This is a genomic window from Streptoalloteichus tenebrarius (genome assembly GCF_024171885.1).
Classification (GTDB): Bacteria; Actinomycetota; Actinomycetes; order Mycobacteriales; family Pseudonocardiaceae; genus Streptoalloteichus; species Streptoalloteichus tenebrarius.
Genome location: NZ_JAMTCP010000012.1, coordinates 1 through 57,051 on the forward strand (window position 1 = coordinate 1; position 57,051 = coordinate 57,051).

The following is a 57,051-nucleotide window of genomic DNA, read 5'->3' on the forward strand; positions in this document are numbered from 1 at the left end:
ATGCCGACCGAGGGCCTGCTCACCGGCCTGCTCCGCGCGGGCTGCTATGTCCTGATCGGGCTCTCGGTCGCGGTCGCCAGGACGGCCACCCGCGAGGGTTGAGACGTGTCCGGTGGCCGGCGGGGGTCGGCGGCCCTCCTCCCCGCGGGGGCTCCCACCACCCGGGCACCGCCTCGCCCGGTACAGCCCCCACCCGCCCGGGGGGCGAGCCCCGCGTCCAGCCTATTCGCCGGCACACCAGCCCCGCCACACACCAAGATCAGCATGTGGACAACCTCAGAGCCTGTGGATAACTCGCCTCACCATCAGGCGAAAACACAACAGGAAAGAGTGAGACCGGTTGACAACCGGCACCCCGCCACAGCCAGCACACGCACCCACGGCCCACTCCCCGACACCACCCCCAGGCGGGAGGTCGATCAGCGGCGCCGCACTCCCGTCAGCCCGGAGCACCCGAGCACCCACTGTCCTTAGTGGACACAAACCGTCCTCAATGGACACCGTAGATGATCACACCGGCAGGAGCGCGAGGCCGTCGGGGTCGAGGGCGAGCCGGACCGAGGCGCCCGGCTCGGGGGCGGTGGCGACCGGCGCGGTGGCCTCGACCGTGCCGACCTCCGGCACCCGCACCAGCAGGCGTGCGTGCTCCCGGCGGTGGACGCGCTGGACCACCTCGGCGGTGATCGCGCCGGCCTCCTGTTCCGCCGCCACCCGCAACGCGGTCGCGCGCAGGCCGACGCGGACGGGACCGGCCGGCACGTCCCCGTCCACGGGAGCCCCGCCGAGGGCGCAGGAGACGACGCCGTCCTCGACCCGTCCCGGCACGACGCTGGTGCAGCCGAGGAAGCGGGCGACCTCCTCGGACGCGGGCCGACGCCACACCTCGGCGGGCCGGCCGACCTGGAGCAGCCTGCCCGCGCTCATGACCGCCACCCGGTCGGCCAGGGTGAACGCCTCGTCGTGGTCGTGCGTGACGAGCAGCGCGGTCGTCGCGGTGCGCCGCAGCAGGTCGGCCAGGTCAACCGCGAGCTGGTCGCGCAACGCGCGGTCCAGCGCGGACAGCGGCTCGTCGAGCAGCAGCAGGCGGGGGTGCGGCGCGAGCGCGCGGGCCAGCGCCACCCGTTGCTGCTCGCCGCCGGACAGCTCGGTGACCCGCCGCCGCTGGTAGCCGCCGAGGCCGACGAGGTCGAGCAGCTCGGCCACCCGCGCCGCCTGCTCGCCCTTCGCGGTCCCCCGCATCCGCAGGCCGAAGGCCACGTTCCCGGCCACGTCGCGGTGCGGGAAGAGCTGCCCGTCCTGGAAGACCAGGCCGAACTCCCTGCGGTGCACCGGGACGTCGGCCAGGTCGCGCCCGTCCCAGCGGACCGCGCCGGCCGTCGGCCGCTCCAGCCCGGCCACCGCGCGCAGCAGCGTCGACTTGCCGCAGCCCGAGGGGCCGAGCAGGGCGAGCACCTCGCCGTCGGCGACCGAGAGGTCCACACCGGACACCGCCGTGAGGTCGCCGTAGCGGACCGTCACACCGTCGACCTGCAACGCCATCGGCTCAGAACTCCCCCACCTCGGCCACACGGGCGCGTTCCACCAGCAGGACGACCGTCGCGGTGACCACCAGGAGCAGGGCGCACGCCGCATAGGCCATCTGGTTGTTCAGCTCCCCCGGCCGCGAGATCAGCCGGGCGATCGCCACGGGAAGGGTCGGCGCGTCGGGGCGGGCCAGGAAGCTGGTCGCGCCGAACTCGCCGAGCGCCACGACGTAGGCGAACCCGGCCGCGGCCAGCAACGCCCTGCCGACCAGCGGCAGGTCCACCTCGCGCCACACCCGCAGCGGGCCGGCCCCCAGGGTCGCGGCCGCCTGCCGGAGCCGGTCGTCGACGGCGCGCAGCACGGGCAGGACGGTGCGCACGACCAGCGGTGTCGCGACCAGCGCCTGCGCGAAGGGCACCAACAGCGGCGAGGTCCGGAAGTCGCCGGGCAGGGCGTCCATGGTGACCAGGTAGCCGAAGCCCACGGTCACCGCCGAGACGCCGAGCGGCAGCATCAACGCCGCGTCCATCGCGCCGGCGACCCGGGGGTTGCGCCGGGGCAGGCGGGACAACACCACCGAGGCCAGCACACCGAGCGCCATGGCGAGCAGGGTCGCGTCGAACGCCGTGCGCAGGGAGTTGACGGCGGCGTCCACACCGGACACCCCGCCGAGGGTGTCGTGCTGGCCGGAGCCGAGCAACGCCCGGTAGCCCGCCAGCCCCCATCCGTCCACTGTGGACAGCGAGCGGACGACGAGCCCGACGATCGGCACCATCAACAACGCGATCACGCACACCGCGACCGCGACGACCGCCCACTCGCCGCCGCGCGGACGCCGCGCCGTCTCGGTGGCCCGCCGCAGCCGCAGCGCGGTCTCGTGCCGCCGCCGCGCCCGCGCGCCCAGCACCAGGGCCGCCACCACCGCGACGAGCTGCACCAGGGACAGCGCCGCCGCGCCCCTGAGGTCCAACAACTGCACCGTGCGCAGGTAGATCTCGGTCTCCAGCGTGCGGTACCGGGCGGCCCCGAGCACCAGGACCACGCCGAAGCTCGTGGCGCAGAACAGGAACACCACGGCGGCGGCCGAGGCGATCGCCGGGGCGAGCGACGGCAGGACCACGGAGGTGAACGCGCGCCAGCGCGACGCGCCCAACGCCCTGGCCGCGTCCTCGGCCCTGCGGTCGGTGTGCGCCCACAGCCCGCCCACCGTGCGCGCCACCACCGCGACGTTGAAGAACCCGTTGGCCAGGACGATGGCGAGCACGCTGCCGTCGCCCGAGCCCACGAACAGGGTCCGGAACGCCATCCCGACCACCACCGTGGGCAGCACGAACGGCATCGTCACCAGCACCCTGGCCAGACCCCGCAGCGGCACGGCGCACCGCGCGAGCAGGAACGCCACCGGCATGCCGGCCAGCAACGCCAACACGGTCGCCGCCGCGGCCTGCCCGAGGGTGAACCCGACCAGGGACCAGGTCTCGGCGCTGGTCAACAGGTCGAGCACGCCCGGTCCCCTGCCGGTGGAGCGCAGGCCGATGCCGACGATCGCGGCCACCGGCCAGGCGAAGAACACCGCGAGGAAACCCAGCGGCACGGCCGCGGCGCCCGCCAACGCCAGGGTGGCGGGGCGGACGCGCGGCCGCCTCAGCCGCGCACCGTCTTGCGCCACTGCTCCACCCACCGCTCCCGGCCCGCCCTGACCTCGTCGGCCGGCAGCTCGGCCGACCGCTCGGGCAGCGGGGCGGCCTGCTGCCAGGACGCCGGCAGCGCCACGCCCTCCCTGGCCGGGTAGACGTACATGCTCTCCGCCACCTTGGCCTGGAACTCCGGCGAGACCAGGAAGTCGACCACCTTGCGGGCGTCGTCGACGTTCTTCGCGCCCGCCAGCACGCCCGCGTACTCGACCTGCCGGTAGCAGGTGTCCAGCAGCGCCTTCGTGCGCGGCTTGCCGTCGTCGCCGATGGTGAAGGCGGGCGAGGAGGCGTAGGAGACCACGACCGGGCGCTGCCCCTTGCCGCTGCCGGCGGTGAAGTCCTGGTTGTAGGCCTCCTCCCAGCCGGAGGTGACCTTGAGGCCGTTGTCGCGCAGCCGCTTCCAGTAGTCGGCGTAGCCGTTCTCGCCGTACTTGGCGACCGTGGCGAGCAGGAACGCCAGCCCCGGCGACGAGGTGGCCGGGTCCTCGGCCACCAGCAGGTCCTTGTACTGGGGCTGTGTGAGGTCGTCGAGCGTCCTGGGCTCGGCCACGCCCCGCTGCTGGAACCACCCGGTGTCGACGTTCAGGCACACGTCGCCGACGTCCACGGCGGTGAGCCGGTCCTGGTTGCCCTGCGGGGCGTACCGCTGCGGCCCCTTGTCCGCCTCGGGCCCTCGGTAGGGCTGGAACACGCCCTCCTCCAGCGCCCGGGAGGCGAAGGTGGAGTCCACCCCGAACGCCACGTCCCCGAGGGGGTTGGCCTTCGTCAGCACGAGCTGGTTGGTGAGGGCGCCGCCGTCGCCGCTGGCCCGCACCTCCAGCTTCACGCCGGTGCGCTTCTGGAAGTCCTCCAGCAGCTCCTTCGGGGGGTTGAACGAGTTGTGCGTGACCAGGACGACCTTGCGCTCGCCCCCCTGTCCCGAATCGCCGCCGCCCACCAGCGAACAGCCGGCGGCGAGCGCGACCGTCGCGACCAACCCGCCGACCCGCGCCCACCGACCGAGCACGGTGCGACCAAGAACGCTGCGGCGCACGCCGACCTCCCGTCCGTTCCGGGGCGCGCGTGTCGCCGACAGCCTCCCTGCGCCGGCATGACCCGGATCAGGTTCGGACGGTCGAGGGCGCGCGCCCTCCTCTCAGCCCGACGCTCCGGGCTCCCGTGGCGAACGCAGAGCTTACGCCGGGGTCGCGTGGCCGGCCGACGCCCACCACCATGGGGGCATGACCGAGCTGCTGAGCGACGAGCGGATCACCGAGGCGTTGGGCGCGCTGCCCGACTGGCGGCGTGAGGGCGACGCGCTGGTCCGCAGCGTCACGTTGCCCAGCTTCCCCGACGCGATCCGGGTCGTGAACCGGGTCGCCGAGATCGCGGAGAACGACAACCACCACCCGGACATCGACATCCGGTGGCGGACGCTGACGTTCCGCTGCTCGACGCACTCCGCCGGCGGCGTCACCGAGCACGACGTCTCCCTCGCCGAGGAGATCGACGGCGTGCTTGAGGCGCTGGCCTGACGGCCGCCTACCCGAGGGCCGGTCCCCTGGTCGGCAGGCCGCGGCGGCGCGGCACCGGCGCGCCGGCCGGCTCCGTCGCCAACGGCCGGACCGCGAGGGCCACGGCGACGAGGGTCAACACCGCGCACGCCGGGTAGACCCAGCCCAGCGCGGACAGGTACCAGGGCCGGGGGATCACCCAGATCGACGGCTGCGCCTGGAGCAGCTTCGAGATCACGTAGCTGAACAACGCCACCAGCCACGCCCCGAGCGCGGCCCACGCCCACGCCTGTCGACGGCGGGGGCCGAACATCAGCCACACGACGGCCGGCAGCAGCCACACCCAGTGGTGCATCCAGGAGATCGGCGACACCAGCAGCCCGAACACCTGCACCGTGACGAGGGTGGCGAGGGTGTCGCCCGCGCGCGCCGCCGACCACAGCGCGAACGCCGTGAGCCCCGACACGACGACCACGGCGACGATCCACGGCGCGCCCATGCCCACGTCGTGGCCGAGGGTGCGGGACAACGCGCCCCGCAGCGACTGGTTGATGGCCGAGCCGACCGGCCCGACCCGGCCGGCGTCGCCCAGCAGCTCGAACCAGAACCGCCGGGACTGGTCGGCCGAGACCAGCCAGCCCAGCCCCACGGTGCCGGCGAAGACCGCCGCCGACCACGCCGCGGCGGCCCACCGCCGGGTCACCAGGAAGTACAGGCCGGAGACGGCCGGGGTGAGCTTGACCCCGGCGGCCAGGCCGACGCTGGCCCCGGCGAGCGCCGACCGGGCGCTGAGCATCCCGGCCATGAGCAGCGCCGCGAGCGGCAGGTTGATCTGCCCGAAGTAGAAGTTGCTGCGGATCGGCTCCGCCCACAGCAGCACAGCCGTGGTGAGCATCGCCCAGCGCTGCCAGCGGGCGCGCTCCCCCTCCCACCTCGGTCCGGCGACCAGCCGGAACGAGGTGCGCACCAGGTACCAGACGCACAGCAGCAGCCCCGTGTACCAGACCACCCTGGCCAGCAGCCACGGCAACGCCGACAGCGGCAGCAGCACCAGGGCCGCGAAGGGCGGGTAGGTGAACGGCAACGGGAAGTCGGGGGTGAACTCCGAGTAGGTGAACTCGTAGAGCCGGTCGGTCAGCAGCGTCGGCGGCGCGTCGTGGTAGACGCGCAGGTCGAACATCGCCTGGTGGTCGCCCTGGAGCAGCAGGAGCAGACCGCCCACGACCGAGGCGGCCAGCAGCCAGGGCGCGATCGGCAGCGCCCGTCGTTCGAGCAAGCGAAGCGCGATCCCCAACCTCGTTCCCCGGCGCCGCTGGTCCTGTCGTCCCGCGGGACACCCCGCCCCCGTGGGGGGATCACTGTCGGCGACACCGTCGGCCAACCGGAAGGTCCCGCCTCCTACCTTACGTAGCACGATCGCGGCATTCCGCGTCCCCCCATCGCGCACCCCACGCTCCCGCACCCACTGTGACCTGCGCTACCTCACGCGCGCACCCCTTCTCGTCGACCCGGGGCGGGCGAGGCCCAGGCGGGGCCGCGCCCGGCGCGAGCCCGTGCCGGGGTCGCAGGTGCGGCGCACCCGCCCGGGGAAGCAACAGCCCCGGCGTGGGGACGACCGCCACTCCACCGGCCGCCGAACTGGACCTCCCACCACGCTCCGCGATCGTCGTTCCCCTCCGTAACATCGACTCATCCCCCCGAGTGCACCTCTCGTCGCACCTGGCGGACTTGACCGGGGCTTCGGACTCACCCACGAGGCGGGGGTTGCCCTGACCAAGCTCCACCAGCACAAGGAGATCAACAAGGTCCTGGTGGAGCTGGTGCGCGACGGGTGGCGCCTGGAGAAGCAGGGGCACGGCTGGTACCTCTACTGCCCCTGCCCCGAGCGGGGCGTGATCATGGTGGCCAGCACCCCGAAGAACCCCGAGGGCCACGCGAGGGCCATCGAACGACAGGCGGCGCGGCGCCCGGACCGCCACGCGTTGGACGCGCGACCGCGGCCCCGGAAGGGGTGAACGCTGTTTCGTGGACGAAACAGCGGCGGTAGCGTCGACGCACCGCACCAGGTGGGGAGGGCGGCATGGCTCCGTTCGAGTTGATCTTCGCTGTCGACGAGATGGCGGAGGACGCCGTGTGGACGCTCTACGAGCACTTCGACGCCCTCGTCGCGACCCACGGCGCGACCACGATCCTCACCGTCACCACCCCCGGCCCCACCGCCCCCGTGGCCGCCAAGAACGTCGTGCCACAACTGGAGAGACTGGCCAACGTGGTCGTGCGCCGGTGTTACGAGGACCTGGTCAACCGCGTGGACATCGCCGAGCGCTGCCGCACGACGCCGCAGGCGGTCGGCCAGTGGATCCACGGCAAGCGACTGCGCGAAACGCCGTTCCCCGAGCCGTTCAACCTGGTCAACGGTGGGGTCTGGCTGTGGGGCGAGGTGAACGAGTGGCTGCGCCGGGTGGGCAAGCAGTGCGACGACGTGCACTTCCCGTGCAGGGACGACTACTACGAGATCAACCACTGGCTCAGTGAGCGACGAGCCCAACGCCGCATCGCCACCCTCAACACCCAGCCGGTCCAGGCCTCGGAGCTCCCATCGGTCCACCTCGGCCCCGCCCGGCGCGGCGACGGACCCCCCGCGTTCTGGGGGCCCTCGGTGGGTGACCCGAGGGCCGCGCGCCGATGACCCGCCGGGTGGGGTCGGCCGAGGAGCTCCGCGCCATGGCCGAGGTCGACGACATCCAGTTCTACGAGCTGCGCGCACGGCTGCTCGAAGAACCGGACCCCGCGCACGACGGGGAGCACGACGCCGCCGGGGTGGAGCAGCGCCCGAAGGCCGCGTTCCGGGTGATGCTCGACGGGAGCCTGCTCGGGTTCCGGCTCCGGCTGAGCGTGCGGAGTGTGGCGGCGGAGTACGTGGCGGACGCCGCGGCCTTCTTCAGACTGGCGGAGCCGGTCGCTGTCGTCGAGGCGAGCGCCATGAACGCCTTCATCGAGAAGGAGGCGTTCCCGGTCCTGTACCCGTTCGTCCGGCAGTCCGTCTTCGACCTGGCATCCAAGATGGGTGTCGAGACGGTGCTCCTGGGCTTGACCCGCCCCGAGGACATGGACTTCACCGTCGATCTGGCTCCCCCGGACGCGGCTTACGTCGAAAACGCCGACGTGGTCAGCGACGAATAGACCCGTCCGTCAGGCCCCCGGTCTCATGGGTCGGGGTCGTCGGGCGGCGACGCCACGGCGGTTGTCCGGGCGTCGTACGTGCCATGACGCGACGACTCAGGGTGCTGTCGTCTGCCCGCTCGCGTCGTCTGCCCGCTCGCGCGGTGCTCCCGAGACAACCGAGCCGCCCCCCCTACAGCCGACAGTCGTGTTCGGGAGAACGTTTCGCTCTCTGGAACACGACTGTCGGAACTGTCGGAACAGATGCCGACCAGAGGCTGCGGGCCTGGCCCTGGTCCCGGTCAGACGTCGAACTCGGTCAGACGTTGAAGCGGAACTCGACCACGTCGCCGTCGGCCATGACGTAGTCCTTGCCCTCCATGCGGACCTTGCCGGCCGCGCGGGCCGCCGCCATGGAGCCGGCCGCCACGAGGTCGTCGTAGGAGACGACCTCGGCCTTGATGAAGCCGCGCTCGAAGTCCGTGTGGATCACGCCGGCGGCCTGCGGGGCGGTCCAGCCCTTGCGAATGGTCCACGCCCTGGCCTCCTTCGGCCCGGCCGTGAGGTAGGTCTGGAGCCCCAGCGTGTGGAAGCCGGCGCGGGCCAGCGCGTGCAGGCCCGGCTCGTGCTGGCCGATCGACTCCAGCAGCTCGCGGGCGGACTCCTCGTCCAGCTCCAGCAGCTCGGCCTCGACCTTGGCGTCCAGGAACACCGCGTCCGCCGGCGCCACCAGCTCGCGCAGCTCCTTGAGCCGCGCCTCGTCGGTGAGCACGCCCTCGTCGGCGTTGAAGACGTAGAGGAACGGCTTGGTCGTGAGCAGGTTCAGCTCGCGCAGCTCGGTGACGTCGACCTCGGCCTGGGCGGCGAACAGCGTGCGCCCGGCGTCGAGCACGCCCTTGGCCGCCTGCGCGGCCTCCAGCGCGGGCCGCCGGTCCTTCTGGACCCGCGCCTCCTTCTCCAGCCTCGGCAGCGCCTTCTCCAGGGTCTGGAGGTCGGCCAGGATCAGCTCGGTGTTGATGGTCTCGATGTCGCTGCCCGGGTCGACGCGGCCGTCGACGTGCACCACGTCCGGGTCGTCGAACACCCGGATGACCTGGCAGATCGCGCTGGCCTCGCGGATGTTGGCCAGGAACTTGTTCCCCAGGCCCGCGCCCTCGGACGCGCCCTTGACCAGGCCGGCGATGTCGACGAAGGAGACGGTGGCCGGCACGGTCCGCTCCGAGCCGAAGATCTCGGCGAGCCTGTCCAGCCGCGGGTCGGGCAGCGGCACCACGCCGACGTTCGGCTCGATTGTGGCGAACGGGTAGTTCGCCGCGAGCACGTCGTTGCGGGTCAGGGCGTTGAACAAGGTCGACTTGCCGACGTTGGGCAGGCCGACGATGCCGAGGGTGAGGCTCACGACCGTCCAGTCTACGGGCCGCCCGGCCGCACCCGCCCCGGCCTGGGCCAACCCACCTCAACCACCGCGCCTCGCCCACGCGTGAAGCCCCGACACACCAGCTCCACGGCGACTGTTCGCCAACGGAGACCCCAGGCTTCCCGTGTAGCCAAGCGGGCTCTTGAGGACATGCTGGCCTGGCAGAGCCCAACGCTCACAATCGCCCCAAACCCTCACATGCCAGATCCCGGCCCGAGATGACCTCTCCGCGCCGCAGCTCTTCCTCGGCGGCGCGAAGACACCACGTTCACGAGAGACCTGAGCACGGCCAGCCACCAGAAGCTCTCTCGGGCGGGCTCCCCAGGAGACGACCTGGAGGACAGCCCCCACCCGTCCCGGGGGGCGAGCCCCGCTCCAGCCTATCGCCGATCACCCCTCGGGCGAAGACTGTGCCGGCCGGCTGTGGAGGAAATCGGGTGACTGTGGACAACTCCGGAAAGTACGCAGGGAGCGCGGAGAACGAGAAGAACCCAGCCTCGGCCGCTCCGGGGGAGTGAACATCGGCCTCGTCCGAGGGAGGCATGGCATCGCGCCCGCACGAGGCCCTGCCCTGGTGCGCCTCAGCCCAGGAAGGGGATGTGTCCGGCCAGGCGACCCACGGGGGCCGTTGAGGGGTCGACCGAGGGGACATCGCGGAGACGACCTGCGAAAACAGGGGCTGGCAGCGAGCGCGACGGTCGTGTCCGATTTCCGCCAGCCGGGTGGGCGCGCCGCTGGCAGGATCGTGCTCGTGCCCCTCGATCCGGAACGCGCCTACCGGGCGGTCGCCTCCCGCGACGCCCGCTTCGACGGCCACTTCGTGACCGCCGTGCGCACCACGGGGATCTACTGTCGCCCCTCCTGCCCCGCCGTCACGCCCAAGCGCGGGAACGTGGACTTCTTCGTCACCGCCGCCGCGGCGCAGGCCGCCGGCTTCCGGGCCTGCCGCCGCTGCCTGCCGGACGCGGTGCCCGGCTCCCCCGAGTGGAACCTGCGGGCCGACCTCGCCGGCCGCGCGATGCGGCTGATCGCCGACGGCGTGGTGGAGCGCGAGGGCGTCCCCGGCCTCGCCCAGCGGCTCGGCTACTCGGAGCGCCACCTGACCAGGGTGCTGACCACCGAGCTGGGCGCGGGCCCGCTCGCGCTGGCCAGGGCCCACCGCGCCCACTCCGCCCGCCTGCTGATCGAGACCTCGACGATGCCGTTCACGGAGATCGCGTTCGCCGCGGGCTTCGCGAGCGTGCGGCAGTTCAACGACACGATCCGCGGCGTGTTCGCGACCACGCCCTCGGCGATGCGCGCCGCCGCCGCGCGGCGGGAGCGGCCGGGGACCGCGCCGGGCGCTCTCACGCTCCGCCTGCCCTACCGCCCGCCGTTCCACGCCGAGAGCGTGCTGTCCTTCCTCGCGGCGAGGGCGGTGCCCGGCGTCGAGCAGGTCGAGGACGGCACCTACTCACGCGTCGTCCGGCTGTCGCACGGCGTCGCCACCGTGCACGTCACGCCACGGGACGGGCACGTCGAGTGCACGCTGCGCCTGGCGGACGTGCGCGACCTCGGCAGCGCGGTGAACCGGGTGCGCCGGCTGTTCGACCTCGACGCCGACCCGTGCGCGGTGGACGACCTGCTCGCCACGGACCCGGCGTTGGCCCCGCTGGTGGCCGACGCCCCGGGGCTGCGCGTGCCCGGCAGCGTCGACGGCGCGGAGACGGTGATCCGCGCGGTCCTCGGACAGCAGGTCTCGGTGGCGGCGGCCCGGACCGCGGCGTCGGCGCTGGTCACCGCGCTCGGTGAGCCGCTGTGCACGCCGCACGGCGCGCTCACCCGGCTGTTCCCTCGGGTCGAGGTGATCGCGGAACGGGCGCACGAGGTGCTGACCGGCCCGCGGCGGCGGATCGAGACGGTGCGCCGCGTGGCCGCCGCGATGGCGGAGGGCTCGGTGGCGGTGCACGTGGGCCGGGCCCCGGAGGAGTTGGAGGCGGAGTTGACCGCGCTGCCGGGGATCGGCCCGTGGACGGCCCGCTACGTGATGATGCGGGTGCTCGGTGCGCCGGACATCCTGCTGACCTCCGACAGCGCGTTGCGCCGTGGCGCGGCCAACCTCGGACTTCCGTCCGATGTGGACGGTCTGGCCGCGCGGGGCGGGAACTGGCGGCCGTGGCGCTCCTACGCCGGGATGCACCTGTGGCGCGCGGCGGCCCTTCCGATGACCAGGACTGACAGGAGAAGCGCATGACGACCACCTATGTGTCCACTGAGGACACTCCAGCCGGGCCGTTCACCGCGGTCGTCGACCAGGACGGCGTGGTGCTCGCCTCGGGCTGGACGGCCGACGTCGCGGAGCTGCTGGTGCCGATGCACGCCACGCTGCGGCCCACGACGGAACCGGTGGCGCGGGCCGACCTCGGTCCGGTCAGCGCGGCGGTCCGCGCCTACCACGCCGGCGATCTGGACGTGATCGACGGGATCGAGGTGCGCCAGCGCTCCGGCGAGTTCCTGGAGCACGCGTGGCGGGTGCTGCGGAAGGTGCCGGCCGGTGAGCCGATCTCCTACACCGCCTACGCCGCCATGGCCGGCCGTCCCGACGCGCCCCGGGCCGCCGCCTCGGCGTGCGCGCGCAACGCCGCGGCGCTGTTCGTGCCGTGCCACCGGATCATCCGCACGGACGGCACGCTCGGCGGCTTCCGCTGGGGCCTGGACGTGAAGCGCTGGCTGCTCGCGCACGAGGACCGGGGCGACGCGCGCCGCTAGGGCCTGGCGGCCCGCGCCCCACGCGCCGGCGGCACGGCCTCCACTCGACCCCGGGGACGCCGTCCGTCAGAACCCGGTCGGGGCGACTCGCCCCCGCCCCGACCGCGTTCGTGTCAACGTCAGCGTCAGCGCCAGCGAGCCGTGAACCATCAAGGACGTCGCCAGCCCAGCCCGGGCGTGGCCTGGCCTGCGCACGCGCAGGTCGACCGCGATCGTGTCCAGCAGCGGGAAAACCGAGGGGGTGGTGCTCGCCTGGCTCGGCGCGGCAAGGATCGGCAACCGGCGGCCTTGATCACCAAGTGAGGCTTGGTCGGCACTCGCGAAGATCAGCGGAACGCCTCGCCGGCGGCCAGAGGCGCCCTGGTCTGCGAGGCCTGCCGCGCCCTTCCCACGCCCACCGTGAGCTGACACGTCCGCGCCGCCGGCAAGTCCGTGCCGATGCCCCTCCGGTAGGGCTGCCACGCCTGCCGCGCGCAATGCCACGAGGTCACTGAGGTCGCCACGACCGCTCCGGTGGTCCGCAGCCCACTCGCCAGCGCCCGGATTTCCCCTACCTGAGAACAGCCCCCACCCGCCCTGGGGGGGCGAGCCCCGCTCCAGCCTATCGAGCCATCACCCAGCGCCGGAACCCACAAAGCGCCACCTGTGGACAACTCAGGCGCCTGTGGACAACTCGCCGGTTTCCCGACAATTCCACTTGACACGAACGCTTCAACCGCACCCTGCTCGACGGGTGGGCCTACGCCCGCCCCTACCGCAGAAAGACCGTACGCCCGTCCCTACCGCGGAAAGACCGAAAGAAAGACCGAACGACGAGCCGAACCACCGCGGTGGCCGCACACCGACAATCACCACCGCGGCCACACCGCGCTCGCAGGCGAACCACCCGCCAGCCGCGTTCCTGACCTCTCAGGTCAGTACACCTGGTCAGTACACCTAGGCGGTGCTCAGCTCCAGCGTCGAGCCGGTGCGCGCCTTGCGGACCCTGAGCCGGACCGGGATGCGTTGCCGCAGCTCCTCGACGTGCGAGACCAGCCCCACGACCCGGCCGCCCGCACGCAGCTCGTCCAAGGTGTCCATCACCAGGTCGAGCGCCCCGGCGTCGAGGGTGCCGAAGCCCTCGTCCACGAACAGCGTGTCGAGCACCGCGCCGCCGGTCTCGGCCGCCACGACGTCGGCAAGGCCGAGCGCGAGCGCGAGCGAGGCCAGGAACGACTCGCCGCCGGAGAGGGTCCTGGCCGGCCGGACCTGGCCGGAGTAGTCGTCGAGCACGTCGAGGCCCAGCCCGCCCCTGGTGCCGCGCGGCCCGGCGCCGTCGGCGTGCACGAAGGAGTAGCGGCCCTGGCTCATCCGCTGGAGCCGGGTGGTCGCGGCGACCGCGACCTCCTCCAGCCGGGCTGCCAGGACGTAGGAGCGCAGCGAGATCTTGCGGTGGTTCTGGCCGCGCCCGTTGACGACGTCGGTGAGGGCGGCCAGCTCGGCGTACTCGGCCTGCGCCGGCGCGAGGTCGGCCCAGGCGGCGCGCAGCCGGCCCGCCAGCTCGGCCACGTCGCGCGCCCGGCCGGCCGCCGAGGCGGCCGCGGTCACCGCCGCCTCGCAGCGCTCCCGCGCCAGGTCCGCGCGCTCCCGCGCGCCGGCCACGTCGACCACCTGGTCGGGGTCGACGCCGGCGAGTTCGGGCTGGGCGAGGACGTCGCGGGCCGCGGCCTCGCGGTCCTGGGCCGCGCGCACGCGCTCCGCGAGGTCGGCGACCTCCTCCTCGGACCGGGCCGCGGCCAGGGCGGCGTCGACGTCCGGGAAGCCGGCGGCGGTGACGGCCTCCTCCACCGCCCGCTCGTGCTCGGCGACCCGCCGACGCGCGGAGTCCAATGTGGAGCGTGCCTCGACGAGGACGTCGAGCGCCTCGGCGAGCGCGACGAGGTGGTCCCGGCGCTCGGCGACGTCGGCGTGGCCCTCCCTGGCCCGGTCGAGCCGTTCGGCGCGCTGGCGGACGGTCTCGGTCAGCTCGCGGTGCTGGGCCTCGGCCGCGCCCAGCGCGCGCTCGGCCTCGACCCGCTGGTCGCGCACCTGCCGGCTGTCGTCGTCGAGCGCCCGCAGGTCGGCCTCGCCCCGCTCGACCGTCTCGGCGAGGGCGGTGGCCGCCGCGCACTCTTCGTCCACTATGGACAGTTCACTGGCGATGTCGTCGGCCGTGCGCCCGGCCAGCCGCTCGACCAGCGCGTCCGCCTCCGCGCTCGCCTCGTGCTCCTCCCGCCGTGCCCGTTCCCGCACGGCCTGCGCGCGCTGCTCCTCGTCCCGCGCCCGGCGCTCGTCGGCCTCGGTGACCATCGCCTCCGGCGGGCTCGCCGGCCGGGGGTGGTCGACGGCGCCGCAGACCGGGCAGGGCGCGCCGTCGGCCAGGTGGGCGGCCAGCTCGGCCGCCATGCCGTCGAGCCGGCGTTCCCGCAGGTCCTGCAACCGGTCCCGCGCCTCCTGGTGGGCGTCCACGGCCTCCTGCGCCCGCCGCGCCGCCCGCTCGGCCCGTTCCCTGGCGGCGGGCAGCGCCCGCGCGTCCCGCAGGGCGGCGGTCAGCTCGGCCCGGCGCGTCAGGAGGCCGTCCAGTGACGCGGCCGCCGCGCGGGCCCGGTCCAGCTCCGCCCTGGCCCGCTCGACCCGCGCCGGCAGGTCCGCGGCCAGCTCCGCCAACCGCGCGACCCGGGTCCGCTCCCGGTCGACCAGCTCCGCCAGCTCGGCCAGCCGGCGCTCGTCGACGCGTTGCCGCTCCGCCTCCGCGACCAGGCCGGACAGCTCTCCGGCCCGCTCCCTGGCGCGCGCCGCCGCGCCGCGTGGGTCCTCCGCGCCGTCCCACCCCAGCGCACGAGCCCGTTCCGTGGCGCGCTCGACGTCGGCCCGCGCGCTGTCGAGCGCGTCGTTCGCCCGCAGGAGGCCGCGTCGGGCCGTGAGCACCGGGAGCGCGCGGTGCGCCGCGTCGCGCTCGGCCTCCCACGCCACCAGCTCGCCGCGCCGCGCCGCCAGCGCGGCCAGCTCGTCGCTGGCCTGCCGCACCCGGCGGACCCGTTCGGCCAGCTCCGCGCGCGCGGTCAGCTCGGCCTCGACGGCGGCCAGGTCGGCGCGGGCCGCCCGCTCGTCCGTCGCCGCCCGCTCCGCCGCCTCGCCGGTGCGCGCCACGAGGTCGTCGAGCCAGGGCACGTCCGGCTCCTCCGGCCGCTCCTCCCCTGCGGCCTGCGCCACCCGGGCCGCCAGCTCCAACGCGCTCCGCTGCCGCGCCTGCAACTCGCGGTTCCGCTCCCTGCGGCGCTCCTCGAACCACTTCTCCACGTCGAGGAACCGCTCGGTGCCGAAGAGCCGCTCCAGCACCTGTTCCCGCTGCGTCGTGTCCGCGCGCAGGAACCGCGCGAACTCCCCCTGCGGCAGCAGCACGACCTGGAAGAACTGCTCGGCGCTCATGCCGAGCAGGCGCTGCACCGTCCTGGCGACCTCGTCGACCCGGGTGGCTCCGTCGGGCGGGGTACCGCCGCCGGGGACCGACAACCACGTCAGCGACGCCTTGGCCTGCTGTTTTGTGGTTCCCTCGCCCCGCTTCTTGGGCCGCTCGTACTCCGGGCTGCGGGAGATCCGCAGGCGATGGCCCTGCACGGTCAGTTCGAGCGCGACCTCGGTGGGCGTGTCCGGGTCGGCGAGCCGACAGCGCAACTCCCCCGCCTTCAGCGTCTCGCGCGCCCCGGGCACCCTGCCGAACAGGGCGAACGCCACCGCGTCGAGCAGGGTGGTCTTGCCGGCCCCGGTGTCGCCGTGCAGCAGGAACAGGCCGTCCGCGCCCAACGCGTCGAAGTCGACGACCTCGCGCCGCGGGTAGGGGCCGAACGCCGAGAGTTCGAGCCGGTGCAGCCTCACCGCTGCACCTCCGCGCGCCGGACCGCCGCCAGCGCCTCCTTCAACAACGCGCGCTCGCTCTCGGTCGGCCGGGAGTCGCGGCAGTCCTCCACGAAGTGGCACGCGATCTCGTGGTCGTCGCGGTCGCGCACGACCTGCGCGTACCGCAGTCGCAGGGCCTCACGGCCGCCCTCCGGGTGCCACTCCAGGTGCACGGCGTGCGGGAACCGCTCCTGCAACCGGCGCATCGCGTCCAGCGGCCGCACCGGGTCGGTCAGGACCACCGAGAGGAAGTGGTCGGCCAGCTCGGCGTGCCGGGGGTCGGTGAGCAGCTCCTCCAGCCGGCCGGACACGGTCGCCAGGCGACGCGGCACCGGGAGCTCGTGCCGTCGCACCTCCGCCAGGCCGCGCGCGTCCAGGTCGACCAGCCACACCGACTTGCGGTGGCTCGCCTCCGAGAACGAGTAGGCGAGCGGGCTGCCCGAGTAGCGCAGGTGGTCGGCCAGGACCTGCGGCCCGTGCAGGTGGCCCAGCGCCACGTAGTCGATGCCGTCGAACACCGAGCCGGGCACGTGCTCCACCCCGCCGACGGAGATCGTGCGCTCGGAGTCGCTGGCCGCGCCGCCCGTGACGAACGCGTGCGCCAGCACCACCGACCGCGCGCCCCGCCGGGTGGCGAGGTCGGCGCGGACGCGGCGCATCGCCTCCCCAAGCACGGCGGCGTGGCCGCGTTCCTCGACGCCGAGCTGCTGCCGCGCCGGGTCGGGCTCCAGGTAGGGGATGCCGTAGATCGCGACCGGGCCGTGCTCGTCGGTCAGCACGACCGGCTCGGCCAGCCCGGAGATCCGGGTCCGCAGGTGCAGCCCGCCGGCGGCGGCGAACTCCGCGTAGGCGCCCAGGCGCGGCGCCGAGTCGTGGTTGCCGGGGGTGACCACGATCCGCGCGCCCGCCTCGCTGATCGCCCGCAACACCCGGTGGCAGGTCTGCACCGCCTCGCCGGAGGGCACCGCGCGGTCGTAGAGGTCGCCGGCCACCACGACCACGTCCACCCGTTCGGCCGCCACCAGCTCCGCGAGGTGTGTCAGCACCTCCTCCTGCTCCCTGAGCAGGTCACGGCCGTGGAACGTGCGCCCCACGTGCCAGTCCGAGGTGTGCAGCAACCGCATGGGTCGACACCGTATGGCCCCGCCGGCCGGGCCCGGCGCGCCCCCCTCCCCTCCGTGTCGCCCATGTCGCGTCGACGCCCTCCTGGGCCATGATCGGTGGAGGGAGGCGATCCGTGACCTCGGTAGTGATCACGACGGCGGCCGTGGTGGTGGCCCTGCTGCTGGCCGGCGCGCTGGTGTTCTTCTGGCGGCTCTACACCGACAGCGTGCGACGCGCCGACGCCGCGCTCGCCGCCGTCGAGGCCGAACGCGCCCGCGCCCGCGAGCACCAGGCGGCGCTGCGCCGCTACGAGGTGGCGTTCGCGTCGGTCAGCGGGCGCGGCGAGCTGGGCGAGCGGGTGCTGGTGGAGACGGCCAGAGCGCTGGGGCTGCGGGAGGGGCTGCACTTCACCGTGCAGACCGACCTCGCCGGCGGCGGCGCGGCCCGGCCGGACCTGGTGCTGATGGTCGGCGGTGGGCGGCGCGTGCCGGTCGACGCCAAGACCAGCATGGCGGTGTGGGCCGAGGCGGTGGAGACCGACGACCCCGCCGAACGGGCCGAGGCGCTGCGCGTCCACGTGCGCAACATCCGCGCGCGGGCGGGCGAGCTGGCGGGCAGGGGCTACGAGCGCTGGGCGGACGCGATCTACGGCACCGTGATGTTCGTGCCCTCGGACGCGGCGGTGGTCGCCGCCATGGACACCGACCCGACGTTGCTGTCCTGGCTGCTCGACCGGCGGGTCTTCCTGTGCGGGCCGACCGGCTTCGCCGTCGTGGCCTCGGCGGCGTTGTTCGCCGCCACCGAACGCGCCCTGGCCGACGACGTGGACCGGGTGCGGGGCCAGGCGGCGCGGGCGCACCGGTCGGCCGCCGCCGCGGTCGACGCCGTGAACCTCACCAGCACGCACCTGCGCAACTTCCTCTCGGCGCGCCGCAGGGAACTCGACGCGCTGGAGAGCTTCCGCGCGGCCGTGCAGCCGCTCGCCGAGGCGGCGTCCACGCCGTCCGCGCTCCCGCCGGTGCGCCGCGAGGACGACCTGACGGCCCTGGACCTGCCCTCCGGCCCCAACGGGCAGGCGGAACCGACCGCTGGTTGAGCGGGGCGGGGCGGCGTCGGCTCCCCCGGCGCGCGTGTCCGCCGGGTGCCCGCGGAAGGTCGGCGACGGGCGGAAGGTCGGCGACGGGCGGGGCGTCGGCGACGGGCGGAAGGTCGGCGTCGGGCGGGGCGTCGGCGTCCTCCAGTGCGGGAGGACGCCGACGCCCCTCGACGCCGTGCCGCGGTGGCCCCGACGACGTCGGGACGGCCGGGCGGATCAGGAGCCCTGGGGCCCCCTGGGCGCGGCCGCCACGACCGCCCCGCGCCGTCGCGCGAGCACGTGCGTCGCGCCGGCGCCGAGCGTCACCACCGCCGCGAACGCGACCGAGGCCACGTCCGCGCCGGTGGCGGCCAGGCCGCCGGTCGTCTCTCCCCCGAGCCCGGACGACACCGCACCGGTCGTCCCTCCCCGCCCGAAGCCGCCGGAGTCCCGGCGAGGTCGCGCGAGGCTGGGCGAGGTCCGGCGGCCCACGCCGCCGCCGGACCGGCGATCACGGTGCCGACGACGAGCAGCCACGCGCGGCAGCCGGTGTCCACGCATTCGGCGACACACTCCAGGGGATCAGCTTCGGGGGACCGGTCCGAGGGGCGAATCCATCACCCGATCCGGCGCGCCGGGAAGCTACACCGGGAGCCGACCACGGCTCGACCCGCGAACCGCGCCGTCAACCAGCTCACGTTCGAGGCTCCACAGGGCCACTCACCAGGGGGAAGACAGCACGGCGAGCGGCGTCCGGCCGCCCGGAACGCCCCCGCGACCGGAAAACAATCACCCGAAAGAGATCCCGAACCGTCACGCCTCCACTGCGCACGGCGATCACACGGGGATGACCGAGCCCGCCCCCTCACCCCGCCCGCCCTCGTGACGACCACCACTCAGTTCACTCGGAAGGCTGACCATTGGATGGGCGAGGTCGGACCGTGTTGGTGACCATCCGTGGCCCGCGTTCCCCGCCCGCGCATCCCGGGTCGGTCGAGGGCGGCGACCCGTCCCGCGGATCACGGGCGCCAACCCGTCACCCGTCCTCGCGCTGCACCCCGGCCAGGAAGTGGGCGATGTCGGCCGTGCTGTCGTAGAGCTGCCGATAACGCCGGTAGAACTCCCGGTAGCGCGGCGCGTTTTCGCTGTTCGGCCGCACCACCGAACGCACCGGGTTCCACTCCTCGGGCACGACGTCGACGCCGAGCGCGGTGGCCGCCAGCATCGCGTCGCCGAGACACGCGCCGACGGTGCGCTCGGGCACCTGCTGGTCACGCTCCACCACGTCCGAGACGATCCGCGTCCACAACCCGCCCCGCGTGCCCCCGCCGACGGCGACGAGCCGGCCAGGGCCGCCCCCGGACTCCCGCATGACCTCCAGGTTGTGCCGCACGCCGTAGGCGGTCGCCTCCAGGGCCGCCCGATACAGCTCCGCCGGGCCGTGCGCGGTGGTCAGCCCGGCCAGCACGCCCCGCGCGTCCGGGTCGAACAAGGGGGTGCGCTCCCCGGCGAGGTAGGGCAGGAGCAACAAGCCCCTGCTGCCCGGCGGCACCTCGGCGGCCAGCGCCACCAGGTCCGCGTAGTCCGCCCCGACGATCCGGCGCAACCAGTCGGTGACCGCGCCCGAGGTGGCCATCCCCGCCGCGAGCGTCCGCGTCCCGGGGAACACGCCTGCCGTGCCCCACAGCCCGGGGTGCGGGCGCAGCTCGTCGACGACCTGGACCAGGAACATCGTCGTGCCGTACATGACCATCACGTCGCCCGGCGCGCGCACGCCGACGCTGGTCGCCTCGGCCCAGGCGTCCACCGTGCCGGCGGTCACCGGCAGCCCGGCCGGCAGGCCCGTCTCGGCGGCGGCCGCGCGGCCGACCGTCCCGACGACCTCGGTCGGCCACGCCAGCTCGGGCAGCGGCAGCCCGGGGGCGACCGCCTCGGCCCAGTCGGCGGCCCAGGTCCCCGCCGCCAGGTCGTACAGGGGCACGCACTGGCTCGCCGAGTGGTGGTCGAGCACGTACCGGCCGGTGAGCCGGTGCACGAGGTAGGAGCTGGCCATCAGCAGCCTGCGGGAGCGCCGGGCCACCTCCGGCTCGTGCTCGGCCAGCCAGCGCAGCTTCGGGCCGACCGCCTGCGTGGTCAGCGGGGAGCCGCACCGGCGCAGCACCGCCTCCGCGCCCAGCTCGGCGGTCAGCTCCGCGATCTGGGCGGTCGCCCGGGTGTCCACTCCGTAGAGGATGGCTGCGCGCAGTGGGCGACCCTCCTCATCCGCTGGGAGCACGCACGGGCCGATGCCGCTCACAGCGAGTGCGGCCAGCGGCCGGCCGTCCGCCGCGACGGCCAGCTCGCGGGCCAGCGCGACGAAGTCGCCCCACCACACGGCCTCCGCGTCGTGCTCGACCCAGCCTGGGCGGGGCGACGACACCGCGTGCCGTCGCTCGACCTGGTGGAGGACCCGGCCGTCCTCGCTGGTCAGGACGCCCTTCGAGCTGGACGTGCCGATGTCGACCCCGAGGAGCAGGGCTGACGACCCCACGTTTCCCCCTCTCCGGTCCCATGAGGTTGACTGCACGCGCTCGCGCCGGAACGACCCCAGGACCGTCTAACGTGAACCTCGTGACCGCGATCCGCGACCGCCGAAGCGATCCTGCCGGAGGATCCCCCGAAGGGGTGCCCATGACGGAGCGCTCCGTGTTCGGCAACTCCCGTGGGCTTCCCTGGTGGGGTGCCGTGCTCCTCGCGCTCTGCCTGACCACCGTCGGTGTGTTCGTGGACATGGAGCGGAGCAACAGCCTCGGCATGGTGTTCAAGGGCGCCTACTTCGTGGGCTGCCTGCTGGCGGTGTGCTGGGTGCGCCGCCGCGCCCTGTTCGGGCCGATGGTGCAGCCCCCGCTCGTGCTGGCCGTCACCGTGCCCGTCGTCGTGCTGGTCGGCAGCGGGGCGCCCAGCGTTGGCGGGCGCTCCGCCAAGTTTCTCGCCATCGGCGCGCCGCTGATCAACGGTTTCCCCACGATGGCGGTCACCACGGGGCTGACGCTGGGCATCGGCCTGCTGCGGGTCCTGCGGCAGCGGACCCGCCCCGCCGGCGAGCCGGCGCGGCCGAGGCGGGACGACGCCGCGCGGGAGCTGGAGAAGGCCGCCGCGGCGAGGACCGGCGCGGGTGCGACCGGCTCCGGGGCCGAGCGGGCGGCCGGCGCCGACGGCCCCGCGCCCGCGAAGGCGGCCAGGCCCGCCAGGGGCGTCGCGGGAGCGGCCCGTCAGGGTGCCGCCGGCGGAGCGCCCCGCCAGGGCGGACCGGGCCGGCCGGCGGGTGCGCGCGGCCCCTCGGGCACGCGGCGGCGGCCCCGCCCCGAGGAGATCTGACCCGAGGGGATCTGAACCGACGACCAGGCGAACACGACGAACCCCGGGCGCCGACCTGGCACCCGGGGTTCGTGGCGTTCGCGGCCCCGCCGGACGGGCGGGCCCCGACTAGCGGACCAGGTCCTTGCGCAGCTCCCTCGGCAGCGCGAAGGCGATCTTCTCGTTCGCGGTGGTGATCTCCTCGACGTCGGCCCAGCCGCGCTCGGCCAGCCACTCCAGGAGCTGCATCACCAGCACGTCGGGCACGGACGCCCCGCTGGTCACGCCGACCGTGGTGACGCCGTCCAGCCAGGCCTCGTCGACCTCGTGCGCGTAGTCGACCAGGTGCGCGTCCCTGGCGCCCGCCTGGAGCGCGACCTCGACCAGCCGCTTGGAGTTCGACGAGTTGCGCGAGCCGACCACCAGCACCAGGTCGCACTCCGGGGCCATGGCCTTCACCGCGACCTGGCGGTTCTGGGTGGCGTAGCAGATGTCGTCGCTCGGCGGGTCCTGGAGCTCGGGGAAGCGCTCCCTGAGCTGGGAGACCCGCTCCATGGTCTCGTCGACGCTGAGCGTGGTCTGGGACAGCCAGATCACCTTGGACGGGTCGCGGACCACGACCTTGTCCACGTCCTCGGCCTTGTCCACGAGCTGGATGTGCTCCGGCGCCTCGCCGGCGGTGCCCTCGACCTCCTCGTGGCCCTCGTGGCCGATCAGCAGGATGTCGTAGTCGTCGCGGGCGAACCGCTTCGCCTCCTGGTGCACCTTGGTCACCAGGGGGCAGGTGGCGTCGATCGTGCGCAGGCCGCGGCTCCTGGCCTCCTCGTGCACCGCGGGCGACACGCCGTGCGCCGAGAACACGACCAGCGCGCCCTCCGGCACCTCGTCGGTCTCGTCCACGAAGATCGCGCCGCGGGCCCGCAGCGTCTCCACGACGTGCCGGTTGTGGACGATCTCCTTGCGCACGTACACCGGCGGGCCGTACTTCTCCAGCGCCAGCTCGACGGTTTCCACCGCGCGGTCCACGCCGGCGCAGTAGCCACGCGGCTTGGCCAGCAGCACGCGCCTGCGCGGCTGGTCAGGGGTGGTCTCGGGGGTGGCCGGGGTGCCCTCGCTCATGACGTCCAGCGTACGGGCCGGCCCCGGGGGCCGGTCACGGGGCGACGCAAGTCACGGCCGGTGTTCGGAACCGATTCCGGCCCCGGGGCTGGGCAGGACCAGGGAAACTGCGGCACGCTTAGGAGGTGACCATCAAGCCGCTCCCGCTGCCCCTCCGGGTCGCCGCTGGCCTGGCCGTCACCGCGCTCGAACAGGCCCGCCGGCTGCCGCAGCAGCTCGCCGGCCTGCCGGTGACCGTCGCCAGTCAGGCGTTGCAGCTCTCCATGCGGGTGCAGCAGCAGGTCACCGAGCTGGCGATCAAGGGCGACGAGGCGCTGGCCGCGCTGCGCCCGGTCGAGGACGAGCCCGAGTGGGCCACCTTCGACGAGGACCTGGAGCGCGGCGGCGGCCCCGACGCCGGCGGCGCGGGCGGGGTCCGCGCGGCCGACCGCGCCGCGCCCGACGAGGAGTCCGAGGCCAGTCCCTGGTCGGAGGAGCCGACGGCGGCGCTGGACGAGGAGCTGCTGGACACCGAGCTGGCCGACGAGATCGACGAGACTCGCGGCACCCCCGCGCCCGACGAGACCGCCGACGAGACCGCCGAGGCGGGCGCCGACAGCGAGGCCGTGGCCGGGGCCGAGATCCGGCGGGCCGCGTCCGCCCCCGCGCCGGAGGAGCCGCCACTGGCCGACTACGACGGCATGACCGTCGCGCAGGTCAGGGCCCGGCTGCGCCACCTGTCCGCCGACGACGTGGCCGCGTTGCTGGCCTACGAGCGCGCGCACGCCGACCGGCCCCAGTTCGCCGAGATGCTCGCCAACCGGCTGGCCAAGGTCCGGGGAGAGTGAGCGCGGAGGCGGGTCCCACCTCCGCCGAGCAGCCCTGGCCGGTCCGCACCGTCGCCCGCAAGGTGGCGGAGTGGATCAGCCGGCTGGGCGCGGTGTGGGTGGAGGGCCAGGTCACCCAGGTCTCGGCCCGCCCCGGCACGGGCACGGCGTTCCTGACCCTGCGCGACCCGTCGGCGGACGTGTCGCTCACCCTGACCTGCCCGATCGGCCTGGTGCGGGACATGCGGCCGCCGCTGGCCGAGGGCAGCCGGGTGGTGGTGCACGGCCGTCCGACGTTCTTCCTGGGCCGCGGCACGTTCAGCCTGCGCGTGGACGAGATCCGCGCGGTCGGCATCGGGGAGCTGCTGGCCAGGATCGAGCGGCTGCGCGGCCTGCTGGCCGCCGAGGGCCTGTTCGACCCGGCCCGCAAGCGCCGCCTGCCGTTCCTGCCGCGCCGGGTCGGCCTCGTCACCGGCCGGGCGTCGGCGGCGGAACGCGACGTGCTGACCAACGCGCGCGCCCGCTGGCCCGCCGTCCAGTTCCGGGTGGTCAACGTGGCCGTGCAGGGGCCGACGGCGGTGCCGCAGGTCGTGGAGGCGCTCCGGGCGCTCGACGCCGACCCCGAGGTGGAGGTCATCGTGCTGGCCAGGGGCGGCGGCAGCGTCGAGGACCTGCTGCCGTTCTCCGACGAGGCGCTGTGCCGGGCGGTCGCCGCCTGCCGCACGCCGGTGGTCAGCGCGGTCGGCCACGAGCCGGACACGCCGCTGGTCGACCACGTCGCCGACCTGCGCTGCTCGACGCCGACCGACGCGGGCAAGCGCGTGGTGCCCGACGTGGCCGAGGAGACGCACCGCGTCCACCAGCTCAGGGATCGGGCCCGGCGCGCGCTGCACGGGTGGGTGGACCGCGAGTGCCGCCTGCTGGCCGCGCTGCGCAGCCGGCCGGCGCTCGCCGATCCCGTGGGGCCGCTGCTCCGCAGGGGCGAGGAGGTGCGCGCGCTGCGCGACCGGGGCCTGCGCGCCGTGCGCGCCGAGCTGACCGCGGCCGAAACGTTCCTTTCAGCGACACGATCACGCTTGACGACCCTCGGACCGGCGGCCACGCTGGCCCGGGGATACGCGATCGTGCAACGCGTCCTCCCGGACGGCCGCACCGAGGTCGTCCGGTCGGTGTCCGAGATCCCACCGGAGACGGAACTCCGCGTCCGGGTCGTTGACGGGGCGGTGCGCGCCCTGGTCACGGACGCCGACACCGGCGCGGAGAGGCACGGAGAAGGTCGACAGCGGTGAGCGGAGGTGAGCGATGCCGAACCGGGAGCCCGAGCCCGCGTTCCTGCCGCTGACCGTCGCCGCGGCCCGCACCGCCGCGGCGCGCGCGGCGGACGACAGGACCGGCGAGGACGCCAGGACCGTGCAGCGCAGGGCGGTGGAGGCCGACTCGGCCGCGGCGGACTGCTGGCTGGCCCTGCTCGCCGGCTGCGACACGCCGGGGCGGCGGGGCCTGTCGTCCCGGCTGCGGGCGTTGTCCGAGGCGACCTCGGCGTTCGCCGGACCACGCTGCCTGCGGCGGGTCGGCGAGGCCGAGGTGCGGGTCGACGAGGCGGTGCGCGACGGCGACGGCGCGGAGTTCGCCGAGGCCCTGGTCGGCTACGACCAGGCGGTGGCGACGGCGGTGGTGAGCGTGCGGGGACCGTTGGGGAGCACGAGGGCGTGAGCGAGCGGACGGGGACCGGGCTGGACGGGCTCGGCTACGAACAGGCGCGGGACGAGCTGGCTGACGTCGTGCGCCGGCTGGAGGCCGGCGGGCTGTCGTTGGAGGACTCGCTCGCGTTGTGGGAGCGCGGGGAGGCGCTGGCCCGGCTGTGCGAGCGGCACCTCGCCGGCGCGCGGGAGCGCGTGGAGAACGCCCTCGCCGCGGCCCGCCGGGCCGACGACGAGTCGGAGCAGCCGATCGCCGAGTAGGGCCGGGTAGGGCCGGGTCGGCGCTGGGCGGGCGCGCGGCCCGCCGGTCGCCGCCCGCGTGGTGGGGAGGCGCGGCGGCGGGCCGGGCGGTCACCGGGACGGCGGCGCCGGACGGCTGGAGGACGGGGCCAGCGGCGCGGCCTGGGTGGCCGAGGCGAGCGCGCGGAACTCCGCCTCCGAACCGCTGCCGGTGATCAGGACCTGATGCCCGTCGAGCGTGGTCGTCCACGCCCGCTCGTCGCGCTGTCCCGGGTAGACGGTCCAGCGGACGCCGTCGACCTCGACCGAGCCGGTGGCCTTGGCGTCGGCGTGCCCGGTCTCGAACCGCAGCAGGTCCGGCTCGGCCGCGTCGGACTGGCTCAGCCGGACGTAGTGCCCCTGGTCGGTGAGCCAGCCCACCCGCACCGCATACGGCTTGGGTGTGGTGTCACCCACCCGGTCGACCCCGGACGAGTTACCGTGCCAGCCCTCGGGCACCGCGGGCACCCGCACCGCGAACGGCACGCGTCCGGCGGCCCGCCGCAGCTCGGCGGGGGCGTCGACGGTGGGCCGCACCGCGTTCGGGTCGACCGACGGCCCGCCGGGGCTGAACGAGCAACCCCGCGTCACGCCGACGATGGCGAGCACGATCAGCAGCAGGAACACCAGCGACAGCACGATGTCGCGGACGCCGTGTTGGGCGCGGCTGCGGGGCGGGGGGCTGCTCGGGGTGGCGGACACGCCCCCATCGTCTCAAGACCGCGTTCGGCGGTTGGTCCGGCGGGTACCTGGTCTGCGAGGATCGTCCCACTGATGGGTGCCGCCGCCGCCGCGGATCGCCGCCGGTCGTGCCGGCGCCCACGGCTGATCAACGTTGATCCGCTGTGCTGATCCGGGAGGCGGAATGAGCACGTCGAACCCGACCACGGGGCGCCGGAGCGAGGCGCCGGACCGCAACCTCGCGCTGGAGCTGGTGCGGGTGACCGAGGCCGCCGCGATGGCCGCCGGCCGATGGGTGGGCCGTGGCGACAAGAACGGCGGCGACGGCGCCGCCGTCGACGCCATGCGCAAGCTGATCGGCACCGTCTCCATGAGCGGTGTCGTCGTCATCGGCGAGGGCGAGAAGGACGAGGCGCCGATGCTGTTCAACGGGGAGCGGGTCGGCAACGGCGACGGCCCCGAGTGTGACGTGGCGGTCGACCCGATCGACGGCACGACGCTGATGAGCAAGGGCATGCCGAACGCCCTGGCCGTGCTCGCCGTGGCCGAGCGGGGCGCGATGTTCGACCCGTCGGCCGTGTTCTACATGGAGAAGCTGGCCGTCGGGCCGGAGGCGGCCGACGTGGTCGACCTGTCGGCCCCGGTGGCGGAGAACATCCGCCGGGTGGCCAAGGCCAAGAACACCGACGTGTCCGACGTGACCGTCTGCATCCTGGACCGGCCCCGGCACGAGGGGCTGGTGCGCGAGGTGCGGCAGACCGGGGCGCGCATCCGGTTCATCAGCGACGGCGACGTGGCCGGCGCGATCTCGGCGGCCCGGCCGGGCACGGGCGTGGACATGCTGCTGGGCATCGGCGGCACGCCGGAGGGCATCATCGCGGCCTGCGCGCTGAAGTGCATGGGCGGCGCGCTCCAGGGCCGGCTGTGGCCGAAGGACGAGGCCGAGCGGCGGCGGGCGCTGGACGCCGGCCACGACCTGGACCGGGTGCTCACCACCGACGACCTGGTGCGGGGCGACAACGTCTTCTTCTGCGCGACCGGCATCACCGACGGTGACCTGCTGCGCGGCGTGCACTACCGCTCCGGCGGCTGCACCACCCAGTCGATCGTGATGCGCTCGAAGTCGGGCACGGTGCGCCTGATCGACGGCTACCACCGGCTGAGCAAGCTGCGGGAGTACGCGTCGGTCGACTTCGGGCCGGTGGGCGCCGAGGAGGACGCGCAGCCGCCGCTGCCGTGAGACCGCCGCCGACACCGACGGCACCGACGGCACCGACGGCACCGACGGAACGGCCCTCCACGCCTCGTGGTGGGCCGTTCTTCTGTCCGACGTTCGTAGGTACCACTTTGATGTGACCCTCGTTACTTTCCGCTTATCCCCGGGTGAGGGCTCCCGGGAGGAACGGAGAGATCATCATGAGGGCACGCTCCCTGCTCGTGGGCCTCGTGGCGGCGGCCAGCACGCTCGGCCTGGCGTTACCCGCGGCGGCCGAGGCGGCTCCGCCCGCCGACGCCGACGTCACGCCGTTCATCGTCGGCGGTCACGACGCGACCCAGACGTACAGCTTCATGGTCTCGCTCCAGCGCACCGGCGGCAGCCACTTCTGCGGCGGCTCGCTGGTCAAGGCCGACTGGGTGGTCACCGCCGCGCACTGTGTCCAGGGCACGTCCGCCGGCCAGGTGCAGGCCAGGATCGGCACCACCAACCGCACCAGTGGCGGCACCGTGGCCCGCGCGTCGCAGATCGTGGTGAACCGTAGCGGCGACATCGCCCTGGTCAAGCTGGCCCAGCCGGTGCAGCAGACGCCGATCAAGGTCGCGGCCGAGTCCGGCCCCGTCGGCACCCAGACCCGCATCATCGGCTGGGGCCAGACCTGCCCGACCAGGGGCGGCTGCGGCGCGCCCGTGATGTTGCAGGAGCTGGACACCTCGATCGTGGCCGACTCCCGCTGTCGCGGCATCACCGGCTCCACCGAGATCTGCACCAACAACCCGAACAACAACTCGGGCGCCTGCTACGGCGACTCCGGCGGCCCGCAGGTGAAGCAGGTCAACGGCCGGTGGGAGCTGATCGGCGCGACCAGCCGCAGCGGCAACGGCGACCCGAGGTGCGCGACCGGTCCCTCGATCTACACCGACGTCCCGGCCTTCCGGTCCTGGCTGGAGAGTTACACCGGCCCGCTGCGCTGACGGCGAGCGAACGCTCACCGGGATCGCGCGCGCACCGCTCCGCCGTCGACCCGCCAGTCCACAGTGGCCTGTCCCTCCGGGGGCGGGCCACTGTCCTATGTGGACTTCTCTCGGCTTTCCCCCGTGTGACGGGAGATCCGGGTCACACCGGGTGTCGCGGGTGGACGAGCCGGGCCGCACGGCGCCGCCGGGGTTATGGCAAGGACTTATGCCGACCCCCTCCGTTCGCAGGTATCTGGCCGACCCGCCCGCTGCCTACCGTCCCCGACTGACCCCGGATGAGGGCTCCGGGGAGAACGGAGACCAAGGACTGATGAGGGCACGCTCCCTGCTCGTGGGCCTCCTCGCCGCGGCCGGCGCGGCGCTCGGCCTCGCCGGGCCGACCGCGGCCGCCGCGCCGCCGGCCGGCGGCGACGTCGAGCCGTACATCGTGGGCGGCCACAACGCCACCCAGACCTACAGCTTCATGGCGTCGCTCCAGTCGCTGTCGGGCGGCCACTTCTGCGGCGGCTCGCTGATCAAGTCGAACTGGGTGGTCACCGCCGCGCACTGCGTCCAGGGCACTTCCGCCGGCTCCATCCAGGTGCGGGTCGGCAGCACCCAGCGCTCCAGCGGCGGCTCGGTCGCGCGGGTCAGCCGGGTGATCGTGCACCCCAACTACCCGGTGAGCAACGGCCCCGGCGACATCGCGCTGCTCCAGCTCAGCTCGTCGGTGTCCCAGACGCCGGTGCGGATCTCCTCGGAGGCCGGCCCCGCCGGCACCCGCACCCGGATCATCGGCTGGGGCCAGACCTGCCCGACCAGGGGCGGCTGCGGCGCCCCGCAGACGCTCCAGGAGCTGGACACCTCCATCGTCGAGGACCGGGCCTGCCGCAGCGGCTTCGACGGCCGCACCGAGATCTGCACCAACAACCCGAACCGGAACTCCGGGGCCTGCTACGGCGACTCCGGCGGCCCGCAGATCAAGTCGGTCAACGGCCGGTGGGAGCTGGTCGGCGCCACCAGCAGGGCCGGCGGCGCGACCAGCACCTGCGCCGTGGACCCGTCGATCTACACCGACGTCACCGCCTACCGGAGCTGGATCCAGCAGTACACCGGAGCTCTCTGACCGCCCCTTCCCCCCCCAGGGGGCGCCGATGGCCCGTCCCACCCCTGCGGGACGGGCCATCGTCCGTCTCCCCGCGCCCGCCTGATCATCCGAAGTGGACGCTGCCCCGGCCTCCCCCGCCGGATCATCCGATCGAACAGGCGAACCGCCCGAACGGATCTGCTGGATCCCGCGTTCGGCCCAATACCGTCGACCTTCCCACGACCGGACCTGGGGCGGAAGGAACGGAGAAAGGCCATGCGAACCCGCTCCCTGTTCGTCAGCCTGCTCACCGCGGCGCTCGGCGTGACGGTGGCCGCGACGGCCACCGCCACGACCCCACCGGACCAGGTGCAGGCGCTCCTCGCCCACAACGACACCACGACGACATCCAGCTTCACCGCGTCGCTCCAGCAGCGCGACACCAGCGAGCACCACTGCGGCGCGTCACTGATCAAACCGGACTGGCTGGTCACGGCGGCGCACTGCGTCGCGGGGCGCAACGCCGAGGACCTCCAGGCGCGGGTCGGCAGCGGCGAGCGCACCAGGGGCGGCACCCTGACCAGGGTCACCCGCGTCGTCGTCGACCCGAGGTTCGTCGACGCCCAGCCCAACGGCGACATCGCCCTGGTGCAGGTCGACCCCCCGGTCGGGCACGCGCCGGTCAGGGTGGCCAGGACCGCCGCGCCCACCGGGGCCCGCACCCGGGAGCTGCGCTGGGAGACGCCGTGCCCCGACCCGTGGTGCGAGGTGACCGTGCTCCGGGAGGTGGAGACCGCGGTGACCACGCCGAACCGGTGCGACAACGGCCTCGACGCGAGCACCGAGATCTGCGCCATCAACCCGGCCGCGCCGTCGACCTGCCGGGGCGACACCGGCGGCCCGCAACTGCGCTCGGTCGGCTCCCGGTGGGAGCTCGTCGGCACCACCAGCCGGCGCGGCGACCGCGGCCCGTCCTGCGCGACCGGCACGTCGATCCACACCAACGTCGCGGCCTACCGCGGGTGGATCGAGCAGTACGCCGGGCCCCTGTGAACCAGGAACGACGCCGACACCACCGCGGGGCGCGGGCGGTTCCGCCGTCCGCGCCCCGTCGGCGTTCCCACGACCCACTGGAGAAACGGTCTCAGCCGGGGACGTCAGCGTCCTGATCACCTCGGTCGCCACCGCCGTCGTCGGGCCGCGGGGTTCGTGGCCCGCTCCGCGCCATCCCGGTTCGCGCTCACCGCCGGGGAGCCCTCGATCTCCACCGGCTCGAAGGCCCGGTACGAGGCGCGTCGCCGGTAGAGCCCGTCGATGCCGTAAGTCGAGGTTGGTGACGGATCGCACGAACAGGGCTATCCGCGACGAGCCGAACGAGTCCTGCCACGCGCGGTTCGGGCTCAGCGCCTGGTCGGCCTCACCGCACGCGGCGATCCCCCGTCGCGCGAGCTGGGCGTCGGTCAGGCCGCGCACGCTCTCAGCGATACTTCGTGGTGTCCAGGGACCTCGGCACCCTGGGTGCCTTCGGCTCCGTCGAACCGCGCTGTCCGCCCGCCTGGCCGTGCCCACCACCGCCGTGGAGCGACCAGAGTTCCGGCCAAGCGCCGTCTTCCTCCGCCACGCGGGCCAGCGGATCAGTTCCTGCCCTGGCGCGCGCGGGCCGGATCAGCGTGTCTCCCACGCCGGTCCGGACCCGGCCGAGGGCACACGGGACCGGCGGATCGCCGCCCACCGAGGCCGAGGTCCGAGGTCGAGTTGGCTGATCGTCGACGCGTCGCGGGGGTCAGCCCGAGTCGCTGGAGTGCCCGGGGAAGAGGTGGGCCGACGGGTCGAGCGCCACGGCGATGTTGTTCACCGCGGTCGCGGCCTCGCCGAAGCCCGTCGCGATGAGCTTGACCTTGCCGGGGTAGGCGGCGACGTCGCCGGCGGCGTAGACCCGCTCGCGCGAGGTCCGCATGGTGCTGTCGACCACGACGTGCCGGTGGTCCAGCTCCAGCCCCCACGACTCGATCGGCCCGAGGTCCGCCACGAACCCCAGCGCGGCCACCACGGCCTGGGCCGGCAGCACCTGGCGGGAGCCGTCCTTCAGCGTGATCTCCACCTCGCGCACGGCCTGGTCGCCCCTCAGCTCGGCGACCTCGGCGTCGGTGATGATCGGCACGCCCAGCTCGCGCACCTTGCGCACGGTGCCGGGGTGGGCGCGGAACGTCGCCCTGCGGTGCACCAGCGTCACCGACCGCGCGACCGAGTGCAGGGCCAGCGCCCAGTCGAACGCGGAGTCGCCGCCGCCGACCACCACCACGTCCTGTCCACTGTGGACGTCCAACTGGGGGACGAAGTGGACGACGCCCCGCCCGTGCCACCCGTTCGCCGCCGGCAGCGGCCGGGGGCGGAACTCCCCGATGCCCGCGGTGACCAGCACGCTGCCCGCGACGACGGCGCTGCCGTCGGCGAGCCCGACCGCGAGCCGCCCGTCGTCCAGTGTGGACAGCGTGCGCGCCTGCCTGCCGAGCAGGTAGGTCGGCTGGTACTGCCCGGCCTGCTCGACGAGCGCGGCCACCAGGTCGCGCCCGCGCACCGAGGGCATGCCCGCGACGTCGAAGATCAGCTTCTCCGGGTACATGGCGGTGACCTGGCCGCCCGGTTCGGGCAGCGCGTCCACCACCGCCGCGGAGAGGTCCCTGAACCCCGCGTAGTACGCGGCGAACAGGCCCGTCGGCCCAGCGCCGACGATCAACAGGTCGACTTCCATGGCGAGCCGCCTTCCGCCCGTGGTCCGGACGCGAACGAGCGTATGCGTTCCACGCCACGGTGCCCACCGCCACGCGGAGGTAGCAGACTCGGGGACATGGCAGATCAGGAGTACCGGGTCGAGCGCGACACCATGGGCGAGGTCCGGGTGCCCGTCGACGCGTTGTGGCGGGCGCAGACGCAGCGGGCCGTGGAGAACTTCCCCATCTCGGGCCGGGGGCTGGAGCGGGCGCAGATCCGGGCCCTGGGACTGGTCAAGGCGGCGTGCGCCCGGGTCAACGGGCGGCTGGGGGTCCTGCCGGCCGACCTGGCCGAGGCGATCGCGGCGGCGGCCGACGAGGTGGCCGCCGGCGACCACGACGCGCACTTCCCCGTCGACGTGTTCCAGACCGGCTCCGGCACCTCGTCGAACATGAACGCCAACGAGGTGATCGCCACCCTCGCCGAGCGCCGGCTCGGCTCCCCGGTGCACCCCAACGACCACGTCAACGCGTCGCAGTCCTCCAACGACGTGTTCCCCACGACCATCCACCTCGCCGCGACCGAGGCCGTGCTGCGCGAGCTGACGCCCGCGCTGGAGCACCTGGCCGGCGTGCTGGAGCGGCGGGCGGGGGACTGGGCGGACGTGGTGAAGGCCGGCCGCACCCACCTCATGGACGCGGTGCCGATCACCCTGGGCCAGGAGGCCGGGGGCTGGGCGGCGCAGGTCCGGTACGGCGTGGAGCGGCTGCGCGACTGCCTGCCCCGGCTGGCCGAGCTGCCGATCGGCGGCACCGCGGTGGGCACCGGCCTGAACACGCCGCACGGCTTCGGCGGGGCGGTCGTGGCGGAGCTGGCGTCGACCACCGGCCTTCCGGTGACCGAGGCCAGGAACCACATCGAGGCACAGGGCGCCAGGGACGGCCTGGTCGAGTGCTCCGGCCAGCTCCGCACGGTGGCCGTCTCGCTGTACAAGATCGCCAACGACGTGCGGTGGCTGGGCTCCGGCCCGCGCACCGGCCTGGCCGAGCTGCGCCTGCCCGACCTCCAGCCGGGCTCCTCGATCATGCCGGGCAAGGTCAACCCGGTGCTGTGCGAGGCCACGATGATGGTGGCCGCGCAGGTGATCGGCAACGACGCCACGGTGGCCTTCGCCGGCTCGCAGGGCAACTTCGAGCTGAACGTGATGATGCCGGTCATGGCCCGCAACGTGCTGGAGTCGGCCCGGCTGCTCGCCGCGGCGGCCCGGCTGCTCGCGGACAGGGTGCTGGCCGGCGCGGAGCCGGACGTGGAGCGGCTGCGGGAGTTCGCCGAGTCCTCGCCCTCCGTGGTGACGCCGCTGAACCGGCACCTCGGCTACGAGGAGGCCGCGTCGATCGCGAAGCAGGCGCTGCGGGAGCGCAAGACGATCCGTCAGGTGGTCGTGGAGCGCGGCCACGTCGACGCCGGGCGCATCACCGAGGAGCAGCTCGACGAGGCGCTCGACGTCCTCCGCATGGCCCGCGGTCGCTGATCACGCCGTCCCGCCCCCGTGGCGCGCCTGGCGGCGGCGCGGGGGCGGGACGGGCGGCGCGGGGGCGGGACGGGCGGCGCGGGGGCGGGATAGGCGGCGCGGGGGCGGGATAGGCGGCGCGGGGCGGGACGGCGGCGGATCAGCCGAGGCCGAGGGCGCACCCCACCGCGACCACGAGTGCACCGGCCAACGCGAGCAGGGACAGGGACTGCGCGCCCAGCGCCAGCGAGGCGAGCAGCCCCGAGACCGGCATGAGGCCGACGAGCACTCCCGCCCGGTCCGCCCCGACCCGGGAGACGCAGCGATACCAGCAGATGTAGGCCACCGCGGTCACGACGACACCGAGCACGACCAACGCGAGCGCCTCGGTGGCGTCGGGCGCCCGCCAGGCCGCCGCGCCCTCGGTGACCGTCGCGACGACGGCACCCTCGACGGCGGCGAGGAAACAGGCCCAGGTCGACACCCCGAGCGCGCCGATCCGGGCCACCGGGCCCACCGCGAGCAGGGTGAAGAGCGCCTCGCCGACCAGCGCCAGCGCGGCGAGGCCGAGTCCGGCCCAGCCCCAGCTTCCCCCGCCGGAGAGCGTCACGACCCCGGCGACCACCAGCACCGCCCCGGCCACGACCCTGGCGCGGGGGCGCCGCCCGGCCGTCAGCGGCCCGAGCAGCGCGAGCACGAGCGGCGACGCGCCGACGACGGCGGCCACGAACCCCGGCTCGGCGTGGCGCTGCGCGGCGAGCACGCAGGCGCTGAAGCCCAGCATCCCGGTGGCGGCGAGCAGTGAGAGCGCCACCAGATCCCGCCCCCTTGGACGGGGGACAGGCTGTCGGGTGATGAGCGCCCAGGCCAACAACGCGGCGCCACCAATCGCGTACCGAACGGCCTGGCCGGACAGCACCGGGTAGCTGTCGAGCAGACCGGTGACCGGGACCGACGCCCCGACGATGGTGGTGGCGACGGCCCCGGTGATGATCATGACCCGGGAGTGGGACCCCCGGTGTCGCACAACTGTGGGAGACTCGATCAGGCCAGACACGCGGTCCAGGTTCTGCGCCAAGTGGCCCACCGATAAGCTCCACTTCGGTGAAAAGCGACTGGGCCACTTTGCGAGAGCTGTTGTTGCCGGCGGTCTCCGCCGCTCCCCGCGGCCGCCGGGGCAGGGCGCTGGAGGTCGCCCTGCGGGAGGCGATCCGCGCCGGCCGGCTCCACCCGGGGACCCGCCTGCCGGCGACCAGGGACCTCGCCGCCCAGCTCGACCTCGCCCGCGGCACCGTGACCTCCGCCTACGACCAGCTCGTCGCCGAGGGCTACCTGGTCGCCCGGCGCGGCTCCGGCACCTCCGTGGCCGCCACCGCCGGCGCCGCGGCCGAGCAGCCCCGGTCGCGCGCGAGCGCCCCGGAGCCCCGGTGGCAGTTCGACCTGCGCCCCGGCCTGCCCGCGCTGGCCGCCTTCCCGCGCGCCGAGTGGGTCACCGCGACCAAGAGCGCGCTGGCCGAGCTGCCCGACGCCGAGCTGGGCTACCCGGACCCCGCCGGCCTCGCCGAGCTGCGGGCCGAGCTGGCCGGCTACCTCGGCCGGGTCCGCGCGGTGCTCGCCGACCCGGCCGACCTGCTGGTCACGCACGGCTCGGCCGAGGCGTGCGCGCTGCTCGCCGACGTGCTGCGGGCCAGGGGGCACCGCAGGATCGCCGTGGAGGACCCCGGACACCCCGGGCAGTCCGAGCTGTTCGTCACGCACGGGCTCACGCCGGTCCCGATCCGGGTCGACGCCGACGGGCTGCGGGTCGACGAGCTGGCCGCGTCCGGCTGCCGGGCGGTCCTGGTCACGCCCGCGCACCAGTTCCCGCTCGGCGTGCCCCTGAACGCGCAACGCCGCCGCGAGCTGGTCGACTGGGCGCGCCGCTGCGACGGCCTGGTCATCGAGGACGACTACGACGCCGAACACCGGTACGACCGGCCCGCGCTGGGCGCGGTGCAGGCCCTGGACCCGCGTCGGGTCGCCTACCTGGGCAGCGTGTCGAAGACGCTGGCTCCCGCGCTCCGCCTGGGCTGGGCGGTGATCCCACCCGGCTGGCGCGAGGCCATGATCACCGCGAAGCGCCTGCACGACCTGGGGTGCAGCCCGCTGCCGCAGGCGGCCTTCGCCAGGATGCTCCGCGCCGGCGGGTACGACCGGCACCTCCGGCGCACCAGGGCCGACAACCGCCGCCGCCGCGACGCGCTGCTCGCGGCCCTGGCCGAGCACCTTCCCCGCTGGCGTCCCACGGGCATCGCGGCCGGCCTGCACGTCGTCCTGGAACTGCCGGCGGGCACGAACGACCGGGAACTGTCGACGCACCTGGAGGACAACGGGGTGCACGCGCCCAGCCTGTCCTTCTACACCCGGGGCCACCGGGGTGGGCCGTTCCCCGGGCTCGTCCTCGGTTACGCCGCGCACGGCCCCGACCGCCTCCGCGCCGCGGTCACCCGCATCGCCGAGATCACCGGCGCCTGAGACTCCCCAGCCGTCGCGCGACGCAGCGGGGCTCAGCGCGACTCAGCACGACTCAGCGGGGCTCCCGGCTCACCTCGGCGGGCGCGGCCCGAGAACCCCGGGCACGCGGCCCCGCCCCGCCGGTCCCCATCACGGACCCGACAGGGCGCTCCCGCACCGCTCCCCCGACCAGGCGCAGGAGACGGGTCCTCGGGCCCGCCGATGTCTACGGCTGGTCGTCACCGACCCCCGCCAGGTCCTGATCCTCGGGCGATTGTCGGCCTTCGGGGTGACGATGGACGTGTGCTGTTCGCCGACGTGGTCGGGACCTCGGCGGCGGTGGCCGCCACGGGGTCGCGGAAGGCGAAGACCGAGGCGCTCGCCGCGTTGCTCGCGCGGGCCGCGCCCGGCGAGGTGGAGGCGGCCACCGCGTTCCTCAGCGGCGAGCCGCTCCAGGGCCGGCTGGGCATCGGGTGGGCGACGCTCGCCGAACTCCGGGTGCCGCCCGCGCCGACCCCGACGCTGACCGTCGGCGCGGTCGACAAGGCGCTGGAGATCCTGCGCACCGCCAGCGGCAGCGGGTCGGCCCAGCGCCGCCGCAACCTGCTGGCCGAGCTGTTCGGCCAGGCCACCCCGGCCGAGCAGGACTTCCTGTTCCGGCTGCTGACCGGCGAGCTGCGCCAGGGCGCGCTGGAGGGCGTGATGGTGGAGGCGATCGCCGCCGCGGCGGGGACCTCCTCCGAGGCCGTCCGGCGGGCGGTCATGCTCTCCGGACGCCTGCCGGCCGCCGCGGCGGCGGCGCTGCTCGGCGGCGAGGAGGCGCTCGCGGCGTTCCGGCTGGAGCTGGGGCGCCCCCTGCGGCCGATGCTGGCCTCGCCCGCCGAGAGCCTCGACGACGCGTTGGCCGAGCTGGGGCCGGCCTCGGTGGAGTTCAAGCTGGACGGGGCGCGCATCCAGCTCCACCGGTTCGGGGACGAGGTGCGCGTCTACACCAGGACCCTGCGCGAGATCACCCGGAGCGTGCCCGAGCTGGTGGAGCTGGCCAGGGCGCTGCCCTGCCGCGCTCTCGTGCTGGACGGGGAGACGCTGGCCCTGAACGACGACGGCCGGCCCCGGCCGTTCCAGGAGACCATGAGCCGCTTCGGCGCGGCCTCCGCCCACGAGCTGCTGCTGCACCCGTACTTCTTCGACTGCCTGCACCTCGACGGCGAGGACCTGCTGGACGCGCCGCTGCTCACCCGGCTGGACGCGCTGGACCGCGTCGCCGCCGCGCACCGCATCCCGGCCGTGCTCGCGCCGACCAGGGAGGGCGCGGCCGCGCTGCTGGACCAGGCGCTGGCCGACGGGCACGAGGGCGTGATGGCCAAGGCGCTGGACTCCCCCTACGCGGCCGGCCGCCGGGGCAGGGCGTGGCAGAAGGTGAAGCCGGCGCACACGCTCGACCTCGTGGTGCTGGCCGCCGAGTGGGGGCACGGGCGGCGGACCGGGTACCTGTCCAACCTGCACCTCGGGGCGCGGGACCCCGACGGCGGACCGCCGGTGATGGTCGGCAAGACCTTCAAGGGGCTCACCGACGAGCTGCTGGCGTGGCAGACCCGCGAGCTGCTGGCCAGGGAGACCTCCCGGGACCGGAACACCGTGTACGTGCGGCCGGAGCTGGTCGTGGAGATCGAGCTGGACGGGGTGCAGGTCAGCCCGCGCTACCCCGGCGGGGTGGCCCTGCGGTTCGCCCGCGTGCTGCGCTACCGGCCGGACAAGGACGCCCGGGAAGCGGACACCGTGGACGAGGTCACGGCGATGTTGCCCGGATCGGGGTAGTCTCGTGCAATCGTGCGCTTCCTCGACGGGCACGAGCCCCGCAACGACCTGACCTACGACGACGTCTTCCTGGTCCCGCGCCGGTCCGGCGTCGAGTCCCGGTTCGACGTGGACCTGGCGACCGTGGACGGCTCCGGCGCCACGATCCCGATCGTCGCCGCCAACATGACCGCCGTCGCCGGCCGCCGGATGGCCGAGACCCTCGCCCGCAGGGGCGGCCTGACGATCCTGCCGCAGGACGTGGCGCCCGAGGCGGTGGCCGAGATCGTGTCCTGGGTCAAGGACCGGCACCCCGTGTGGGACACCCCGCTGGTGCTGCACGCCGGCGACGCCGTGGCCGACGCCCTGAACCTGCTGCCGAAGCGCGCCCACGGCGCGGTCGTCGTCGTGGACGACGACAACCGGCCGGTGGGCGTGGTCGACGAGGCCGCGTGCGCCGGCGTCGACCGGTTCACCCGCGTCAGCGAGATCGCGCGGCGGGACGTCCTCACCCTGCCGCTGGAGACCGCCCCCAGGAAGGTCTTCGAGGAGCTGCACGGCCGGACCGCGAGGGTCGCGCTGGCCGTTGACGCCGACGGGCGGCTGGCCGGGGTGCTGACCAAGGTCGGCGCGCTGCGCGCGGAGATCTACCAGCCCGCGCTGGACGACGCCGGCCGGCTGCGGATCGGCGCGGCCGTCGGCGTGAACGGCGACGTCGCCGCCAAGGCGCGCGCCCTGCTGGACGCCGGGGTGGACGTGCTGGTGGTGGACACCGCGCACGGCCACCAGGAGAAGATGATCAGCGCGCTGCGCGCGGTCCGCTCGGTGCACCCCGTCGGCTCGGCCGTCCCGGTGGTGGCCGGCAACGTGGTGAGCGCGGAGGGCGTGCACGACCTGGTCGAGGCCGGCGCGGACATCATCAAGGTCGGGGTCGGCCCCGGCGCCATGTGCACCACCCGGATGATGACCGGCGTGGGCCGGCCGCAGTTCTCCGCCGTGGCCGAGTGCGCGGCGGCCGCCCGCGAGCTGGGCCGGCACGTCTGGGCCGACGGCGGCGTGCGGCACCCGAGGGACGTGGCGTTGGCGCTGGCCGCCGGCGCGTCCTCGGTGATGATCGGCTCCTGGTTCGCCGGCACCTACGAGTCGCCCGGCGACCTGCTGCGGGACGAGGCCGGCCGGCCGTACAAGGAGTCGTTCGGCATGGCGTCCAAGCGGGCGGTGACCGCGCGGACCCGCACCGACAGCGCGTTCGACCGGGCGCGCAAGGCGCTGTTCGAGGAGGGCATCTCGTCCTCCCGGATGCGGCTGGACCCGACCGCGCCGGGCGTGGAGGACCTGCTGGACCGGATCTGCTCCGGCGTCCGCTCGTCCTGCACCTACGCGGGCGCGCTCAGCCTGGAGGAGTTCCACGAGCGGGCGGTGGTGGGCGTGCAGTCCGCCGCCGGCTTCGCCGAGGGCCGCCCGCTGCCCAGCGGTTGGTGAGTCCGATGTCCGGGGCGGGGGCGCGGGAGGTTCTTCCCACGCCCCCGTTCCGTCTCCGTCCCGCCGAGCCGACGGACGCCGACGCCCTGACGGCCGTGTTCCTGCGCGCCAGGGCCGAGGCGATGCCGTACCTGGCCCGGCCGCACACCGACGCCGAGACGGCGGCCTGGATGTCCGGGTGCGTGGTGCCGACGCACGAGGTGCGCGTCGCCGAGGTCGACGGCGCCGTCGTGGGGTTCGCGGCCGTGCTGGGTGAGGAGCTGGCGCACCTGTACGTCGACCCGACGGCGCAGGGACGTGGAGTGGGGACCGCGCTCCTGAACTGGGCGAAGCGGGGCCGTGCTCGCCTGGAACTGTTCGTCTTCCAACGGAACGAGCGGGCCCGGGACTTCTACCACGGGCACGGCTTCCGCCTGCTGGCCCTCGACGACGGGAGCCGCAACGAGGAGCGCGAGCCGGACGCCCGCTACTCCTGGGCGGCCCGCTGACCGCGCCCCCGGGACCCACACTCCACTGTGGACACCCACTCGTCCGTCCACCCAGGACAGCCCCCACCCGCCCTGGGGGGCGAGCCCTGCTCCAGCCTACCGGCGCCGCCCGGCCCGCCCCACCCCACAACCCCGGCCTGTGGATAACTGAGGAGCCTGTGGACAACTCGCGTCCCAGACGAGTGAATCCCCACCAGGCCAAGCAGAAATCGTGTTCCCTGGACGCGAGTGCCCTCCGCCCCGCCCGTGCCCAGCACTCACGCCCCGACCCCGACTCGACTGCCCACCCGACGCGAACCGCGGCCCCACAACAACCCGCCCATCCCGCACGTCCCCGCCTGACCCGCGTCCCCGCCTGACCCACGTGTCCCCGTCCAGCCGTCCGACTGGCCGGCCGCGGCAACCCAGGACGAGAACGCGTCCGGCCGGGGCCACGGTTGGCGCGGCCCCGGCCGGACATGGGTACGGGTGCCGTACGGCAGGTGCCGACGGCGGCTCAGATCAGGTGATCACCCTCCAACACCTCGGTGACCAGCGCCGCGATCGGCGACCGCTCCGAGCGCGTCAGCGTCACGTGCGCGAACAGCGGGTGCCCCTTCAGCTTCTCGATCACCGCCGCCACCCCGTCGTGCCGGCCCACCCGCAGGTTGTCCCGCTGCGCCACGTCGTGCGTCAACACCACCCGCGAGCCCGACCCCAGCCGGGACAGCACGGTCAGCAGCACGTTGCGCTCCAGCGACTGCGCCTCGTCGACGATCACGAACGAGTCGTGCAGCGACCGGCCCCGGATGTGGGTCAGCGGCAGGACCTCCAGCATCCCCCGGTCCAGCACCTCGTCGATCACGGCCTTGCCGGCCACCGCGCCCAGCGTGTCGAACACCGCCTGCGCCCAGGGCAGCATCTTCTCGCTCTCGGTGCCCGGCAGGTACCCCAGATCCTGCCCGCCCACGGCGTAGACCGGCCGGAACACCACGACCTTGCGGTGCTGCTGCCGTTCCATCACCGCCTCCAGGCCCGCGCACAACGCCAGCGCCGACTTCCCGGTGCCCGCGCGGCCGCCCAGCGACACGATCCCCACCTCGGGGTCCAGCAACAGGTCGAGCGCCACCCGTTGCTCGGCGGAACGCCCGTGCAGCCCGAACGCCTCCCGGTCCCCCCGCACCAGTTGCGCCCGTTTGTCCGGCGTCACCCGGCCCAACGCGCTGGCGGTGCCGGCGAGCAGCCGCAGCCCGGTGTGGCAGGGCAGCTCCCGCGCCCACTCCAGCTCCGGGCTGTCCAGGTCCACCGCGCCGTCCCGGTAGAGGGCGTCGATCACCTGGGAGCCGACCTCCACGTCGGCCATCCCGGTCCAGCCGGACGGGGTGACGTCCTGCGCCCGGTACTCGTCGGCCGTCAACCCCACCGCCGCCGCCTTGACCCGCAGCGGCATGTCCTTGGTGACCAGGACGACCTCCCGGTTCTCCGCGGCCAGGTTCAGCGCGCAGGCCAGGATGCGGGCGTCGTTGGAGTCGGTGCGGAAGCCCGCCGGGAGCACCTGCGGGTCCGAGTGGTTCAGCTCGACGTGCACGGTCCCCCCGACGTCCCCGACCGGCACCGGCGCGTCGAGGCGCCCGTGCCGCAGCCGGAGGTCGTCGAGCAGGCGCAACGCCTCGCGGGCGAACCAGCCCAGCTCCGGGTGGTGGCGCTTGCCCTCCAGCTCGCCGATCACCACGAGCGGCAGCACCACGGCGTGCTCCGCGAACCGGGTGAGCGCCCACGGGTCGGACAACAACACCGAGGTGTCGAGCACGAAGGTGCGGATCGGGGCGGCGGTGCGCCGCCGGGTGGAGGTGCGGGGGGAGCTGGAGGAACGGCTGGCGGTCCGCCTGGAAGAGCGCTGTGCTGTCACGGCAACTCCCTGCGGACGCGGCACCCGCGTCCGCTCCTCGGGTGGGCCGGGCACTGACCCCGTTGGCACTGGTCCGTCCGCCGTCGCCGGCGGTCAGACCGAGTCGCCACAGGGGCCGGGTGCCGGCCCCCTCGTGCTGGTTGCGAACGGCCGAACCGTTCCACCGACCACAGCCACGAACAGGGCCCCTCCCGGGGCGAGCCGTCTCGGACACGACCCGCCGGAACGCACGCTACCTGCGGTTACCTCCTGCGGCAGGCAGGCACATGGGTGATTCACCAGAGCGTCATCGACACGCTACGTACCCCCGTGTCCCCTACCCCGCGTATTGACCGAACGGCCCAACCACGGGGACGGGTTGCCGGGCCGGATCGGCGGAACGGGGCACTGCCAGCGCGAACGGACGGACGGCCGCGCTGGTCCCTCCGCGGGTGAATCCCGGTCACTCAGGCGGGGTCGGCGGCCAGGGGAGAAGGCCCTGACCCGGCCGCCAGCGGCGACACGGCGGCCGCCAGCTCCTCCCGCACGACGGCGGGCACCAGGGGCTCGTCCAACAGCCGCCGGTAGCGCTCGCCCAGCGACTCGCCGCTGGGCCGGGCCTCCAGCCAGGCCCGCAGCAGCCGGTACCCCTCGACGTAGGTGGTGGTGTAGGCGCGCCAGAGTGGGTCGGACAGGAAGCGCAGCATCTGCCGCGCGCGCCGCTCGTCCACGAGCAGCCAGCGGCACAGGTGCGCGACGACCTCGTCCGGGTCGGCGCCCCGGTCGTGCAGCAGCAGCGCGGCGTCCTGGCGCACGCCGTGCAGCATCCCCAGCGCCTGCTCCATGCGCTCGGCCAGCTCGCCCTCCATGCGCAGCCCCAGGTCCGCCATGATCTCGGCGGTCCACGGGCCCCACCCGGCGCCGACCACGGCGTGCAGGCCCAGGTCGGCGAGGCCCTCGGCCATCAGGCACTGCGGGGTGTTCACCAGGAAGATCGTCTGCTCGTCCTGGCCCTGCCCGCCGACCAGGCCGGCCTCCTTCCGACAGTGCTCCGTGTGGTGCCCCGGGTAGGACTCGTGCGCCACCAGGTGCGGCAGGTTCGCCATGCGGTGGCCGAGGTCGGCGTTGATCGCGACGCGCGAGCGGTACTCGCCCAGGTAGTAGTTGAAGCCGCTCCACGGCTTGTCGGTGACCACCTGGTACTCGACGGTCTCCTCGGCCGGGAGCCCGTACTGCCCCCGGACGCGGTCCCGCAACGCGCTGCTCAACGCGAGCACGCAGGACTCCAGCTTCTCCGGCGGCACCTCGTCCCTGGCGCGGAAGGCGGCGATCCGGTCGGCCAGCGGCCCGTTCCCCGGCAGCAGGCGCTCCAGCTCGGCGTGGGCCTCGCGGTAGAGGTCGGTGTCGCCCGGGGTCACCCTGACCTGGAAGTAGGCCTCGACCTCGGCCACGAAGGGCACGTCCTCGCCGGCGAGCTTGCGCCCCGAGCACTCCAGGGCGACCAGGTGGGCGTCGAGGAACCGGCGGCGGTCCTCGGCCAGCTCGGCGCCCGGCAGCTCGGCCCTCAGCTCGCGCGCCCGCGCCGCGAGGGCGGCGGGCCGGGGCCGGGGTTCGTCGGCGACCTGGCGGCGCAACGCCGGGTCCCCGGTGTACGCGTCCACGAATCCCTCGACGAGCCGGTCGAACCGGAGGCCGAGCAGGAGGTACTCCCGCACGAGCTGGCTGGCGTCCACGGACCAGCAGCCTACGGGCAGACCCGTCCGGGTCAGTCCCTCCCTGGCCCGTTCCCCCTGGTGATCGACAGTTCGACGCGCTTGTAACACAGCACTCCGGGTAGCGCTGAGGGGGTCCGGTAACTCGACGGAGTGTCTTGGCCAATCCGGGAATTTGTCGTAACCAACATGGGTGAGTCGATCACAACGGTACGTGTTGATATCCCCCCATCGGAGGTCCCCAACAACGCATTTCCGCAAAAAATCAATTACGATCAGTGTAGATCCACTCGATTTTCACACAATGGCGTGATCACAATTCCCGTACAGCGGTGTGAGTGAGTACCGTGACGAATGCCAGTGCGGTCCCGACCCCGTCAGGACGAGGCGGACCGGGAAGAGGGGTTCCGACGAAATCCCTTGTCCGAGGTAAGGAGAGTGCGACAGTGCTCAGGAAGACTGCTGGCGTCCTCGCCGCCACTGCCGCGGCCCTGCTGATCGTGGGCGGGCCCGCGTGGGCGAGTGGCGGCAACGACCACAGCCCGAAGTCCGGACACAGCCAGAACTTCAAGGCCGGACACAAGAAGAAGGGTCACGGGCACAAGCACAAGCCCTCGATCCACGAGCACAACTACGTGAGCTCCGAGGACAACGACTGGAACGGCGCGGTCAACGTGCTGAACGCCAACCAGATCCAGGTCCCGATCGGGCTCTGCGGCATCATTCCGATCCTGGGCGCCACGTCCGCGGAGTCGTGTGCGGCCGCCGCGGCGCAGCAGGACTTCTGATCCGCTGATCCGCGCTACTGGTCCCGGGCCGCACGCGGCCCGGGACCAGTGCGGTTCCTGGGGCGCGACGGGCGTGGGAACAGGGCTTCGGGCGCACCGGCAAACCCGGCGGCGTGGCCAGTCGACGCTCACGGGAAGGCGACGACGGAGTCTCGAACTCCCTGGTGACGGCAGGGGCGGTGCCACCCCGGAGATCGTCGGTGTCGCCGCGCCGAACCTCGCGGCTCCCGGCTCCCCCGGAGCCCCGCGCGTGACCCGTCGGAGTGGAACCGCACCGGTCCCCGGACGAGAGCGAAGCGCCGGACCACGGGTCCGGCGCTTCGCCGTTGTCGGGTGACGAATACTCCGCGGGCCACGACGGAGTGATTCTCAATACCACAGTCCGCGCGTCGGGAGGAAGCGCCGTTCCGCCCGCCGGGACCGGCCGCGCCCCCTTCCCGCTGCTCACCTCCGCCATCCCGAATAATGCTGGCCGAAAACGCGCCACAAAGTCGCCCGATGGTGGAACGGAGTTTGGCGTCCCGTTCACCCCCTGGGTTAATCTTGCGCGCGCCGAACGGCCCCGACCCGAAAGGCCCCGGCGTCTTTTGCGACCCTGGTGCGGGTCATCCGGCAAGATCGGATCCGCCGTCGCGCGGGTCCGTGTTCCCAGGTCACTGTTTGTCGTCAGAGGGAGAGCGGAATGCTCAGGAAGACTGTCGGTGTCGTCGCCGCCACGGCCGGCGCGTTGGCCATGATCGCCAGCCCCGCCACGGCCGGTGGCGACAGCGAGGACAACGACTGGAACGGCGCGATCAACATCCTCAACGCCAACCAGATCCAGATCCCCATCTGCATCGCGCAGAACAACATCGCGATCCTCGGTCTCGCGGTGCCGATCCTGTCGCCGCAGTTCATGGGGACCTGCGCGACCGCGGTGGCGACCCAGGAGGGCTGAGCGACACGCGTCGGCCGCGAGGCGTCGGAGTCGTCGACTCCGACGCCTCGCCGTTTCTCCGGCCAGGGAAACCGCCCCGATCACACAATGGTGGTAGGCGGTTTCCGATTTTCACGATCAACTCAGTAACCTCCCGGAACCGGTCGACCCCGCCCCGCGGCGTCACGGCGCCCGCCGAGCCCCGAACCGACCTCGGCGCCCCGCCGCGGGAGCGGCCTGGTCCGTCCCCGGCCGGCCCGACGTCTCGGTGGTCTCGACGGAAGGGAGCGGAATGCCGAGCAGGCCCTCCGGCGACCCCGCGTTCGCCCGGTTAGCGATGATCACCAGCTCCTCCCCGACCGGAGCCGGGATCCCGTAGCGACGGGGTCGTCTCCTCACACCGCTCTCGGCGCCCTCCGGCCCCGCGCGGTTCACCTCGTCTCGGCGGGAATCGCCCCTCCCGGCGCGACACCCGCCACGCCCGGCGGCGCTCCTCGTTTCCGCCGCGCGCGACCGACGTCGAACCACGGTCCTCGACGGTGGTCTCCTTTCGTCTGTCCACTCCCATTTCGTCACTCCGAAAATGAGCGCTCCCCCGTATCCCGCAGACCGGCCACGACGAATCCGGGAAGCTCCGGAAAGACAACACGACCAGGTATCCCACAATGGTGTCACGGACTTTTGCCCTCCGACCGACGAACGGTAACGTCGCCCGCGCCGTGAGGTCGACGGACACGGGAACAGCCACGGCTCGCGGTGTTCCGAGGGGGTCCTCTCGGAATCCCCACTCATAGGACAGCCCCCGGAGGCACGCCGCTGGCGCGGCGTCGCTGGCCATACGGCCGGACTGCATTACGGGCGGGCGGGAAGAAACGGAAGAGGAAGCACAATGCTCAAGAAGACTGCGGGCGTCATCGCCGCTGCCGCCGGCGCCATGGCCATGATGGCCAGCCCGGCCCTCGCCAGCGGCGGCAGCGAGGACAACGACTGGAACGGCTCGTTGAACCTCGTCGACGAGAACCAGATCCAGGTCCCGATCGGCGTGTGCCAGAACAACATCGGCATCATCGCCGTCGTGGTGCCGATCCTCTCGCCGATGTTCATGGAGACCTGCTCCACCGCGGTGGCCACCATGGAGGAGAGCGACCACATCCACGTCAAGGACACCAAGTCCGGGCACCACAAGCACTACCACCGCGGCTAGACGACGCTGCCGGCCGACCTGGCCGGCCGCCGACGCGAGGCGGGGACGTCGAGTGGACACTCGACGTCCCCGCCTCTTTCCCGTTCTCGGGGAACGGCATGGCGACGGAAAATGTCGACGGCATTCTTCCGGGCGATCACACCGTGGTTCCCGTCGGTACTCCGCGCCACCTCGCGCGTGACTCCGCCGACCTCCGGACCGCCACATTCACCAACCGACGCAAAATAATCACCCAATAGTGGTGACGAGTTTCTCATCCGGACCAATCCCGAGTAACGTCCCCCCTGCCGAACGGTCCCGACCACAACGACCACGGCAGTTCCGCAGGGTTCCGGGAGGCACTCGCGGGACCCATTCCAGAAAGGCCCTGGACGCACGTCACCCGATGTTGTGCACCGTGTTTCCAGAGGTTCCCGCAGCAAAGGGAAAAGAGGATCGCGTAATGCTCAAGAAGACCGTGGGCGTCGTCGCCGCGACGGCCGGCGCCATGGCCATGCTGGCCGGCCCCGCCCTGGCCAGCGGGTCCGAGGACAACGACTGGAACGGGTCGCTCAACCTCATCGACGAGAACCAGATCCAGATCCCGATCGGCGTGTGCCAGAACAACATCGGCATCATCGCCGTCGTGGCCCCGATCCTCTCGCCGATGTTCATGGAGTCCTGCTCCACCGCGGTGGCGACCGAGGAGGAGAGCGACCACATCCACGTCAAGGACACCCAGCACGACTTCCACAAGCACGAGCACAACGAGTACGGGGGCCACGGCCACCACGGTCACGGTCACGGCGGGCACGGGGGCCACGGCGGCCACGGGCACGGCGGCTACCACCACGGTCACGGCGGGCACGGCCACGGCGACCACCACAAGGGCGGCCACCGCACCGAGCACGGCAAGAAGCACGAGCACGACAAGAAGCACAACAAGCCGCACCACAAGGAGGGCTGAGCCCGTCGGCCGATCCGGCCGACCGCCCACACGAGGCGGGGACGTCGAGCATCCGCTCGACGTCCCCGTTTCCGTTTCCTACGGGCGACGGCGGCCAGGGATGCGCCCGGCGTCAGGGAGGCGCCGGGGAGCGGACCTTCGCGTCAACGACCCGGGATGCGCGGCGCCCGTGCGAGGCGGAAGCCAGCCACCGGTCCGCCAGGAACCGGGCGAGCGGCTTCGGAAGGGACGATCGGGGCGGCGAAAGCGTCAGCTTCCGAAGCGGCGGTGGCGGGCCGCGTAGTCCCGCAGCGCGCGCAGGAAGTCGACCCGCCGGAACTCCGGCCAGTACGCCTCGCAGAACCAGAACTCCGAGTGCGCCGACTGCCACAGCAGGAAGCCGCTGAGGCGCTGCTCCCCCGAGGTCCGGATCACCAGGTCCGGATCGGGCTGGCCCGAGGTGTAGAGGTGCTCCGCGATGTGGTCCACGTCCAGCACCTCGGCCAGCTCCTCGATCGAGGTGCCCGCCTCCGCGTGCTGGAGCAGCAGCTTGCGCACCGCGTCGGCGATCTCCTGGCGGCCGCCGTAGCCGACGGCGGCGTTCACCTGCATGCCGGTGCGGCCCTCGGTGCGCAGCGAGGCCGCGGACAGCCGGGCGGCGATCTCGGTCGGCAGCAGGTCCATCGCGCCGACGACCCGCACGCGCCACGGCGTGCCCGGCTCGCTGATCTCGTCGACCACGTCGGCGATGATCTCCAGCAGGGGGTTGAGCTCCTCGGCCGGCCGCTTCAGGTTGTCCGTGCCCAGCAGCCACAGCGTGACGACCTCGACGTCGGCGTCCCGGCACCAGGCGAGCAGGTCGGCGATCCGCTGGGCGCCGGCGCGGTGGCCGTGGCTGACGTCGTTGAAGCCCGCCTCCCGCGCCCACCGGCGGTTGCCGTCAAGGATGACGCCGACGTGCCGGGGTCGCTGGGCGCCTTCGAGCTGCCGGCGCAGCCGCCACTCGTAGTAGCCGTAGAGAAGGTCCCTGACACGCGCACGCAGCCCCACGTTTCGGCAGACTACGCCCCGCGCGAACCGGACCCGTCGGGCACACTCGCCCTGTGCAGCCCGACGAGCACCGACCGCGATCGTGGCAGGACCCGGACGTCGTCGAACGGGTCATCCGGAGCATGCGCAGCGTCGCCGTGGTCGGCGTGAGCCCCCGTCCGGACCGGCCGAGTCACCAGGTGGCGCGGTATCTCCACGAACAGGGCATTGAGGTCGTGGCGGTGAACCCGAACCTCGACGAGCTGTTCGGCCGCCCCGCCTACCCCAGCCTGCTCGCCCTGCCCCGCCCGGTGGACGTGGTGGACGTGTTCCGCCGCCAGGAGGCCGTCCCGCCGATCGCCGAGCAGGCGGTGGCGCTCGGCGCTGGCGCCTTGTGGCTCCAGCTCGGGGTGGTCAGTGAGGAGGGCGCGCGCATCGCGGCCGACGGCGGTCTGGACGTGGTCGTCGACCTGTGCCTGAAGGTCGAGCACGCGCTGCGCCGGTGAGCGCGTCCGACCGGTGGCCGGCGGCCGTCACGCGGCGGGGCGGGCCTCCTTCGCCGGTCGACGCGTTTGCCCTGGTCCGGGTGTTTCGCCTGCCCCGCAACGGGTGTCCTGTCGTACATCGCTCTTGCCCGCGGCAACCTACGTGCCCGTAACCTCGTCCTCGTGACCGCTCCCGTGACACACGCCGTACCCCAGGGACGCGCGCCGATCCCGTCCCTCAAGCCACGGGCCAGAGGCTGGATCCACTTCTGGTCGTTCGTCGTCTCGGGCGCCACGGGCGCGACGCTGGTCGCGTTGGCGGCGTCCACGGTGTCGGGCAAGGCGGCCGCCGGCACCGCCGTGTACGCCGTGACCGTGTCGGCCCTGTTCGGCGTGAGCGCGCTGTACCACCGCAAGAACTGGGCGAGCACGGTGGCGCGGACGTGGATGAAGCGCCTCGACCACTCGATGATCTTCCTGTTCATCGCCGGCACGTACACGCCGTTCGCGTTGCTGGCCATGCCACCCGGCACGGGCGCGATCGTGCTGGCCGTCGTCTGGGGCGGCGCCCTCGGCGGCGTCGTGCTCAAGCTGGCGTGGCCGCACGCCCCCCGGTGGCTGGGCGTGCCGATCTACATCGCCCTGGGCTGGGTCGCCGTGTTCGTGCTGCCCGACCTGCTGCACCACGCCGGGCTCACGGCGTTGGTGCTGCTGCTGGTGGGCGGGGTGCTCTACACGGTCGGCGCGGTCTTCTACGCCACCGCGTGGCCGAACCCGTGGCCCCGGGTCTTCGGCTACCACGAGTTCTTCCACGCGGCCACGGTCGTCGCCGCCGTGTGTCACTACATCGCGATCTGGTTCGCGCTCTACCCCTGACCAGCCAGCTCCGCGCGCAGCGCGTCGACGTCGGTCACCGGGCGTCGGCACACGTACCCCCGGCACACGTAGGCGGCTGGTGCACCGTCGACGAGCGGCCGGCCGGCCAGCAGGGGCGCGGAGTCCGGTTGGCCGGCCACCAGCACGGCCCCGCCCGGAAGCGCGCGCCTGGCCGCGGCCGTCAACGCCGACGCGGCCGGGCCCTCGCCGACGACGGCCACCTGGAGCGGGCCGTGCTGGGCCGCCTCGGCGGCGGTGAGCCAGTGCCCAGCGAAGCGGGGAGCCTGTGCCGCGAGCAGGCCGGCCCGGGTGAGGGCGCGCTCCGCCGCGTCGCGGTACCGCACGGAACGCTCGCCGCCCGTCAGGGCTGACGCGGTGAGCAGCGCCGAGGTGACGGCGGCGGCCCCGGAGGGGCTGGCGTTGTCCGTCGGGTCCGAGGGGCGGCGCACCAACGCCTCGGCGTCGTGGGCGGTGTCGTGGAAGGCGCCGGCGGCCTCGGCGTGGGCGAACCGCTCCAGAGCCGCGTCGAGGATCTGTCCCGCGAGGTCCAGCCACCGGACGTCGGCGGTGGCCTGGTGCAGGTGGAGCAGCCCGTCGGCGAGACAGCCGTAGTCCTCCAGCACTCCGTCCGCCGCGCCGAGCACGCCGGCGCGGGAGCTGCGGCGCAGGCGGCCGTCCACGAGGTGCAGCCGGGTGACCAGCTCGGCGGCGGCCACGGCCGCGTCGACCCAGTCCGCGTGGTCGAGGGCGGCGCCCGCCTCCGCCAACGCCGTGATCGCCAGGCCGTTCCACGCGGTGACCACCTTGTCGTCCCTCGGCGGCTGGGGACGACGGGAACGCGCGTCGAGCAGTCCGGCCCGCACCCGCGCCCACCGCTCGGCGTCGTCGGGGTCGCGCGGTCGGCGCAGCGTGGACGTGCCGTGCTCGAACGTCCCTTCGGGGGTCACGCCGAACAGCTCGGCCGCCCAGGCCCCGTCCTCGGCGCCCAGCGCCTCGACGAGCTGCTCCGGCGTCCACACGTAGGTCAGCCCCTCGACGCCCTCGGTGTCGGCGTCCAGGGACGCGGCGAACGCGCCCTCGGGGGTGCGCAGGTCGCGCAGCAGGAACGCCGCCGTCTCCTCGGCCACCTCCCTGGTCAGCGCCGACCCCGTGACGCGCGCGTGGTGCGCGTAGACCCGCAGGAGCAGGGCGTTGTCGTAGAGCATCTTCTCGAAGTGCGGCACCACCCAGGCGGCGTCGACGCTGTACCGGGCGAAGCCGCCCGCGAGCTGGTCGTACAGGCCGCCCCTCGCCATGCGCTCGCAGGTCGCGTCCACCATGGCCAGCGCGGCGGGCGAGCCGGTGCGCTCGTGGTGCCGCAGCAGGAACTCCAGGACCATCGAGGGCGGGAACTTCGGCGCCCCGCCGAAACCGCCGTCGCGCCGGTCGAAGTCGTCCGACAGGCGCTCCACCGCCCCCGAGAGCGCCTTCTCGTCCACAGTGGACTCCGGGAGCGGGCGGGCGCGGGCGCTGAGCTGGCGCACGACCCGCTTCGCGGCCATCCGCACCTCCGTGCCCCGCTGGAGCCACGCCTCATGGACCGCGTCCAGGAGCTGCCGGAAGGACGGGACGCCGTGCCGCGGCGCGGGCGGGTAGTAGGTCCCGCAGTGGAACGGCTCGCCGTCGGGGGTGAGGAAGCACGTCATGGGCCACCCGCCCTGGCCGGTCATGGCCTGGGTGGCCTCCATGTAGACCGCGTCCACGTCCGGCCGCTCCTCGCGGTCCACCTTGACGTTGACGAAGTTGTCGTTCATGAACCGCGCCAGCTCGGGGTCCTCGAACGACTCGTGCGCCATCACGTGGCACCAGTGGCAGGCCGCGTACCCGATCGACAGCAGCACCGGGACGCCCCGCCGCCGCGCCTCGGCGAAGGCCTCCTCCCCCCAGGGCCACCAGTCGACCGGGTTGTCGGCGTGCTGGAGGAGGTAGGGGCTGGTGGAGTCGGCAAGCCGGTTCGCCATGCGTCCAGCCTGGCAGGCCGCCGCGCCGGACGCAGCCGTCGGGCACGATGGTCCGCGTGGAACTGCGCATCCCCGACCGGTCGCTGGTCGTCCTCGTCGGCACGGCCGGGTCGGGGAAGTCGACGTTCGCCCGGCGCGCCTTCTCCCCCACCCAGGTGCTCTCCAGCGACGCCTTCCGGGCGATGGTGGCCGACGACCCGGCCGACCAGGACGCCACGAGCGACGCCTTCGACCTGCTGCACGAGGTGGCCCGCAGGCGGCTCGCCGCGGGGCGGTTGACCGTCGTCGACGCCACCAACGTCGAGCGCGAGGCCCGCGCGGCCCTCGTCCGGCTCGCCAAGGAGCACGACGTGCGCGCGGTCGCGATCGTGCTGGCGTGGCCGGAACAGGTCTGCCTGGAACGGGTCGCCGCCCGGACAGACCGGGTCGTCGACGCGGACGTGGTGCGCGGGCAGGCCGCGCTGCTGCGCGGTTCGGTGGGCGGCCTGGCCGGCGAGGGGTTCCGCGTCGTGCACGTGCTGCGGACCCCGGAGGAGGTCGACGCCGCCGACGTCGTGGTGGAGCCGTTGCGCAACGACCTGCGGGGCGTGAGCGGGCCGTTCGACGTGATCGGCGACGTGCACGGCTGCCGCGCGGAGCTGGAGGAGCTGCTGCGCAGGCTGGGCTGGGTGCTCCACCGCGACGAACAGGGTCGCGCCACCGGCGCGCACCACCCGGCGGGGCGCACCGCCGTGTTCCTCGGCGACCTGGTCGACCGCGGACCCGACACCCCGGGTGTGCTGCGCCTCGCGATGGGCATGGTGGAGGCCGGCACGGCGCTGGCGGTGCGGGGCAACCACGAGGACAAGCTCGTCCGCGCCCTGGACGGCCGCAACGTCAAGGTCGCGCACGGGCTCGCCGAGTCGTTGGCGCAGCTCTCGGCGGAACCGGCGGAGTTCCGGCAGCGGGTGCGGGAGTTCTGCGCGGGGCTCGTCCCGCACTACCTGTTGGACGGTGGCCGTCTGGTGGTCGCGCACGCCGGACTGCCCGAGCGCCTGCACGGCAAGGAGTCGGGACGCGTCCGGAGCTTCGCGCTCTACGGCGACACGACGGGCGAGGTCGACGAGTTCGGCCTTCCCGTGCGGCTGCCGTGGGCGCAGGACTACGGCGGCCGCGCGACGGTGCTCTACGGGCACACTCCCGTGCCGGAGGCGGTGTGGGTGAACAACACGATGTGCCTGGACACGGGCTGCGTGTTCGGGGGCGCGCTCACGGCGCTGCGCTACCCGGAGCGGGATGTCGTGTGGGTGCTCGCGCAGCGGGTGTGGTCTGAGCCGTCCCGGCCTCTGAGCCGCGCGCGCTGACCACGCCTCCAAGCTGACCGCGCCGCCAAGCGGACGGAACCGCCGCGACCCCCACCTCACCGGAGCCCCTGCTCCCCCACCACGGACAGCCCCCACCCGCCCTGGGGGGCGAGCCCTGCTCCAGCCTATCGCCCCGTCACCCAGCGCGAAAGGTCATCACGCTGCGCTGTGGAGGAATTCGGGTGACTGTGGACAACTCCGCCGGCAGTGAGCAGCCCGGCCGGAGTGTTCCATCAACTGCCCAGGTCAGAGGGGCCAGGCATCGCGCCGGGCGAACCAGCGGCGCCAAGTCCGGCGGTCACGAGCATCGCGATCGTGCCGAGGGATGTCACACGCTCGCGCGAATCGCACGAAGGTGCCCAGCCGGGACGTCACGTCGACCGGAACTGGTCACAGCCTCCAGCGCACGCGACCACGAGCGGAGGCAGCATCGCCGGCGTCACCGGGCACGTCGTGTCGACGCGCCAGCACGTCTTCGCCCCCGCGCGTCGAAGGGGCAGCCACCGCCACCCTGTCGTCCCGGCCCGCGCCAGGCTGGGCCGGGACGACAGCGGTCAGGTCCGGTCGGTCAGGCCTTGGCGGTGTGCCCGGTGTTGTTCTTCCTGCCCTTGGCCGAGGCGTCCCCCGCAGGGGAGGCCTCCGACGTCTTCGACAGCTCGGACGCCTCGGACGCCTCGGACGTCTCGGACGCCGAGGACGTCTCGGTCGCGTCGTCGCCCGTCCCGCCGTCCGCGGGCTTGTCGAAGCTCGCCGGCAGCCGGCGCAGGTGCTTGGTCATCGAGCGGACCAGGAACACCACGGCGACGAAGAACAGGATCAGCAGGAGGAGACCGACCGGCGAGGACTTGCCGAAGTCCTCACCGCGGCCCCCGGGGTCGTTCGGCTTCGGCGCCGGCGTCGGCTGCGCCACCACCGCCACCGTCTCCGCGAAGCCGTCGTGCCCGGGCAACGGGCCCGACCAGGCCGTCATGAGCAATGCACCTTCTCCCGCACTCCGGCGAACAGGTCGTCCTCCGGCAACGTCGTGTCCACCAGCGACCGCACCAGCTCGTACTCCTCGGTGGGCCACACCTCGCGCTCGACCTCGCGCGGGACCGCGAACCACCGGCTGTTGGGGTCGATCTGCGTGGCGTGCGCCTTCAGCGCCTCGTCCCGCTGGTCGAAGTACTCCGCGCACTCCACCCGGGTGGTCACGCGCTCCATCACGTCGGCGCGGTCGGGGTCCCACCGTCCCAGCCACTCACCGTACGGGGACTCGATGCCCCGCGCCTCCAGCGCCTCGTGGAACGTGGTGAGCTTCGCGCGGGAGAACCCGTGCGAGTAGTACAGCTTGAGCGGCTGCCACGGCTCCCCGACGCCGGGGAACCGGTCGGGGTCGCCGGCCGCGTCGAAGGCGGCGACCGACACCTCGTGACACCGGATGTGGTCCGGGTGCGGGTAGCCGCCGTTCTCGTCGTACGTGATCACGACGTGCGGCCGGAACTCCCGCATCAGCCGCACCAGGGCCTCAGTGGACTCCTCCAGCGGGACCAGGGCGAAACAGTCCTCGGGCAGCGGCGGCAGCGGGTCGCCCTCAGGCAGGCCCGAGTCGACGAAACCCAGCCACCGGTGCTGGACGCCGAGGATCTCGGCGGCGCGCGCCATCTCCTCGCGCCGGACGGCGGCCAGGTCGGCCAGCACCTCGGGGCGGTCCATCGCGGGGTTGAGGATGCTCCCCCGCTCCCCACCGGTGCAGGTCACGACCATCACGTCGTGGCCCTCGGCCACGTAGCGGGCCGTGGTGGCCGCCCCCTTGCTGGACTCGTCGTCCGGGTGGGCGTGCACCGTCATCAGACGCAGCTTCTCGGCCATCGGCGACCGGTGTCCCTCCTCCCCGTCCACGGCACCCCTGCTGACAGGCTCGTGCGCGGGACGGGAGATACTCGACAGGTACTCGACTCGGGCGTCGCCGCCCATTGTCCCCGTCGCCACGACAGTTCCCGTTGGGAGGTCCGGACCGCCAGTGGCCGAGACCGACAGCTCCAGAGCCACCGACCTCGCCGAGCGCTACGGCCGCGCCGGCCGCCGGAAGGCGCCGCGCTGGGCCTACCCGGTGCTGACGGTGGTCGTGGTGCTGGTCGGGCTGGCGCTGTCCGTCGTCCTCTACCAGAACCTGGGATCCGCTCCGATCGAGGGAAAGCAGGTCGCGTTCAAGGTCGTCGACGACGGGACGGTCGAGATCGACCTCGAGGTCGCCCGGGACCACCCGGACCGGGCGGCGATGTGCATCGTGCGCGCCCGGTCCCGGGACGGGGACGAGGCCGGCCGACGCGAGGTCCTGGTGCCGGTCGGCGGCGACCGGGTGGTGGTGAACACCGTGCTCAGGACGTCCAAGCGCCCCACGACGGGGGAGGTGTTCGGCTGCTCGTACCAGGTTCCTGCATACTTGTCGAGCGAGCCGCGGCCAAGCGGGTGAAACGCGGCCGCCGAGCGGGCCGTTGACGTCTTTCACGCCGACGGCTCGTTGCCAACGTGTTACCCTCGATGCCAGCACGGCCCCAAGGCGGGCCGTGTTTTTCCGTTCCGGGCGGCACCGTGCCCGGAGCGTGCCGACCCGCGCCGCGGGACCGGAGCAGACGAGGAGTGGTGACCGTGAGCGAGACCCAGGTGACCTGGCTGACCCAGGAGGCTTACGACCGGCTCAAGAACGAGCTGGACGAGCTCATCGCCAATCGCCCGGTGATCGCTGCGGAGATCAACGAACGCCGCGAGGAGGGTGACCTCCGGGAGAACGGCGGCTACCACGCAGCGCGCGAGGAGCAGGGCCGGCAGGAGGCCAGGATCCGCCAGCTCCAGGAGCTGCTGCGGACCGCCAAGGTCGGCGAGGCCCCCACGGAGTCCGGCGTCGCCCACCCCGGCAGCGTCGTGACCATCCGTTACGAGGACGAGGACGAGACCGAGACGTTCCTGCTCGCCGCGCGCGAGGAGGGCTCGCACGGCGACCTCGAGGTCTACTCCCCCCACTCGCCGCTGGGCTCGGCGCTGGTCGGCGCCAAGGAGGGCGAGACCCGTCAGTACGAGCTGCCCAACGGCAACACCATGAAGGTGACGCTGCTGAAGGCCGAGCCGTACCGCGGCTGAGCCGCGATCCAGCGCTGTCCGGGGCCCGCCGTCGACACCGACGGCGGGCCCCGGGCTTTTCCCCCGTCCGCGTCCGCACGTGACCCGGAAGATGCTCACGCTCCGTGGTGAGTCAGGGCGCGAGGGGACAACGCCCCTCCCCGGCCCCGCCGGGGTCAGCGTTCCGCCGGCTCCCCGAGGGAGCGCTCGAGAAGTGGGCGCACCCGGGGCGGGACCGGCGTCGACAACGCGATGGACGTGGAGGTCCTGGTGACCCCCTCGACGTCCACCACCTCGTCGATCACCCGTTGCAGGTCCGCGTTCGAGCGGGCCACCATCCGGACGAGCAGGTCGCCCTGCCCGGTGGTCGCGTGCACCTCGCAGACCTCGTCGATCGCGGCGAGCCGCTCCGCGACCTGCTGACGGCGGCCCTGGGCGATCTCCAGGATCGCGAACGCGGTGAGTCCGTAGCCCACGGCGGCGAGGTCGAGCTGGGGCGGGAAGCCGCGCAGCGCCCCCCGACGCACCAGGCGGTCCAGCCGGGCCTGGACGGTGCCCCTGGCCACCCCGAGGCGTCGGGAGCACTCCAGCACGCCGAGCCGCGGCTCGTCGGTGAGCAACAGCAGCAACCGGGCGTCCAGCTCGTCGAGCACCCCGCCCTCGCCACCCGTGGGAGCCACGTCACACCTCCTGGTCAGTCTGTCCGTTCTGCCGGCCGCTCCCGGACCTCCACTGGGCAGACTGCCCAGAAAATCTGCCGGCTCTTGCTCAGCTTGCCTGACCGTCCCATGCTGCCGCCAGAGACCTCGCCGGCCGGCACGACCGGTCAGGCGACTGCTGCGGGAGGCACAGCATGACCGAGATGATCAACCGCGACAGCGGCATCGACGACGTGAGTTTCGACCAGCTCAAGCAGCTCGTCGGCCTGGTGGACTACGACCCGTCCCGCGACCCGTTCCCGGTCCGCGCGATGGACGCCGTGGTGTTCGTGGTCGGCAACGCCACCCAGACCG

The 57,051-nt window shown here is 73.8% G+C and carries 51 protein-coding genes, 2 pseudogenes and 1 riboswitch (1 of these 54 only partly in view); of the genes and pseudogenes, 32 read left to right on the top strand and 21 right to left on the bottom strand.

The features are described from left to right. Window positions 1–510: 510 nt before the first annotated feature. Genes LX15_RS13010 through LX15_RS13020 form a run of 3 tightly spaced genes read right to left on the bottom strand, consistent with a single transcriptional unit; the run spans window position 511 to window position 4,251 of the window. The gene (locus LX15_RS13010; protein ID WP_253669815.1) at window positions 511–1,539 is read right to left on the bottom strand and encodes an ABC transporter ATP-binding protein; all 1,029 of its coding nucleotides are present in this window, start codon (window positions 1,537–1,539) and stop codon (window positions 511–513) included. Between the two features lie 4 nt (window positions 1,540–1,543). Further along, on the bottom strand, window positions 1,544–3,193 hold the full coding sequence (locus tag LX15_RS13015; RefSeq protein WP_372502700.1) for an ABC transporter permease: 1,650 nt from the start codon (window positions 3,191–3,193) through the stop codon (window positions 1,544–1,546). After that, window positions 3,169–4,251: a thiamine ABC transporter substrate-binding protein gene (locus LX15_RS13020; RefSeq protein ID WP_253669816.1), complete on the bottom strand. Its 1,083-nt coding sequence runs from the start codon at window positions 4,249–4,251 to the stop codon at window positions 3,169–3,171. Before LX15_RS13020 ends, LX15_RS13015 begins: the two co-directional genes overlap by 25 nt. 27 nt (window positions 4,252–4,278) lie before the next feature. Further along, window positions 4,279–4,388, bottom strand: a riboswitch (TPP riboswitch). Window positions 4,389–4,438: 50 nt separating this feature from the next. Between LX15_RS13020 and LX15_RS13025 the strand changes: the two genes are divergently transcribed. Beyond that, window positions 4,439–4,732, top strand: coding sequence for a 4a-hydroxytetrahydrobiopterin dehydratase (locus LX15_RS13025; protein WP_253669817.1), 294 nt, complete (start codon window positions 4,439–4,441; stop codon window positions 4,730–4,732). Between the two features lie 7 nt (window positions 4,733–4,739). Here LX15_RS13025 and LX15_RS13030 read toward each other — a convergent pair whose 3' ends face one another. Beyond that, complete coding sequence (locus LX15_RS13030) at window positions 4,740–5,987, bottom strand: mannosyltransferase (RefSeq protein ID WP_253669818.1); 1,248 nt, start codon at window positions 5,985–5,987, stop codon at window positions 4,740–4,742. A gap of 535 nt (window positions 5,988–6,522) precedes the next feature. On the opposite strand from LX15_RS13030, the gene LX15_RS13035 reads away from it, so the two are divergent. From LX15_RS13035 to LX15_RS13045, 3 genes are all read left to right on the top strand, one after another. Next, window positions 6,523–6,726, top strand: coding sequence for a hypothetical protein (locus LX15_RS13035; RefSeq protein WP_253669819.1), 204 nt, complete (start codon window positions 6,523–6,525; stop codon window positions 6,724–6,726). A 65-nt stretch (window positions 6,727–6,791) separates the two neighbouring features. Further along, entirely contained in the window at window positions 6,792–7,400 is a 609-nt protein-coding gene (locus LX15_RS13040) for a hypothetical protein (protein ID WP_253669820.1), read from the top strand. Between the two features lie 35 nt (window positions 7,401–7,435). After that, a complete protein-coding gene (locus LX15_RS13045; protein ID WP_253669821.1) occupies window positions 7,436–7,894 on the top strand; it encodes a hypothetical protein in 459 nt (152 codons plus the stop codon). A 298-nt stretch (window positions 7,895–8,192) separates the two neighbouring features. Here the strand turns inward: LX15_RS13045 and ychF are convergent, their stop codons facing one another. Further along, window positions 8,193–9,272, bottom strand: a complete 1,080-nt coding sequence (ychF, locus tag LX15_RS13050) for a redox-regulated ATPase YchF (RefSeq protein ID WP_253669822.1) — start codon at window positions 9,270–9,272, stop codon at window positions 8,193–8,195. A 718-nt stretch (window positions 9,273–9,990) separates the two neighbouring features. On the opposite strand from ychF, the gene LX15_RS13055 reads away from it, so the two are divergent. Together LX15_RS13055 and LX15_RS13060 are read left to right on the top strand one after the other, a co-directional pair. Further along, window positions 9,991–11,523: a DNA-3-methyladenine glycosylase 2 family protein gene (locus LX15_RS13055; RefSeq protein ID WP_308213461.1), complete on the top strand. Its 1,533-nt coding sequence runs from the start codon at window positions 9,991–9,993 to the stop codon at window positions 11,521–11,523. Continuing rightward, complete coding sequence (locus LX15_RS13060) at window positions 11,520–12,038, top strand: methylated-DNA--[protein]-cysteine S-methyltransferase (RefSeq protein ID WP_253669823.1); 519 nt, start codon at window positions 11,520–11,522, stop codon at window positions 12,036–12,038. The genes LX15_RS13055 and LX15_RS13060 overlap by 4 nt, the downstream gene beginning before the upstream one ends. A 326-nt stretch (window positions 12,039–12,364) precedes the next feature. Here LX15_RS13060 and LX15_RS13065 read toward each other — a convergent pair whose 3' ends face one another. After that, window positions 12,365–12,541, bottom strand: coding sequence for a hypothetical protein (locus LX15_RS13065; RefSeq protein ID WP_253669824.1), 177 nt, complete (start codon window positions 12,539–12,541; stop codon window positions 12,365–12,367). Window positions 12,542–12,742: 201 nt separating this feature from the next. On the opposite strand from LX15_RS13065, the pseudogene LX15_RS33550 reads away from it, so the two are divergent. Next, window positions 12,743–12,962, top strand: a pseudogene (locus LX15_RS33550) (hypothetical protein); the annotation flags it as partial. 12 nt (window positions 12,963–12,974) lie between these two features. Here LX15_RS33550 and LX15_RS13075 read toward each other — a convergent pair. Next, window positions 12,975–15,932, bottom strand: coding sequence for an AAA family ATPase (locus tag LX15_RS13075; RefSeq protein WP_253669825.1), 2,958 nt, complete (start codon window positions 15,930–15,932; stop codon window positions 12,975–12,977). Further along, window positions 15,929–17,077 (bottom strand): exonuclease SbcCD subunit D, encoded by a 1,149-nt coding sequence (locus tag LX15_RS13080; protein WP_253669826.1) that lies wholly within the window; start codon window positions 17,075–17,077, stop codon window positions 15,929–15,931. Before LX15_RS13080 ends, LX15_RS13075 begins: the two co-directional genes overlap by 4 nt. Window positions 17,078–17,166: 89 nt before the next feature. On the opposite strand from LX15_RS13080, the gene LX15_RS13085 reads away from it, so the two are divergent. After that, entirely contained in the window at window positions 17,167–18,153 is a 987-nt protein-coding gene (locus LX15_RS13085) for a DNA recombination protein RmuC (protein WP_301304525.1), read from the top strand. Between the two features lie 216 nt (window positions 18,154–18,369). Here LX15_RS13085 and LX15_RS13090 read toward each other — a convergent pair whose 3' ends face one another. Together LX15_RS13090 and LX15_RS13095 are read right to left on the bottom strand one after the other, a co-directional pair. After that, entirely contained in the window at window positions 18,370–18,543 is a 174-nt protein-coding gene (locus LX15_RS13090; protein ID WP_253669828.1) for a hypothetical protein, read from the bottom strand. Window positions 18,544–19,168: 625 nt separating this feature from the next. Then, window positions 19,169–20,662 carry an FGGY-family carbohydrate kinase gene (locus tag LX15_RS13095; RefSeq protein ID WP_253669829.1) on the bottom strand — a complete coding sequence of 498 codons (1,494 nt, stop codon included), beginning with the start codon at window positions 20,660–20,662 and terminating at the stop codon, window positions 19,169–19,171. Between the two features lie 140 nt (window positions 20,663–20,802). On the opposite strand from LX15_RS13095, the gene LX15_RS13100 reads away from it, so the two are divergent. Next, entirely contained in the window at window positions 20,803–21,489 is a 687-nt protein-coding gene (locus LX15_RS13100; protein WP_253669830.1) for a DUF6542 domain-containing protein, read from the top strand. A 108-nt stretch (window positions 21,490–21,597) separates the two neighbouring features. Here LX15_RS13100 and LX15_RS13105 read toward each other — a convergent pair whose 3' ends face one another. Then, complete coding sequence (locus LX15_RS13105; protein ID WP_253669831.1) at window positions 21,598–22,587, bottom strand: 4-hydroxy-3-methylbut-2-enyl diphosphate reductase; 990 nt, start codon at window positions 22,585–22,587, stop codon at window positions 21,598–21,600. Window positions 22,588–22,712: 125 nt separating this feature from the next. On the opposite strand from LX15_RS13105, the gene LX15_RS13110 reads away from it, so the two are divergent. Genes LX15_RS13110 through LX15_RS13125 form a run of 4 tightly spaced genes read left to right on the top strand, consistent with a single transcriptional unit; the run spans window position 22,713 to window position 25,354 of the window. Continuing rightward, window positions 22,713–23,414, top strand: a complete 702-nt coding sequence (locus LX15_RS13110; RefSeq protein WP_253669832.1) for a lipid droplet-associated protein — start codon at window positions 22,713–22,715, stop codon at window positions 23,412–23,414. Continuing rightward, window positions 23,411–24,682: an exodeoxyribonuclease VII large subunit gene (xseA, locus tag LX15_RS13115; protein ID WP_253669833.1), complete on the top strand. Its 1,272-nt coding sequence runs from the start codon at window positions 23,411–23,413 to the stop codon at window positions 24,680–24,682. Before LX15_RS13110 ends, xseA begins: the two co-directional genes overlap by 4 nt. Window positions 24,683–24,695: 13 nt before the next feature. Then, entirely contained in the window at window positions 24,696–25,106 is a 411-nt protein-coding gene (locus LX15_RS13120; RefSeq protein WP_253669834.1) for a hypothetical protein, read from the top strand. Beyond that, complete coding sequence (locus LX15_RS13125) at window positions 25,103–25,354, top strand: exodeoxyribonuclease VII small subunit (protein ID WP_253669835.1); 252 nt, start codon at window positions 25,103–25,105, stop codon at window positions 25,352–25,354. Before LX15_RS13120 ends, LX15_RS13125 begins: the two co-directional genes overlap by 4 nt. Before the next feature lie 90 nt (window positions 25,355–25,444). Here the strand turns inward: LX15_RS13125 and LX15_RS13130 are convergent, their stop codons facing one another. Beyond that, window positions 25,445–26,074: a DUF4245 domain-containing protein gene (locus tag LX15_RS13130; RefSeq protein WP_253669836.1), complete on the bottom strand. Its 630-nt coding sequence runs from the start codon at window positions 26,072–26,074 to the stop codon at window positions 25,445–25,447. A 163-nt stretch (window positions 26,075–26,237) separates the two neighbouring features. Here LX15_RS13130 and glpX point away from each other — a divergent pair, with 163 nt between their 5' ends. From glpX to LX15_RS13150, 4 genes are all read left to right on the top strand, one after another. Beyond that, on the top strand, window positions 26,238–27,293 hold the full coding sequence (glpX, locus tag LX15_RS13135) for a class II fructose-bisphosphatase (RefSeq protein WP_253669837.1): 1,056 nt from the start codon (window positions 26,238–26,240) through the stop codon (window positions 27,291–27,293). Between the two features lie 176 nt (window positions 27,294–27,469). Next, window positions 27,470–28,243 (top strand): S1 family peptidase, encoded by a 774-nt coding sequence (locus LX15_RS13140; protein WP_253669838.1) that lies wholly within the window; start codon window positions 27,470–27,472, stop codon window positions 28,241–28,243. A 313-nt stretch (window positions 28,244–28,556) separates the two neighbouring features. After that, window positions 28,557–29,351 carry a S1 family peptidase gene (locus LX15_RS13145; protein ID WP_253669839.1) on the top strand — a complete coding sequence of 265 codons (795 nt, stop codon included), beginning with the start codon at window positions 28,557–28,559 and terminating at the stop codon, window positions 29,349–29,351. Between the two features lie 237 nt (window positions 29,352–29,588). Continuing rightward, the gene (locus LX15_RS13150; protein WP_253669840.1) at window positions 29,589–30,365 is read left to right on the top strand and encodes a S1 family peptidase; all 777 of its coding nucleotides are present in this window, start codon (window positions 29,589–29,591) and stop codon (window positions 30,363–30,365) included. Between the two features lie 730 nt (window positions 30,366–31,095). Here LX15_RS13150 and LX15_RS13155 read toward each other — a convergent pair. After that, window positions 31,096–32,064, bottom strand: coding sequence for an NAD(P)/FAD-dependent oxidoreductase (locus LX15_RS13155; protein ID WP_253669841.1), 969 nt, complete (start codon window positions 32,062–32,064; stop codon window positions 31,096–31,098). 96 nt (window positions 32,065–32,160) lie between these two features. Between LX15_RS13155 and LX15_RS13160 the strand changes: the two genes are divergently transcribed. Continuing rightward, window positions 32,161–33,555 (top strand): class II fumarate hydratase, encoded by a 1,395-nt coding sequence (locus LX15_RS13160; protein ID WP_253669842.1) that lies wholly within the window; start codon window positions 32,161–32,163, stop codon window positions 33,553–33,555. 139 nt (window positions 33,556–33,694) lie between these two features. On the opposite strand, the gene LX15_RS13165 is transcribed toward LX15_RS13160, so the two are convergent. Beyond that, window positions 33,695–34,531 (bottom strand): EamA family transporter, encoded by an 837-nt coding sequence (locus LX15_RS13165; protein ID WP_253669843.1) that lies wholly within the window; start codon window positions 34,529–34,531, stop codon window positions 33,695–33,697. Between the two features lie 107 nt (window positions 34,532–34,638). On the opposite strand from LX15_RS13165, the gene pdxR reads away from it, so the two are divergent. The 4 genes from pdxR (at window position 34,639) to LX15_RS13185 (ending at window position 39,794) form a co-directional block, all read left to right on the top strand. Continuing rightward, window positions 34,639–36,048: a MocR-like pyridoxine biosynthesis transcription factor PdxR gene (pdxR, locus tag LX15_RS13170; protein ID WP_253669844.1), complete on the top strand. Its 1,410-nt coding sequence runs from the start codon at window positions 34,639–34,641 to the stop codon at window positions 36,046–36,048. Window positions 36,049–36,330: 282 nt separating this feature from the next. Next, entirely contained in the window at window positions 36,331–37,845 is a 1,515-nt protein-coding gene (locus tag LX15_RS13175; RefSeq protein ID WP_253669845.1) for an ATP-dependent DNA ligase, read from the top strand. A gap of 12 nt (window positions 37,846–37,857) precedes the next feature. Next, complete coding sequence (locus tag LX15_RS13180) at window positions 37,858–39,306, top strand: GuaB1 family IMP dehydrogenase-related protein (RefSeq protein ID WP_253669846.1); 1,449 nt, start codon at window positions 37,858–37,860, stop codon at window positions 39,304–39,306. Between the two features lie 5 nt (window positions 39,307–39,311). Then, entirely contained in the window at window positions 39,312–39,794 is a 483-nt protein-coding gene (locus tag LX15_RS13185; protein WP_253669847.1) for a GNAT family N-acetyltransferase, read from the top strand. A 496-nt stretch (window positions 39,795–40,290) separates the two neighbouring features. Here the strand turns inward: LX15_RS13185 and phoH2 are convergent, their stop codons facing one another. Together phoH2 and LX15_RS13195 are read right to left on the bottom strand one after the other, a co-directional pair. Further along, window positions 40,291–41,682 (bottom strand): RNA 5'-3' helicase PhoH2, encoded by a 1,392-nt coding sequence (phoH2, locus tag LX15_RS13190; RefSeq protein WP_253669848.1) that lies wholly within the window; start codon window positions 41,680–41,682, stop codon window positions 40,291–40,293. A 446-nt stretch (window positions 41,683–42,128) separates the two neighbouring features. After that, window positions 42,129–43,394 carry a DUF885 domain-containing protein gene (locus LX15_RS13195; protein WP_253669849.1) on the bottom strand — a complete coding sequence of 422 codons (1,266 nt, stop codon included), beginning with the start codon at window positions 43,392–43,394 and terminating at the stop codon, window positions 42,129–42,131. Between the two features lie 425 nt (window positions 43,395–43,819). Here LX15_RS13195 and LX15_RS13200 point away from each other — a divergent pair, with 425 nt between their 5' ends. The 4 genes from LX15_RS13200 (at window position 43,820) to LX15_RS13215 (ending at window position 47,227) form a co-directional block, all read left to right on the top strand. Beyond that, window positions 43,820–44,161 carry a hypothetical protein gene (locus tag LX15_RS13200; protein WP_253669850.1) on the top strand — a complete coding sequence of 114 codons (342 nt, stop codon included), beginning with the start codon at window positions 43,820–43,822 and terminating at the stop codon, window positions 44,159–44,161. Between the two features lie 682 nt (window positions 44,162–44,843). Continuing rightward, window positions 44,844–45,098 (top strand): hypothetical protein, encoded by a 255-nt coding sequence (locus tag LX15_RS13205; RefSeq protein WP_253669851.1) that lies wholly within the window; start codon window positions 44,844–44,846, stop codon window positions 45,096–45,098. Window positions 45,099–45,966: 868 nt separating this feature from the next. After that, window positions 45,967–46,281, top strand: coding sequence for a hypothetical protein (locus tag LX15_RS13210; protein WP_253669852.1), 315 nt, complete (start codon window positions 45,967–45,969; stop codon window positions 46,279–46,281). A gap of 442 nt (window positions 46,282–46,723) precedes the next feature. Then, complete coding sequence (locus LX15_RS13215) at window positions 46,724–47,227, top strand: hypothetical protein (protein ID WP_253669853.1); 504 nt, start codon at window positions 46,724–46,726, stop codon at window positions 47,225–47,227. A 249-nt stretch (window positions 47,228–47,476) separates the two neighbouring features. On the opposite strand, the gene LX15_RS13220 is transcribed toward LX15_RS13215, so the two are convergent. Continuing rightward, window positions 47,477–48,256 (bottom strand): isoprenyl transferase, encoded by a 780-nt coding sequence (locus LX15_RS13220; protein ID WP_253669854.1) that lies wholly within the window; start codon window positions 48,254–48,256, stop codon window positions 47,477–47,479. Between the two features lie 53 nt (window positions 48,257–48,309). Here LX15_RS13220 and LX15_RS13225 point away from each other — a divergent pair, with 53 nt between their 5' ends. Both LX15_RS13225 and trhA read left to right on the top strand, forming a co-directional pair. Continuing rightward, complete coding sequence (locus LX15_RS13225; RefSeq protein WP_253669855.1) at window positions 48,310–48,741, top strand: CoA-binding protein; 432 nt, start codon at window positions 48,310–48,312, stop codon at window positions 48,739–48,741. Between the two features lie 162 nt (window positions 48,742–48,903). Next, a complete protein-coding gene (gene trhA / locus LX15_RS13230; protein WP_253669856.1) occupies window positions 48,904–49,596 on the top strand; it encodes a PAQR family membrane homeostasis protein TrhA in 693 nt (230 codons plus the stop codon). Here trhA and LX15_RS13235 read toward each other — a convergent pair. Beyond that, complete coding sequence (locus LX15_RS13235) at window positions 49,587–51,596, bottom strand: thioredoxin domain-containing protein (protein ID WP_253669857.1); 2,010 nt, start codon at window positions 51,594–51,596, stop codon at window positions 49,587–49,589. The two genes, trhA and LX15_RS13235, sit on opposite strands and share 10 nt — an antisense overlap. Before the next feature lie 56 nt (window positions 51,597–51,652). Here LX15_RS13235 and LX15_RS13240 point away from each other — a divergent pair. Beyond that, window positions 51,653–52,936: pseudogene (locus tag LX15_RS13240) on the top strand (AAA family ATPase); the annotation flags it as partial. A gap of 571 nt (window positions 52,937–53,507) precedes the next feature. Here LX15_RS13240 and LX15_RS13245 read toward each other — a convergent pair. Together LX15_RS13245 and mca are read right to left on the bottom strand one after the other, a co-directional pair. Beyond that, window positions 53,508–53,909 carry a hypothetical protein gene (locus LX15_RS13245; protein ID WP_253669858.1) on the bottom strand — a complete coding sequence of 134 codons (402 nt, stop codon included), beginning with the start codon at window positions 53,907–53,909 and terminating at the stop codon, window positions 53,508–53,510. Next, on the bottom strand, window positions 53,906–54,790 hold the full coding sequence (gene mca / locus LX15_RS13250) for a mycothiol conjugate amidase Mca (RefSeq protein WP_253669859.1): 885 nt from the start codon (window positions 54,788–54,790) through the stop codon (window positions 53,906–53,908). Before mca ends, LX15_RS13245 begins: the two co-directional genes overlap by 4 nt. Window positions 54,791–54,941: 151 nt before the next feature. Here mca and LX15_RS13255 point away from each other — a divergent pair, with 151 nt between their 5' ends. Both LX15_RS13255 and greA read left to right on the top strand, forming a co-directional pair. Continuing rightward, complete coding sequence (locus LX15_RS13255; protein WP_253669860.1) at window positions 54,942–55,394, top strand: DUF4307 domain-containing protein; 453 nt, start codon at window positions 54,942–54,944, stop codon at window positions 55,392–55,394. Between the two features lie 176 nt (window positions 55,395–55,570). Then, window positions 55,571–56,059, top strand: coding sequence for a transcription elongation factor GreA (gene greA, locus LX15_RS13260; RefSeq protein ID WP_253669861.1), 489 nt, complete (start codon window positions 55,571–55,573; stop codon window positions 56,057–56,059). 155 nt (window positions 56,060–56,214) lie between these two features. Here greA and LX15_RS13265 read toward each other — a convergent pair whose 3' ends face one another. Next, complete coding sequence (locus LX15_RS13265) at window positions 56,215–56,718, bottom strand: Lrp/AsnC family transcriptional regulator (protein ID WP_253669862.1); 504 nt, start codon at window positions 56,716–56,718, stop codon at window positions 56,215–56,217. A gap of 173 nt (window positions 56,719–56,891) precedes the next feature. On the opposite strand from LX15_RS13265, the gene hppD reads away from it, so the two are divergent. Next, window positions 56,892–57,051, top strand: the start of a protein-coding gene (gene hppD / locus LX15_RS13270) for a 4-hydroxyphenylpyruvate dioxygenase (protein ID WP_253669863.1). Its footprint extends 1,040 nt past the window's final position; 160 of the gene's 1,200 nt are visible here — the first part of the coding sequence; its start codon is at window positions 56,892–56,894; the stop codon falls past the right edge of the window.

Excerpts from the sequence above, each read along its gene's own strand:
- LX15_RS13010 (WP_253669815.1), bottom strand. The coding sequence starts at position 1,539 with ATGGCGTTGCAGGTCGACGGTGTGACGGTCCGCTACGGCGACCTCACG.
- LX15_RS13025 (WP_253669817.1), top strand. The coding sequence starts at position 4,439 with ATGACCGAGCTGCTGAGCGACGAGCGGATCACCGAGGCGTTGGGCGCG.
- LX15_RS13040 (WP_253669820.1), top strand. The coding sequence starts at position 6,792 with ATGGCTCCGTTCGAGTTGATCTTCGCTGTCGACGAGATGGCGGAGGAC.
- LX15_RS13045 (WP_253669821.1), top strand. The coding sequence starts at position 7,436 with ATGGCCGAGGTCGACGACATCCAGTTCTACGAGCTGCGCGCACGGCTG.
- LX15_RS13060 (WP_253669823.1), top strand. The coding sequence starts at position 11,520 with ATGACGACCACCTATGTGTCCACTGAGGACACTCCAGCCGGGCCGTTC.
- LX15_RS13080 (WP_253669826.1), bottom strand. The coding sequence starts at position 17,077 with ATGCGGTTGCTGCACACCTCGGACTGGCACGTGGGGCGCACGTTCCAC.
- LX15_RS13085 (WP_301304525.1), top strand. The coding sequence starts at position 17,167 with ATGATCGGTGGAGGGAGGCGATCCGTGACCTCGGTAGTGATCACGACG.
- LX15_RS13100 (WP_253669830.1), top strand. The coding sequence starts at position 20,803 with ATGACGGAGCGCTCCGTGTTCGGCAACTCCCGTGGGCTTCCCTGGTGG.
- LX15_RS13105 (WP_253669831.1), bottom strand. The coding sequence starts at position 22,587 with ATGAGCGAGGGCACCCCGGCCACCCCCGAGACCACCCCTGACCAGCCG.
- LX15_RS13120 (WP_253669834.1), top strand. The coding sequence starts at position 24,696 with ATGCCGAACCGGGAGCCCGAGCCCGCGTTCCTGCCGCTGACCGTCGCC.
- glpX (WP_253669837.1), top strand. The coding sequence starts at position 26,238 with ATGAGCACGTCGAACCCGACCACGGGGCGCCGGAGCGAGGCGCCGGAC.
- LX15_RS13140 (WP_253669838.1), top strand. The coding sequence starts at position 27,470 with ATGAGGGCACGCTCCCTGCTCGTGGGCCTCGTGGCGGCGGCCAGCACG.
- LX15_RS13145 (WP_253669839.1), top strand. The coding sequence starts at position 28,557 with ATGAGGGCACGCTCCCTGCTCGTGGGCCTCCTCGCCGCGGCCGGCGCG.
- LX15_RS13150 (WP_253669840.1), top strand. The coding sequence starts at position 29,589 with ATGCGAACCCGCTCCCTGTTCGTCAGCCTGCTCACCGCGGCGCTCGGC.
- LX15_RS13155 (WP_253669841.1), bottom strand. The coding sequence starts at position 32,064 with ATGGAAGTCGACCTGTTGATCGTCGGCGCTGGGCCGACGGGCCTGTTC.
- LX15_RS13160 (WP_253669842.1), top strand. The coding sequence starts at position 32,161 with ATGGCAGATCAGGAGTACCGGGTCGAGCGCGACACCATGGGCGAGGTC.
- LX15_RS13165 (WP_253669843.1), bottom strand. The coding sequence starts at position 34,531 with ATGATCATCACCGGGGCCGTCGCCACCACCATCGTCGGGGCGTCGGTC.
- LX15_RS13185 (WP_253669847.1), top strand. The coding sequence starts at position 39,312 with ATGTCCGGGGCGGGGGCGCGGGAGGTTCTTCCCACGCCCCCGTTCCGT.
- LX15_RS13205 (WP_253669851.1), top strand. The coding sequence starts at position 44,844 with ATGCTCAGGAAGACTGTCGGTGTCGTCGCCGCCACGGCCGGCGCGTTG.
- LX15_RS13210 (WP_253669852.1), top strand. The coding sequence starts at position 45,967 with ATGCTCAAGAAGACTGCGGGCGTCATCGCCGCTGCCGCCGGCGCCATG.
- LX15_RS13215 (WP_253669853.1), top strand. The coding sequence starts at position 46,724 with ATGCTCAAGAAGACCGTGGGCGTCGTCGCCGCGACGGCCGGCGCCATG.
- LX15_RS13235 (WP_253669857.1), bottom strand. The coding sequence starts at position 51,596 with ATGGCGAACCGGCTTGCCGACTCCACCAGCCCCTACCTCCTCCAGCAC.
- LX15_RS13245 (WP_253669858.1), bottom strand. The coding sequence starts at position 53,909 with ATGACGGCCTGGTCGGGCCCGTTGCCCGGGCACGACGGCTTCGCGGAG.
- mca (WP_253669859.1), bottom strand. The coding sequence starts at position 54,790 with ATGGCCGAGAAGCTGCGTCTGATGACGGTGCACGCCCACCCGGACGAC.